Source organism: Candidatus Nanosynbacter sp. TM7-057, from assembly GCF_022828295.1.
Lineage (GTDB): Bacteria > Patescibacteriota > Saccharimonadia > Saccharimonadales > Saccharimonadaceae > Nanosynbacter.
Genome location: NZ_JAJQJT010000001.1, coordinates 113,858 through 170,707, shown reverse-complemented (window position 1 = coordinate 170,707; position 56,850 = coordinate 113,858). Strand labels below are relative to the sequence as shown.

Genomic DNA, 56,850 nt, shown 5'->3' with positions numbered 1-56,850 from the left:
ACAGAAACGTAAGAAAAAGTTAATTACCAGGATTATTCTTGCGATTATCGGAATTATTATCGCAATTGTGGCAGGCTGGCTGCTATTAAAATTATGGCAGACGATGAACTCGGTGTTCCATAATGGCGGAATCTTAGGACTGTTTTCGCAACAGAAGCTGAAAGAGGATGCTTATGGCCGAAGTAATGTGCTGATTTTAGGTACAACAGATGACGATCCAGACCATCCAGGGGCGACATTGACCGACTCGATGATGATTCTTAGCGTCAATCAGACAAAGAAAGACGCATATATGTTTAGCATTCCGCGTGACTTGTATGTAAAATTTGGTATGGCGTGTAATTCTGGTTACGCTGGTAAAATCAATGAATATTTTGGTTGCGCAAACAATGGAGATAGCGCGCAGGCAGAAGCCGAACGAATGGATAAAACTAAGAAATTCATCGGCGATATATTCGGTATGGATATTCAGTACGTGGCGCATATTAATACTGCGGTGATTCGTGATGCTGTCAATGCGGTCGGCGGAGTTACCGTTGACGTACAGAGTCGTGATCCACGGGGAATCCTTGATCCAAGTATGGACTGGATGTGTCGAGCGAAGGAGTTGAATTATCAGCAACGTCGCGAACGATGTCCAACAGGTCACTATATGCAATTGACTAACGGCAAGCACGAAATGGACGGCGAAAAGGCGATGTGGTTCTCTCGAGCGCGTGGTTTGGTGGCGCCAACTTACGGGTTGGAACAATCCAACTTTGACCGAGAGAAAAACCAGCAATTGGTACTTATGGCGCTGAAAAGTAAAGCTACTTCCACGGGAACGCTGACTGACTTTGGTAAGGTGACATCACTGATGGACGCCATGGGCAAAAACTTGCGCACAAACATTGACACGAAAGAAATCCGCACAATTATGAACCTTGGCTCGGAGATAAAAGAATCTGATATTCACAGATTGAGTTTTGTGGAGGAAAACAATGTACTTATGACTACTGGCACGGCGGGTGGCGCAAGTATAGTTCAGCCGGCTGCGGGATTGTATGATTATGACGATATTCGCGCTTATATAAAGTCTGAGATTTACGCAACGCCGTTATCTAAGGAAAAAGCCACAGTTGCTGTCTTGAATGGTTCCGGCGTGGCTGGTGCAGCGCAGAAAGAAGCGGACAAATTGACGGAATTAGGAATGAAAGTTGTTCATGTTGGCAACGCTCCAGGTAATGAAAAACTAGGGAAGACTCAAGTTTATCAATTGCCAGCTGGTAAAGAAAAAACTGCCACAAAAGATAAATTTAAGGAGTTGTACGGCTCGGTTTCATCAGATTCCTCGAAGTATAATTTGAATGTTGATGCACAATTTATCGTTGTTGTGGGAACTGGCTCATAATTTGGTATAATAGAGTAAGTTATGGAGTTACTGAAAACTGTTAAACGAAGAACGTTTTGGAGCGAATTAGTTTACTATGTCTTAAATATTGGCTTGGCGGCGGCGTTGCTTGTTATTGCTCAAGCGTTTCAGACTCCGTTCCCAGCGTTAGCACTTGTTGTGCTGAGTAAATGGCGCATAATTGCTGTTCGTCCGCGTTTTTGGTGGGCAAACATTCAGGCTAACTTGGTTGACTTAACGGTCGGAATCGGTGTTGTTGGTCTGATGTATCTACCTACGTCAGTGTTTTATTTCCGCGTAGCCTTGGCGATACTATATGCAATTTGGCTGGTTGTGATTAAGCCTATGTCTAAGCGCTGGCAGGTCGCCATGCAGTCGTTGATCTCTATCTTCGTCGGCGTAACTGCGCTTATGGTGGTGTCGTACGAGTGGCCAGTTTCTGTAGTTGTTATTCTGATGTTCTTGATCGGCTATAGTTCTGCGCGCCATTTCCTACACAGTTATGACGAAGAACAAACGGTTTTACTTTCGGCAATCTGGGGGCTCGTCTTTGCTGAGCTGGGTTGGCTGTCGTACTATTGGACTTATAGCTACGGAAAGTCATTATTTGGCGGCGTTTCACAGGTTACAATAATCTTATTGCTATTCTCGCTCGTCGCCAGTAAAGCTTACCAATCTTACAACAAGCGCAAAGCTATTCGATTTTCAGACATATCCGCTCCAGTAATTCTTACTATCGGAATTATCTTAGTGATGCTAGTGTTCTTAAATTCTGTAGTGATTTAATCTTGGGCGCCAGTGAAACGTAGGACTAGGATGTAATTGAGAACTCTCTCTTTTACAAAACCATTTTTCACGGCTTCGTCAATTATTCTATTATGCTGCTGGGGGTCCGCCTCGATAAATAGTAAGCCTTCTGAGGTGAGACATCGCGGTGCTTGTGCGATCAATTGCAATATCAATTTCAATCCTTCATCTTCGGCGAAAAGTGCAATATCTGGTTCGTATTGGAGCTCTGGAGATACGTCCCAATTTTTGTCAACGTAAGGCAAATTGGCAAATATATAGTCGACTGGTTTGAGTTGGCCATTAAGTAATGATTGCTGTTGAATATGGACGTCCGCATTTAAGGCATTCGCATTTTTTTCTGCAATATTTAAGGCTGGTTTGCTGATATCGGATAAAATTACCGACAAGTTGCTCCTCTCTAATTTGGCAGTAATTCCCAGACAGCCAGATCCTGTGCCAACGTCAATTAAAGCTTTTTCGGCAATTTCGCTGGCGGTCAATTCTAAGAACAATGAAATTAGATCTTCGGATTCAGGGCGGGGAATTAAAACGGAAGGAGATACGGTAAATCTACGCCCGTAAAATTCTTTATAGCCCAGAATGTAGGCGATTGGTACGCGGTCTAATCTCAGATCTAGTCTGGCATTTGCGATATCAAATCTTCTGGGGTCAATTTCTTCGTCCAGGTGGGCGTGTAGGTAAGTGCGGTTTTTTCGCAAAGTGTTGGCTAATATCAATTCGGCGTCTAATCTAGCGGACGGGATGTTTGCCGTTTTTAAGGATTTTGTGGCAATTTTTAGCCATTCAGAAATAATCATGTTGCTAATTATAACATATATCTATGGAATGTAAAAAGCGAGGGAAGATAGTTGGCATTGACAAATAAAGAAAAAGATAGTATTATACGAATATATTATTAAGCGGAAGAAAAGGATTATATTAGATAATATGACAAAAAAGTATGAGCTTCCTATCGCTAACGTGGTTATGGGAATAGGTCTTGAAACAGGGGCTGATTATGGATGGAATAGGACTAAAGAGACTCCAGTTGTAACAGTAGAGAGTGATACTGATGTGTTGTTGAATCAACGAGAGGAAGAGCGTCGAGAGATGACCCCCGAGGAGCAGAAGGCAGCTGATGAAGCGGCAATTAAGAGTTTGTACGGAAAATATAAACGGCGTGCTAGCGACGAATCTCTAAGTCTTGACGACCGTGATAAGTGGAGTGAGGCTGCGCTTGATTTAGAATTTAGGAATCCAGACCTCTTTAATGATTAGCATTCTGAGCTTTCAGCTCACGCTCATATCTCTGTAGATTTTCAATCAAATCGTCGATATCCCCGTTCATTGCAGCGGGGATATTGCTGCGGCTGTAGTGAATGCGGTGGTCGGTGATTCGGTCTTGCGGGAAGTTGTACGTTCGGATTTTTTCCGAGCGGTCGCCAGTTCCAACCAACGAGCGTCGCTCGGCACTTAATTTGGCGTTTTCCTCGTCAATTTTCATCTGTAACAATCGCGAACGAAGCACGCTCATGGCTTTTTCGCGGTTTTTAATTTGCGACTTTTCGTCTTGGTTTGTAACGATCATTCCAGTCGGCAAGTGGGTGATTCGCACTGCTGAATCTGTCGTATTCACACTTTGACCACCGTGTCCACTGGAGCGGTAAATGTCAACTCGCAAATCGTTCGGATTTATCTCAATGTCCGCTTCTTCGGCTTCTGGCAAAACCGCCACTGTTACGGTTGAAGTGTGGACGCGACCTTGGCTTTCAGTTACTGGAACTCGTTGAACTCGGTGTACGCCACCTTCGAACTTCAACTTAGAGTATGGCGCGTCGCCCTTGATCATGAAAATAACTTCTTTATAGCCGCCAGAATCGTTGGCTGATTCGCTGATTAATTCTACTTTATAGCCGTTAGATTCGCACCAACGTAAATACATGCGGTATAGTTCCGCCGCAAACAATGACGCTTCATCACCGCCCGCACCAGCGCGGATTTCCATGATGATATTTTTCTCATCGTTGGGATCTTTCGGGGTGAGAAGGATGAATAATTCTTCTTCTAATTCGGTCAATCTAGCTTCAGTTTCAGTGATCTCAAGTTTTGCCAGGGCAGCCAATTCGCCGCCTTCGTTAGCTAACTTTTTGGCCTCTACTAAGTTTTTTTCCAGGTTTTCTCGCTCTTCGCCTTTGGAGATAAGCGTTTCTAATTCTGAAAATCGTTTGTTTTTTACCGTAAAATCTGGTGAGCTATAAGCATCAGGTTGCGCTAAAAAATTGCTCAAATCAGCTCGTTCACTTTTCAGAGAATCCATATCTAAAGAAATCTTCGCCATATCTATAAAATTATATCATACATTGACAAATGTTTCTCAGTATTGTATTATATAGTGATAATGAGAGAATATGAGGGCGATTCGCGTGATTTGGTTTACGAAAATGCTGATAAGTCGACGTTTTGCGATGTTGGAAAGTCATCTGAACTGGTGCGGTGTATTGAAGATCTTCCAGAGGATATACCGGCAAACGATTCGAGGGTCGATTTGATTGTGAAGAGTTTGTTTGAGATTGACGCCAATCCAATAGAGAAGCCAGTTTCATTACGCGATTTGAATGAATCAATTAAAGGCAATATTGCCAGTGAAACGAAGATATCTATATATGAGGGTGAGTGGCCTGACATGAGAGCGATTCCGGAATCTGACATTCCGTTGCCGGTTGAACTATTTGTGGCTGCACCGATGATTAAAGATTGGCAAAAAGGGCGAGTGTCGGAACCTAAAGGTGGGAAAAGTAGTCGCGATATTATTAGGCAATACGCAGGAATGAATCCGAAAACTAGTCCTCCAATACGCAGTGTAGACGTTGTTGTGGATTCTGATGGCGGAGTATTTTTGGCTTTGCAAGGTGACGGCGCTCATCGCTTATGTGCTGCAAAGATGCGGGGAGACCGTGAAATATTATGTCGCGAGGTAAATATTGTCAGATTGAACTAGTGTAAAATAAAACCGCCCAGTGATTGAGCGGTTTTTGAATTGTCGGACTAATTTGTTAGATTATTTAGTCTTTTTGTCTGATTTTGGAGAATCAGTTTTAGCTGCTTTTTTAGCGTTAGCTTTCTTTGCTTTGTTTGCCAAAGCTGCTCGGCGAGCTTCAGCGGCTGCTTGACGAGCCTTAAAGCGATCAACACGACCTTCGGTGTCGATAATCTTTTCCTCACCAGTAAAGAATGGGTGTGAAGCTGATGAAATGTGAACCTTAACTAATGGATATTCGTTGCCGTCTTCCCATTTGATAGTTTCGGTTGTTTGCGCTGTTGACTGAGTCAAGAATGCGAAGCCCGCTTGTTCGTCGCTAAATACGACAGGGCGATAGTTCTGTGGGTGAATACTGCTTTTCATAACTGTTCAATTGTACATAATTTATCGGAAAATGTCAAAAGTTCGTATCCTTAACTTTGCTATTTTGGCGAAATTATGACATAATATAGGTATGATTGAGTTACCGACTAGTCCTGATGCTTTGAGTGAGTTAAGTCCAGTGGCGCCGCCAAAGTTATTATCGCAGGCTCAAGACGCTAGTCGAGATAATCTTATGGTCTATGTAAAAGCGGATAATTATCTGGGCACGGAAACGAGCGATCCTTCATTTATGGAAAGTCGATGTGAAACGACTGAATACGAAGCGATAAATGATTTTGTGCAATTTATAGAGATGACAAAGCATTATTTACCTGATTATATGGAGGATTGCGCTAAAGAATTAATAGATGAATTGGCGTTTTTGGGCATGCCGGAACTAAATTTCGCAGCAAATGCGTTGGCAAAAAGATTGAGGCACCATTTGGAGGTTGATAATAAGCCGGTCTATATTGACGTAGGAAATTCACTAAGTCAGTGTCGTACTAAAAACAAGATGAAAAGTAGTCAGTATATTTTAAGTCTGGTCTTATCTAAATTTCCAGACGATGAATTCGAAGAATATGAAGGTAGACTGAAAGTGTATGGCGGTAGAGGTGAGATTGGCAAGAGTTCTAAGATTTTATTTCTTGATGATTGGATTGTTAGCGGCGATCAGGTAAAGGAGCGAATTGCAGGATTTGAAGTGGATAATGATCCTGAGAGCCATGAGGCAAGTGTTTTGGTTATGGCGGCTAGTGGAGATTATCTTGATAACGGCATAAGTGCGTACTCTCAGTATGGAGGAGCGACATATTCTGTAGAGGCTTGCTACAGACTCAAGAATAGTCCTGATGCTGGGGGTATGAGTAGAGTGACGGGCATACATTCTTCGACCGATAACACATTTGGCTATGAAGTTGACGGTATAGCGTACTGTGCTATCGAAAGAGGAATTCTCAAAGGAGAGAAAATTGATGAGCTAAGTCTGCCAGCATTGGCAAATATAGTGCGACCGTATCGAAACGGTGAAGATTTTGATGGTTTATCGCGATTTAGACAATTGCTAGAGAAAGAGTAATATTTGCAGATTTATTGATTATTTGGTATAATTGCCAAGTAACTAATTTTAATGACACAATCCGTTTTACACTCCAAATCGTGGGCGGATGAGGCAAAAGGAGAAGAGGATGTCTGTAAAGGTAGACATTAAGGCTTTGCTGGAGTCAGGTGTTCATTTTGGACACAAAACCAGCCGCTGGCACCCAAAGATGGCGCCATATATTCACAGTAAACGTCAGGATAGTCACATTATTGACTTGACTAAAACCGTTGAAGCTTTGGATAAGGCTTTGCCGGAATTGACAAAAATCGCCGCATCAGGCCGTAAGGTTCTGTTTGTTGGTACCAAAAAGCAAGCTAAAGACGTTGTTCGCGAAGCAGCTGAAAAGACCAACCAGCCATACGTAGTTGAACGCTGGATTGGCGGTATGTTGACTAACGGTTCAACTATTGCTCAGCAAATTAAGAAGCTGAAGAACCTTGAAAAGCGAATGGCTTCAGGTGATTTGGAAAAGCGTTATAACAAGCTTGAAGTGCAGCGTTTCCAAGAGGAAATCGACAGCTTGAATATGAAATATGGCGGCATCAAGGATTTGATGGGCAAGCCAGGCGCTGTTGTTGTAGTTGACGCATTGACCGACGCAAATGCAGTTCGCGAGGCTCAAACTTTGGGCGTTCCAGTATTTGCAATTGTTGACACCAACGTTAACCCAACAGGAATTGATTACGTAATTCCAGGTAACGACGACGCCGTTAAGGGTATTCAATTGCTATTAGACTACTTCACTGCGGCTGTTGCTGAAGGTGCAGGTAGCGTAAAGGTTGAAGAAAAACCAGCTAAAAAAGAGGAGAAATAGGATGGGCGTTTCTGTTGACGATATCAAAAAATTGCGCGAATTGACCGGCGTAGGCTTGACTGACGCTAAAAAAGCTTTGGTTGAAGCTGAGGGCGATTTCGATAAAGCTTTGGAAGCTATGCGCAAAAAAGGCTTGACGAAAGCTGAAAAGAAGGGCGACCGCGAAGCTCGTGAAGGTTTGATTGAAAGTTATGTTCACTCTGGCCGAATCGGCGTTATCGTTGAGGTAAACTGTGAAACTGACTTCGTGGCTCGACTTGACGACTTTAAGATGTTGGCGCACGAAATTGCTATGCAAATTGCAGCGATGAGTCCAAAATATGTTTCTGAAGCTGACATTCCAGCAGAGGAGATGGAGCGCGTTAAAACTGAGCTTATGGCGAGCGAATCTTTGGCAAGCAAGCCTGAAGAAATGCGCGAAAAGATCGTTGAAGGTCAATTGAAGAAGCATTTCGCTGAGCAGGTTCTTATGAGCCAGGCGTACATCTTGGACGATTCTAAGACTGTTGAGCAACACATTAAGGAGGCGATTGCTAAATTAGGCGAAAACATCGTAGTTCGTCAATTCAAGCGAATCGAGCTGGGTGTAAGCGAATAGATTTTCACGCAGAGAAGAAGTCGGCCGTAGCAATGCGGTCGACTTTTTATTGTGTGGAAATTATTGAGCAGCCGTCTTTTTGGTGGCGCGCATCTGTCGTGGTGACGATAAATTGGTGATTTTGGATCGTTTCTTGGAGGAGTTTTTCGCGAGTGGCGTCTAGCTCCGAGAAAACATCGTCTAGCAAAATGAGTGGTCGAGATTGACTGACTTCTGTTTGAAGCTCTAGCTCTAATAATTTGAACGCCAGCATAATGGTTCGCATTTCGCCACGTGAAGCAACTTTAATAGCGGGCTGATCATGGAGGAAAATTGTGAAATCTTCACGGTGTGGGCCAGCCGAAGTGAAGCCCGTAGCCATTTCATATTCGCGGGATTTTCCTAAGCGATTGAGTAGGGCTTGGTCGTAATTTTCCAGAGGTACGATAGCGCCATATTCGATGGATAATTGTGTGTCTTTTCCCGCCAAAGATTCGTATAAATTTTTTATGCGGGGCTCGTTTATCTGGAGAAATTTGGCTCGTTTTTGGGCAATGTTGGTTGCGTATTGGACAAATTTTATATCCCAAGCAAACAGGTTGTCGCGCCAAATTGATGAGTCTTCTTGATGGGATTTTAAGAGTTCGTTGCGCTGTAAAAGAGTGCGGTTAAAGGCTCTTAAATCTGTGTCGTATTTGGGGTCAAGTCGGGCAATTAAGCCATCCAGAAAGTCGCGTCGTCGGGATGGTGAAGAGGAAATTAATCTTAGTTCGCTTGGCTCAAATAAAACGACAGGCAAGCGGTTTTTTCTGGTTAAGGCCTTTGATTTATTGTCATTGATGATGAATTCTTTGTTGATTTTTCCGGAAATTGAGTCCAGTTTAATGCGCCGCTCGCCGAAATCGCCCTCCAGATGAACAATTGTTTGCGGAGCGTTCAGCGTCATACAATCGCCAAGACTGCCTCGAAAACTACTGCCGCGTAGCGCCACATAAACCGCCTCAAGCAGATTCGTCTTGCCGGTGCCATTTGGTCCAACGATTACCGTCCCAGAATTGCTAAAAGTCGCTTCGTGCAGATGATAAGACCGAAAATTGTATAGCTTAATCTTAGAAATCACTCTGTTATTATAGCACGGGGCGTAAGGCGAAATTAGCAGACAAGACGCTTGAAGTTTGATATAATAACGGATAGATAAATTGGAGGAAATATGTTCGACACAAACCCTTATGAAGAAAAAATGAATGCAGCGTTTAGCTTTTTTCAAGATGAATTGAAGAAGGTGCGAACGGGCAGAGCGCATGCTGGAATGCTTGACGGTGTTATGGTTGAGGCTTATGGTTCAAAAATGCCGCTTAATCAGGTTGCAAACGTTACTGCACCTGAGGCGCAGATGCTATTAGTTACGCCATTTGACCCGAGTAATATTGCAACAATTTCTTCTGCAATTCGCGACAATCAAAGTCTAGGTTTTAATCCGTCTGACGATGGGCGAGTGGTTCGCGTTCCAGTTCCAGCTTTGACCGAAGAGCGTCGCCATCAACTGGTGAAACAGGTTAGCGAGAAGGTTGAGGAGGCTCGAATTGCGATGCGTAATATTCGCCAAGACGCTCTTAAGGACGCTAAGCGAATGAAGGACAATAAAGAGCTGAGCGAAGACGATTTGAAGCGTGTAGAGAAAGAGATTGACGGCTTAATGAGTAAGATGCAAACGCAAATTGACGAGGCGTTTAAGGCGAAAGAAAAGGACGTCTTAACCGTTTAATGAGCGAAACTTTTGCCGATAAAGTGAAAGCGTTGAATTTGCCGTTGGATCAAATTATTGTTATTGGTAGCGGAATTTTGGATCAATTGGGGATTCGTCCAGCTAGTGATATTGATCTTGCGGCAAGTTCTGATTTGATGAAAAAGCTCTCTGAGGAAAGTGGCGATTGGCTTAAAAAGTTTGATGACAATCAGCGTTTTTATTTTGTAAAAGATGACGGTTCGGCTGAAGTTTGGGACGGCTGGGTTTTTGATGGGCAAGCTGTTAGCTATGATGATTTGCTTGATTATGCGGTGAAATATGATGGCGTGAGGTTCGTTGATTTGGAATTTCTGCGCAAATGGAAGAGTTGGCGTGGACGTGAAAAAGACGTACGAGATGTTGAGTTAATTGATGAATGGAGGGCGAATAATGAGTGAAGATGCTAATTTGCCGCGACATATCGGGTTTATTGTTGATGGAAATCGGCGATGGGCAAAGCAGCATGGCTTGCCGACATACGAAGGACATCTGGCGGGCTATAACGCGCTAAAAGACGTGGCGTTGGAGGTTCTTCATCGAGGTGTGAAATATGCGAGCGCTTACGTTTTTAGTACGGAAAACTGGAAGCGGTCAGAGGAAGAAGTTCGACATTTGATGAAATTGCTATTGAACATACTGAAAGCTGATCTTCCGATATTTATTGAAAACGAGGTTCGCTTGAGGGTTGTTGGGTCCAGGGAAGGTTTGTCGGATCAATTGATTAAAGCGATTGACGAGGCTGAGGAGAAAACTGCCGATCTGAAAAACGGAGAATTGGTCTTATGCTTGAACTATGGTGGACATTTGGAGATTGCTGATGCGGTTAAAAAAATTGTTCAATCTGGAGTTTCTTCTGAGGAAATTACGCCCGAGTTGATTGCTCAAAATATATATGCGCCAGAGGTGCCGCCGTGTGATTTGATTGTTAGGACTTCTAGTGAACAGCGGCTCAGTAACTTTATGTTGTGGCGATCTGCGTACAGTGAGTTGATGTTTATTGAGAAGAATTGGCCAGACATGACAGTTGATGACGTGTCGGTGATTTTAGAGGAATATGCTAATCGGAATAGGCGGTTTGGAAAATGATTATTTGGGGAGTACTTTTAGGGCTATTTGTTCTCATTTTATTGGTGGTTTTGCATGAATTAGGTCATGCTATTGTCGCCAAGAGAAACGGCGTTAAGGTTGAGGAGTTCGGAATCGGATTTCCGCCCGCTGCAAAAAAATGGAAAGTAAAGCGAAGTTTCTTGGGTGAAAACGTAACGTTTAGTCTGAATTGGTTGCCGCTTGGTGGATTTGTTAGGTTGAAAGGTGAATACGATTCCGCAAAAGGCGAGGGCACATATGGTGGATCGACGTTTTGGGTGAAGACGAAAATCTTGCTGGCTGGCGTCGTGATGAACTGGATAACTGCGATTGTTTTGTTCACAATTCTTGCGATAATTGGCATGCCGAAAATCCTGTCGAACCAAGTTCAATTGCCGTTTGATACAGAGGTTAGGCGTTCGCCAGTAGCGATAGCGAAAATCACACCGAATTCTCCAGCGGATAAAATTGGACTTAAGGTTAATGACGAACTGATTGAGATAAACGGTCAACCGCTTACAGAGGCGGGAAAGTTGCCAATTGTAACGAAGGAGAATGCTGGCAAAAAAATCAACGTCAAGTACAAGCGTGACGGCAAAGAATCATCTATAGACGTCCAGTTGAATGATGAAAAGTCCGCGAAGGAAAGCGGATATCTGGGTGTTATTTCGGGACAGACGGAGAAAATGTATAGTACATGGTCGGCGCCTATTGTGGGTGTGGCGACTACTGGGCAATTGTCATACGAAACGGTCAAAGGCGTTGGTGTGCTATTGGTAAAAACCGTGCACGGATCAGTCGGACAAATATTCGGTTCTGCAGAATCAAAAGAATCTGCACGAGCTGATTTGGCCTCTGTCAGCGGGAGCGTAGCAGGACCAATTGGCATATTGGGCGTATTATTCCCGTCAGTTGTTAGTTCTGGAATTGAGTACATCATTTTCGTGGCGGCGTTAATCTCGCTGACGCTGGCAGTGATGAACATTTTACCAATTCCAGCACTTGACGGCGGTCGCTGGTTCACGATGACAATTTTCCGCTTATTTAAGAAAGATCTGACGAAAGAACGTGAAGAAAATATTCAGGCAACTGGTATGTTGATTCTATTAATCTTAACAATTTTGGTGACGATCAGTGATGTTGGAAAACTCTTCTAAGAAATTAAAAAACCGCAAATGGTGGCTGATTTTGGCGCTCCCAGCTTGGGTTTATGGCGTATTTTTGACGGTGGAAGTTGTTGTTTCATTGGCGGTCGGTGTTTTGACGAAAATCGGTGTACCTCTCGGTTCTGTGAATCAAGTTATTTTTAATACGGTGCTTTCGGTTGTCGTATATATTTTGTCGCTAATTGTCGTGATTGGCGTGCCGTTTTTGGTTAAAAAGCGCCGAACAACTTTGAGCAATTTGGGCGTGAATGACTGGCCGACGTTTTTGGAAATATTCATTTCTCCGTTTGCTTTCGTAGCTTACTTTTTACTAACAATGGTCGCGATGAGCATCGCCAGTGGTGTTTTTTCGGTGGATATGCAGCAAAAGCAGGTCATACCGTTCAGTCAGAGTATGCTGGCGACTCATTGGCAATTTATCATGGCGTTTGTTGTGCTGGTGGTGCTGGCGCCGATTGTTGAGGAACTTTTGTATCGCGGATATCTTTATGGCAAGTTGCGCAATTCTTTCTCGATTTGGCTATCAATTATCGTAACAAGCATAGCGTTTGGCGCGGCACATCTTTGGGTTGGTCCGAACTCGCCATTGCAATGGGCGGTGGCAGTTGATACATTTACTTTAAGCCTGGTTATGTGCGCAACTAGGGAATATACTGGCGCAATTTGGGTGCCGATTATGATGCATATGATGAAAAACGGAATAGCTTTTTATTTCTTGTTTATCAATACGGGCGCAATTAATCAGACAGAATCGTTATTGCCATTTATATTTATGTAAAGGAGAAAAATATGCGAATGACACAACTTTTTACTAAAACTTTGAAGCAGGCGCCAGCTGGCGAGGTTGCGCGAAACGCTCAGCTTTTGATTCGTGCTGGCTACGTACATAAAACGATGGCGGGCGTGTATTCGTTTTTGCCGTTGGGTTTGAGAGTTCTTGAGAATATTAAGCAAATTGTTCGTGAGGAAATGGACAAGGTTAATAGCCAGGAATTGGTGATGAGTACTTTGCAGCGAAAGGAATTGTGGCAAGAAACTGGTCGCTGGAGTGATGAATTGGTCGATGTTTGGTTTAAGTCTAAACTGCAAGACGGCACGGACATTGGTTTTGGTTGGACACATGAGGAACCGATTGTCGATCTTCTTCGCAATTACTTAAAGAGCTACAAAGATTTGCCAATTAGCGTTTATCAATTCCAGAATAAGCTGCGAAACGAGCTGCGCGCTAAGAGTGGAATTATGCGTGGTCGTGAATTTATGATGAAGGATATGTATTCGATTCACGACAGTAAGGAGAGTTTGGACAGTTATTACAATTCAGTCATTGAGGCGTATAAGCGTTGTTATGGCCGATTTGGGATTGGTGATGAAACATATGTGACGTTTGCTTCTGGCGGCGCTTTTACGAAGTTTAGCCATGAGTTTCAGACGATTTGCGATGCTGGTGAGGATTATATTTATTTGCATCGTGGTAAAAATATCGCTGTTAATGAGGAAGTTTTGGACGAGGCAATTGAGGAGCTCGGCGTTGATCGTAGTGAGTTGGAAAAGGTGAAGACTGCCGAAGTTGGCAATATCTTTAATTTCGGCACACAGAAATCCGAAGAAATGAAGTTGGTATTTACTGACGCCGAAGGTAAAGAACAATACGCTTATATGGGAAGTTATGGCATTGGAATTACGCGAGTTATGGGCGTGATTGTTGAGAAGTTCGCTGACGATAAAGGTTTGGTTTGGCCAGAAAATGTTGCGCCGTTTAAGGTTCATATTGTGGCAATTGGTGAAAAAGGGCAGGAACTAGCGGGCAAGTTTTATGACGAGCTGACTAATAACGGCGTCGATGCGCTACTTGATGATCGCGACGAGCGTCCAGGCGTGAAATTTGCTGATGCTGAGCTGATGGGTTTGCCGTGGCGGATAACGATTGGCGATCGAGCGATTGACGGTGATGGCTTGTTTGAATTGACGGAACGAGCAACTGGCGAAACGCGAAAAATGGATTATCAGCAATTGGTGGATTTTTGCTTGAGTCGGTAGGGCTGATTATATTGACATAACAAATAGTGATTGATATACTCAGATAGACTTAATCAAGACTAATTAAAAACACTATATTTAGTGTAGATCGTAAGACTAATACCACTACATACAGTAGAGGAGGAGATTTTTATGAAAAAAACTTATCAAATTACAGAATCTGGTAAAGCTGATTTAGAAAAAGAATTGGCGGAATTAAAAGGTCGACGTGGCGAAATTGCTGAAAAAATTGCGGCAGCGCGAGACTTTGGCGACTTGAGCGAAAACGCAGAATATGACGCTGCACGCGAAGAGCAGGGCTTGGTGGAAACGCGAATTTTGGAAATTGAAGATATTCTGCAGAACGCCGAAATTATTAAATCCAGCGGCGGCTCAAGTGTTGGTTTGGGTAGCACAGTTGAATTACAATGCCCAGAAAGAACCGTATCTTACACAGTGGTTGGACCAGTTGAAGCCGATCCGTTGGCTGGACGAATCTCAGATCAGTCGCCAATTGGTAAAGAATTGATTGGTAAGAAAATCGGCGATGAAGTTACAATTAAAACTCCAAAAGCCGAAATTACCTACATTATTAAGTCGATATCTTAAGTCTGGCGGGATTTACCGCGTATAATGTGCTATAATTATCTCTGTTATGGCCACATTACAAGATTATCGAAACGAACGACTACGAAAACTGGAAACATTACGTCAATTAGGCGTTGAACCATATCCAGCAAAATCAGAACGAACTCACACTTGTGCTGAGGTTTTGTCTAAGTACGATGAGCTAGCTGGTAAGGAAGTTGTTGTTGCGGGTCGTGTGGCATCTATTCGCAGTTTTGGTAAATTGGCATTTATTAAATTACGTGATCAATCTGGTGATGTGCAACTTTACTTGCAGCGTGATGACGTGGCGGAATTAGATGCTGCGCGCGGTGTGCTTGGAATGAAGCGGCTTAAATTGTTGGATACGGGCGATTTTATTGAGGCGAAGGGCGTGATGACCACGACACAAACGGGCGAAAAATCCGTTGGTGTACGCGAACTTAGATTGTTAACTAAATCGTTGAGGCCAATGCCGGAAAAATTAGAGAATAAGGAAGAGCGCTTGCGCCGACGTTATGTTGATATGAATGTCAATCCTGAAGTTCGCGAGCGATTCGTTCGTCGAAGTAAGTTTTGGCAGGCAACGCGAGACTATTTGAATAGTCACGGGTTCATCGAGATTAATGTTCCTGTTTTGGAGCACACCACTGGCGGTGCGGACGCGAACCCATTTGTGACGCACATGGATGCGCTGGGCGATCAGCAGTTTTATTTGCGAATTAGCCACGAATTACCATTGAAGCGATTGATTGGTGCTGGATTTGAGAAAGTTTATGACCTCGGTCCGCGTTTTCGCAATGAAAATTACTCGGACGAGCATCTGCCAGAACATATTGCCATGGAGTGGTATGCGGCTTACTGGGACTGGAAACAGGGAATGCGTTTCATGGAGTCGATGTATAAAGATGTGCTTCAGAAGACTTTTGGTACTCTGCAATTCCAATTGGGCAAATTCAACGTCGATATGAGTGGCGAGTGGGAAGTTTGGGACTACGCTGAAGTTATTCGCAAGCATTACGGAATCGATGTTTACAACACGACGATTGAAGAAGTTGCCGCTAAGCTGAAAGAGCATAATTTGGAAGTTGAAAAAACTGACTCTATCCCACGCAGTATTGATAAATTATGGAAGAATATTCGCAAAGATGTTGCTGGTCCAGTTTGGTTGGTGAACACGCCGAAGTTTATTAGCCCGCTATCAAAGACTAATCCAGAAAATCCAGAGACGGTGGAACGTTTTCAGCCAGTGATCGCTGGTTCTGAATTGGGCAATGGATTCTCTGAGCTTAATGATCCGATTGACCAGCTAAATCGTTTCCTTGAGCAGCAGCAAATGCGTGACGCTGGTGATGAAGAGGCGATGATGCTTGATATTGATTACGTTGAGATGTTGGAATATGGAATGCCGCCGGCTTGTGGTTGGGGATATTCTGAGCGAGTATTCTGGATTTTCGAGGGCGTTACAGCGCGTGAAGGTGTGCCGTTCCCGCAGCTTAAGAGCGAAATTGACGAAACAACTCGGGCGATTTATCCGCAAGTCAACTTGTAATTTTGCTATAATTAAAGATATGGATTTTTTATTGGAGTTATTTTCTGGTAGGATGTTTTTAGCTACGATTCAGAGTAGAGGTTATAATTATGTCTGATATTTTATTATGGCTGGCGGCTGCTGTTTTGTTGGCGCTTTCTGGGCTATTTTCCGGGCTGAATATCGGCTTAATGATGGCGCGACCTGATGATCTGAAGCGAAAGGCCAGGCAGGGCGACAAAATTGCGGCGCGGGTATATCGATATCGAAAAGACGGCTATTATTTGATTTTCTGTATTTTGCTTGGCAATGTCGGCGTGAATACTGCGATGTCAATTTTGCTTGGCAATATGACGAATGGCGTGGTTGGCGGTTTAATTGCGACGCTTCTCATCACGATGTTTGGCGAGATTTTGCCACAGGCGATTTTCTCGCAGCGTGGATATCGATTTGTGCGATATTTCTTTTGGTTACTTGATGTAATTTATGTGCTATTTTGGCCACTTGCTCAGCCGATGTCGAAATTGTTGAATCGCTGGCTGGGTAAGGAAACGCCGCAATTATATTCTCATCAGGAGCTGGAGGAGATTATTCACGAGCACGCCGTCAGGTCTGACAGTCCTGTTGATTATGACGAAAGTCGAATTGCGGCGGGTGCGTTGCAGTTTAGTAAAAAGACGGCTGGCGATTTGGTTACGCCGATGAGCGAGGTTTTTGTCGTGGATTTGGATGATGAGTTAGATGCTACGCTTTTGGCGCAAATAAAACACGCTGGACATTCGCGAATTCCGGTTCAATCTGGCGGGGAATTGGTCGGAGTTTTATACGTGAAGGATGTCGTTGGACGAGATTTGCCGTTGCCAATTAGCCAATTGTACCGCGATAAAATTTATGATATTGACAAGAGGTCGCGCCTGGATACGGTCTTAAGTCGATTCATTCAAACGCACAATCATTTGTTTGTGGTGATGGACGATGAAACGGAACTGGGAATTATTACGCTAGAAGACGTGATTGAAGAGATTCTGGATCAAGAGATTGAAGATGAGTATGATGAGGAATAAGATTAAATTGAGGAGGTCATAAAATGTTTGAAGAATATAATAATGGAGTGCCTGATAGATTACGACAAGTTACAGCCGAGACAATGTCTCCTGAAGTGCTATATACACTCGACACCTATTCGGACGTATCGCCGCAGGATGTGATATATATTGATGAGTCTAGGGCAGAGGGAAGTGGTCGTCTAATTATCAGTAAAGGACAGTCTGTTAAGCTGCTTGAGGAGGCTGATCTGTCTACTCCTGATTTGGTGATATTGATGAGCGTATGGCAGAGAAATGACCAAGGGGATTTGTGCCGTGGTATTGTCGCCGATTGTCGATTTTATAGCGGACGCTTTGACGCTGAATATGGCGACGAAGAGATTGATGATTACGATGGAATTGATGATGAAATCTACAATAAGGACGACGAGCAGATTATTTCTGCAGTAGTTGATTACGGAGATGATGGAGCAGTCAAGATTTGGGGAGATCCGACGTTTTTTGATGCCGCTAGATATATGGCTGGTTTGGTGGATAATGAGTCGATAGAGAAGAACGAGGTTGTTGCGGGCAGTCGCGAGATTCAGAGCAGTGTGAGCGACGGCGAGTCGCGGGAGCGTGTGAATGCTGACTCTTTTTATAAGCGCGCGCTTAATGGCTTGGCGAAGATAGTTAAAGCTAGGCGAAAATAGCGATCCCTAAGCTGACAGAGCCCTCGATTTTTTGAATATTATTTTCAAAAATACCTTGACTATTTAAGGTACCTTGTATAACATAGTACTATGTATAATAAATCAACAAGGAGCTTAATGTGAGAAGAATTGACATTATTAAACGCGCCGGTCGAAATTTGGGGCAATCAAAAGGTCGCACGATTTTAACCGCGCTGGCAATTTCAGTTGGAGCGTTTACGATTGGTCTGGCGCTGATGGCTGGAGAAGGCGGTCGGCTGTATACGAACAGTATGGTCGACGCGGCTGGCGATAAAAAATCTGTTTCGGTCTATAAAAAAGTGACCTCGTCGGGGCCTGATAGCAATCTTCCGGAATATAGCGACTCGGAAGATACGGAAAATAGTCAATCTAAGGCGATAGAGAAATATTCGATGACTGATAACGACGTGAAAAAAATACAGAAAATCCCGCACGTGAAAAAAGTGACGCCAGCTTATTCCATGTCAGGAGTTTTATATGTCAAAAGTTCGGCAAGTGACAAAAAATTCGTGCCTAGCGTAACTGTGAAGTTTGATAAAACCCGAATGGAACTTGCGGCTGGTAGTTTGGATGATTTTATGCCGAAAAAGGGTGAAGTTGTTATTTCAGAATCTTACGTGAAAAAAATGGGATTCAGTGATGCAAAATCAGCAATTGGGCAAACGATTACACTAGGATTGCAAAAAGGAACTTCATCAAGCAAGGGTGCTGACAAGGAAATATCTCTGAAAGTCGCAGCAGTCGATAAACCTTCGGATACGATCCTGTTTTACCAGCCGACTGTGCGCGTTTCTGTGGACGACGCTAAGGATATTTACGACTTTAGTCACCCTAAAGATTTGCCTAATGAATATTCTTACGTAATTGCGTCAGTTGATGATGAGAAAAATGTTGAGGCAGTGAAGAATGGGCTTGGCAAGGATTATGAGTCGTATTCGATTCAGGACACGCAAAAAGTTATTTTAACTTTTGTGAATGTGGCTCAAATGGCGCTGATCGGGTTTGGCGGTTTGGCGCTGCTTGCGAGCGTGTTTGGAATTGTTAATACGATGTACATCTCGGTCTTGGAGCGAACTAGCCAGATTGGGCTAATGAAAGCTTTGGGAATGCGAGGTTGTGATATCGGTAAAATGTTTAGATATGAAGCGGCGTGGGTTGGACTTCTTGGCGGCTTAATTGGTGTTGGATTAGCAAGTTTGATGTCTCTACTTAACCCTATGATTGCTAGTTTTTTGAAGTTGGAGCAAGGCACAAATTTGTTAGTCATTAATCCTTTGCAAATGGCACTGTTGATAATCGGGCTGATGATTATGGCGGTGCTTTCTGGATGGCTGCCGAGCCGCAAGGCAACAAAATTAGATCCAATTGAAGCGTTAAGGACGGAATAGGAGAATTGTTATGATTGAGCTTAAAAATGTGACGAAAATTTACGGCAAAAAGAAGAACCAATTTGTGGCGCTAAATGATGTGAGTTTGCGAATTCCGACGGGCGTGAGTGTGGCGATTTTGGGAAAATCTGGTTCAGGAAAATCGACGCTGATGCACGCAATTTCTGGCCTGGATCGACCGCAGCAAGGTGAGGTGATTATTGACGGTCAGGACATTCTGAAATTGAAACAAAAGCAAGTTGACGAGTTCCGCGCGAGAAAAATAGGTTTTATTTTTCAGAGTTTCTTTGTTCAGGGCAATGAAAGCGTGGCAGATAATGTGAGTTTGCCGCTGGAAATCGTGAAAATGCCAAAGGGCTTGAGGGAAAGTAAAATCAATGAGGCGTTGAAGGCGGTGGACTTGTATGAGAAGCGCAAGAATCGCGCGAAGGATTTGTCGGGCGGTCAGAAGCAACGTTTGGCGATTGCGCGGGCAATTGTCGGTAGTCCTCAGATTATTTTTGCGGACGAACCTACAGGAAATTTGGATAGCGAAACTGGCGCGAAGGTGGAAGAATTGCTGTTCAATTACAACAAGCAAGAAGGCGCAACGCTGATTATCGTGACGCACGACGTTGATTTGGCTAAGAAATGTGATTATCAAATCCTGATCAAAGACGGCAAAATTAAGGGTTCTAATATACCGAAAGAAGGTAAAAGTGGACGTTGATAGCTATGCGGAAAGCTTGGCAGTTCAGTTGCGAAAAGGATTTTTGGTCTACTGCGTTTTACTAGTTTGTTCTGATAAAGCGCAGTACGCTGGCGATATCGTTAAGCAATTGAACAATTCGGATTTAACAGTGGTCGAAGGTACGATTTATCCGCTGCTGAATAGGCTGCAGAAAGATGGATATTTGCAGCACGAATGGCAGGAAAGCGAGCAAGGCCCGCCGCGAAAATATTATTCATTGACAGATCACGGCGATCAATTGATTCACGAACTTAAAGATCGCATAAATATGTTAAATAATTCGCTTGATAACTTAGAGAAAGGAATAAAATAAATGAAGGAAATAACTAGGATTCATCTGGCAAAAACGGCGTTTAGTGTGGAAATTGACGCTAAGAAATCGCTAGAAAAATATCTTAATTCGATTCAGAAAAATATGCACGCCGACGCGGAAGCGATGAAGGAAATTGAGGCGCGAATGGTTGAAATTCTAGCCGAGCGTGGCGTGATGAAAGAAGGTATTATTAGCGATGATGACGTTTTGGCGATTAAAAATCAAATGGGCGAGCCGCGCGATTTTTCGGATGATAGTGAGGACTCAACTGATGAATTGACGGATGACAATGAGAAGCCAGAAAAGCAATTGATGCGCGACACGGACGGGGCTGTCATTGGCGGCGTGTGTGCGGGAATAGCGGCGTACTTTAATATCAATCCGTTGTGGGTGCGACTGATTGCAATTGTCTTGCCGTTCGTGACATTCGGTACGATGGTGCTGGTTTACCTCGCGATGTGGGTGTCAATGCCGCCAGCAAAAACCGCGTCGGACAAATTACGAATGCGCGGGAAGCCAGTAACTTTGGCTGCACTTAAGGAGGCTTCCGCTGATGGAAATTCAACTGTGTCTGCCAGAAAAACTCCAATTGCGAAATTTTTCCAATATTTTGTTGGTGCCGTAGTGTTGTTTACGACGCTAGCGATACTGTTTGGGCTGATTGTTGGCGGGGCGCTTGGTGTTTCCGTGGTTAATATGCTCGGCGGTTTGGGAATGCAAATGTGGGCGTGGGGAGTATGGATTTCCTTGGCAATTGGCGGAATTGCGACGGTTGTATTTGGCGCAATTGTAACGCGTAGTATATTCGCTTGGAAGATCAATCGAATGTCTGTAATCACAATGATCGTGGCGGCATCCGTTGTTTTCATGAGCTTGGCAAGCGCCGCAATATTTAGCGCGCACGCTGGCTTGGAATATGCACGTGAATCGCAGCAGCTCACGAAGAAAGTGAATATCGATATTCCAGATACGACAAACGCTAATTCAATTTTTATCAATATGCCAGTGGGGAATGTTTCGCGAATAAGTTCTGACAAATTTAAGGTGGAAGCGGAGTTTGTGGATTTACCAAAGGCGAATAAGCCAGAAATTAACGTGCATCGCGATGGCGATAAAATCGTGCTGTCCGTTTCTAAAAATTGTAACGCGATATTCTTTGACGGTTGCTTGAATTTTTATAAGCCGATAACTGGCTTGAAAATTTATGCTCCTGCGGGCGTGAATGTTAGTGGTTTGTTCTATCACAACTCGATTGAAGTGGAAAACCCCGAACCTTAGGCTCACACATTTGAATGATTTTACCGCTAATGCTACACTTGAAGAATGAAAGGTAATTTTTAAGCGTGGCTTGGTGGCAAGCGATCATTCTCGGCGTAATTGAGGGAATTACGGAGTTCTTACCGATTTCTTCGACTGGACATTTGACGATTGCTGAGAAATTGTTGGGAATGCGAATTGACGATCCGAGTGTCGTGGCTTTTACAGCGATAATCCAGATCGGAGCAATTCTGGCGGCGGTGATTTATTTCTGGAGCGATATCTGGCGAATCCTGCAGGCTTGGTGGCGTGGTTTATGGTGGAAGCGGGCGCGTCGAAAGTTTGATTATAAATATGGTTGGGCAATTATTATCGGCTCAATTCCTATTGCGATTGTCGGATTATTATTTAAACATGAAGTTGAAACGGTTCTGCGCAGTTTGTGGTTTGTGGCGTTTGGGCTGATTGGCTGGAGCGTTGTTATGTGGCTGGCTGACAATCGTGCGGTAAATAACAAGCGTGGCGAAACTGAGACAAGCTGGAAAGACACTCTGGCAATTGGCGCGGGGCAATGCTTGTCGCTCATTCCGGGAGTTAGCCGTTCCGGTGCGACGATTTCAGTCGGTCTGTTTCGTGGATTTGACCGCGTGTCGGTTACGAAATTAAGTTTCTTCTTGGGTATTCCAGCACTAGTCGCAGCAGGACTATTGGAAGTCGCTACCAAATATAAACACATTTCTGGCGGCGTTGGCTGGACTCCAACTATAGTTGCCACGGTGGTTTCATTCGGCGTCGGTTATTTGGCCGTGTCGTGGCTATTGAAGTTTATTCAGAGTAATAATTTCCGACCATTCATAATTTATCGATTCGCATTAGGTTTGGTGTTATTGGTTATGCTTAGTATGGGAATGATTTCTCACGTTTAAAAGATTTTATTCAGAATTGTTATATAATGAAGATATGTTAGACATTAAGTTCATCCGAGAAAATGTCGATTTGGTGCAAAAGTCGGCAAACGATAAAGGCTATAAAGTTGATATTGCGGCATTGTTGCAATTAGACGATGAGCGTCGCGATTTGCAGAAGCAGGTTGAAGCGCTACGCGAGCAGCGTAACGCAATTTCAGCGAAAATGAAAGGCGGCCGACCAGACCAAGAGCTGATTGATCAGGGCAAGCAATTGAAAGTTGAGCTGGCAGAGCGTGAGAGTTATTTGAAATCGGCCGAGGAAAAAGTTGCGGCAGTTCTTAAAAACGTCCCGAACATCACTTTTGACGACGTGCCTCTGGGTGGCGAAGAAGATTCTGTTGAGGTAAAAGTTTATGGCGATTGTAAAACTGGTGCAAAGGATCACTTGGATTACGCTGTAGGTCGCGGCTGGGTGGACTTTGAGCGCGGCGCTAAGGTGGCTGGTGCGAAGTTTTATTATTTGAAGGGCGATTTGGCTTTGCTGGAAAATGCTGTAACTCAATTTGCCTTGGATTACGTAACAAAGCAAGGCTTCACATTTATGACCGTGCCGCATATGGTTAATTTACGAACAGCTGAGGGCGCAGGTTTTACTCCAAAGGGCGAGGGCAGTAACGAATATGTAGTTGACGGCGAAGATTTGACGCTAATTGGTACGGCGGAAATGCCATTAACCGGCTATCACGCGGACGAAATTTTGGACGAAAAAGATTTGCCATTGCTATACGCTGGATATAGTCCTTGCTATCGAAAAGAGGCGGGAACATACGGAAAGCACACGCGTGGTCTGTTCCGAGTTCACCAATTTAATAAACTGGAAATGTACGCGTTTTGTCTGCCTGAGCAATCTAAAGAAATTCATGAGAAAATTCTTAGCGTTGAAGAGGCGCTTTGGCAACAAATTGGGATTTCTTATCACGTGGTTAATATTGCGGCGGGCGATTTGGGTGCACCGGCTGCAAAGAAGTACGACATTGAATATTGGTCGCCAGTTGATCAAACTTACCGCGAACTGACGAGTTGTTCGAACTGTACTGATTATCAAGCTCGTGGTTTGGACATTCGAGTTCGCCGAGAAAATGGCACGATTGAATCTGTTCACACATTGAATGGAACTGCGGTGTCGCTGGCTCGCTCATTGGTGGTGATTTTGGAGAATTTCCAGAATCCAGATGGAACTTTGACTGTCCCTGAAGTGCTTCGTCCATATATGAATGGTCGTGACGTGATATAATAAGAGCGTATTAGTTAGTAGGAGGAAAAATGATTAAGGATATTACAATTACTGGCGTTAAATATGAGCTGAACGCTACAACAAAAAAATACGTTGAAAGGAAAATTGGTTCGTTGGGAAAATACTTGCCGCGACATGCCCGAAAGAGCGCGTCTGCAGACGTTAAGATTAGGCAGATTGACAATCCTGGCGGCAACAAGTACGAGGTTGAAGTTATTATCAATGTGCCAGATAAGAAAATTGTAGCTAAGGATTCAACCATGAACGTTTTGGCTGCGGTGGATATTGTTGAAGCTAGGTTGAACGGTCAAGTTCGTAAGTATAAAGACGATGTGTTGGCTCACGTTGGCGGAAGTCGCGGAATTTTGGCGAAGCTGAAGCAAACTTTCGGTCGAAAATAATTGATAGATGAAATTAGCAGAAAAGCGTTCAGATTCTGGGCGCTTTTTCTTTTCAAATTGTCTGAAAAAAGTTATAATAAAAGAAGTTTTTGAAAATGCCTGAAAGTGAGGGAGTTTTAAGGTTTATGGCAATTACACAACAAAAAGCGCTGAGTAAGATTTTTGGCGATCCACAGAAGAAGATTTTGAAACGATTGCGTAAGCAAGTTGATGTTATTAACGGTCTGAATGACAAATATGAAAAGATGTCCGACAAGGAGCTTCGGGCGCAAACTGATGAGCTGAAAAAGCGTTTGTCGAAGAAGAGTGTGACGCTTGATACGATTTTGCCAGACGCGTTTGCTGTAGCAAGGGAAGCTGCTAAGCGTGTGATTGGCGAGCGTCCGTATGACGTGCAGTTGATTGGCGGTATGGTTCTTCATGAGGGTAACGTTGCCGAGATGAAAACTGGTGAAGGTAAGACTCTTGTGGCGACCTTGCCGACTTACTTGAATGCTTTGGAGGGCAAGGGTGTTCATGTGGTGACGGTTAATGACTATTTGGCGCAGCGCGACGCCGGTTGGATGGGTCAAGTATATGATTTCCTAGGTCTGACTACTGGTGTGATTATCAATGAGGCGTCATTTGTTTATGATAAAGATTACGACAATGAGCATCACGACGATCCTCGAATGCGAAAACTTCGTCCAGTTTCGCGTAAGGAAGCTTATGCTGCGGACATTACTTACGGAACTAACAACGAGTTTGGCTTTGACTATTTGCGCGACAACATGGTTAACGACGTTGATTTGCTCAGGCAGCGTGAATTGAACTTCGCAATCGTTGACGAGGTTGACTCAATTTTGATTGACGAAGCTCGTACGCCACTTATTATCTCTGCTCCAGCGGCTGAAAATCCTGACAATTATTACACGTTTGCTAAAATCGCCGCGAAGTTGGTTCCGGAAGATTACGTTTTGGATGAGAAGCGCCGAAGTGTTGCCTTGACTGATGAAGGTGTTGAAAAGGTTCAGAAATTGTTGGGAATAAAAAACTTGTACACACCAGATCACGTGCGCAGTGTTTATCATATGGATCAGGCTTTGCGAGCGCAGACATTGTTCAAGCGCGACAAGGATTACGTTGTAACCAACGACGGTGAAGTGATTATTGTTGACGAGCATACTGGTCGTTTGATGCAGGGTCGCCGTTACAACGAAGGCTTACATCAGGCCATTGAGGCAAAAGAAGGCGTTCCTGTGCTGGAAGAGAGTATGACCTTGGCGACAATTTCCTTCCAGAATTATTTCCGTCTGTACAATAAATTGAGTGGTATGACTGGTACGGCATTTACCGAAGCTGAGGAGTTCCAGCAAATTTATTCACTTGATGTTATCCAAATTCCACCGAACAAACCAGTTATTCGTGAGGATAAGGAAGATCTGATTTTCAAGACTGAAAAGGCCAAACTGAAAGCTGTCGCTGAGGCGATTAAGGATTACCATAAGCAAGGTCGTCCTGTTCTGGTTGGCTCTGGTTCTATTGAAAAGAACGAGCAAATTGCCAAATATTTGGAAAAAGAAGGCATTAAGTTTGAGATTCTGAACGCCAAGAACAATGAGCGTGAGGCTGCGATTGTTGCGAAAGCCGGCGAGAAAGGCGCGATTACTTTGGCCACGAATATCGCTGGTCGTGGTACCGACATTAAGCTTGGCGAGGGCGTTAAGGAATTGGGTGGCTTGGTTGTTATCGGTTCAGAGCGACATGAATCACGCCGAATTGACAATCAGTTGCGCGGTCGTGGCGGACGCCAGGGCGATCCAGGCGAGACTCAGTTTTACGTTTCGACCGAAGATGATTTGATGCGAATTTTCCAGGGCGAGCGAATTGCGTCGTTGATGGATAGGCTGGGCGTTGATGATGATACGCCAATCAGAACTCGCGCCGTATCGAAAACATTGGAAGCGGCGCAGAAGCGAGTTGAAGGCTACAACTTTGATACGCGCAAAAATGTTGTTCAATATGACAATGTGATTAACCGTCATCGCCGCGTCGTTTATGTTATGCGACGTAGGATTTTGGAAGGCGATAATATTAAGCCGGAAATTGAGCGATTATTGCGAGCTAAAGTTCACGAATTGACAACTCTTCCATCAAAGAATAATCCAAAGTTTGTCGAAGATTTCTCTGTAATTTTCCCGGTTGATAAGGAAAAAATTGAAAAGGTTGGTAAGGAAAAGAAGGATCGTTTGCGCTACGAGAAGGCGCTGGAGCTGGCTGAAGAAGCTTACGCGGAGAAAGAGCGTGAGATTGGCGCTGATGATTTGCGTGGAGTTGAGCGCGAAGTCTACATGGCGGTGTTGGATACGTTGTGGATGCAACATTTGGAAAATATGCAACATTTGCGCGAAGGAATTCACTGGCGAAGTGTTGGACAGCGTGATCCTTTGGTGGAATACCGATCAGAATCCCAGAAGTTGTTTGAGAGTTTGCAGGCTAATCTCCGCGATGAAGTTTTGGCAACGATATTTAATATTCATAAAGCCGACGCTACAGTTCGTCAATCTCAAGACGACGAATATGACACTGAGCTAACTAGGTTGGCGGAAAATGCCGTTGAGCGTGGCGTAAATGAAATTGGTTCGGGCGAGGAAAATCGCGACGATGACTTCTCTGTGAAAAAGGGCAAGACTAGCGCGGAATCAAATCGTGCGAAGAATCAAGCTCGAAAGAAGAAAAAGACTCAGCGACAGAATCGTAAGAAAAATCGTAAATAATCAGAGAATTAAGCAATGAAACATACAGTTGAAGAAATTAGACTGAAGAATGGTGCGCGTGGCTTATTGATTGACATTCCAGACGCTACGGTAATGAGTTTTCAGGTGCAATTCAGGGCAGGCAATCGCTATGTTTTGAATAAAGATATTTACGAAACGGCTCACATTATGGAGCATATGGCGTTCGGCGCGAACGAAAAGTTCCGTTCGGAGCATAATTATGAGCAGGAATTTACCAAGAATGGCGCTTATCATAACGCTTACACTTCTGACTATTCAATGGTTTATGAAGCGATTTGTGCGGATTTTGAGTGGGACAGGATTTTGGAGCTTCAGAGGCTGGCTATTACAACGCCGCGTTTCAATGCCGATGAGCTTGAGGCGGAAAAGGGCAATGTTCGCTCTGAGTTAACTGGTTATCTCAACAATCACAATCGTGTGATGTGGCCGCGCATTCAGCAGGCGCTGGGTGAAGATATTTTGACGTATAATCAGCGCCTAAAAACAATTGCTAATATTGAACTGAAAGACATTAAAAATCATCACAAGCGAACGCATACTTTGAAGAATATGCGGTTTGTGGTGGCTGGAAAAATGGCTGGACGAAAAGCGGCTATTAAAGAACATCTTGAGGGTTGGCAATTAGAGACGGGCGAGCGATTCGTTATTCCGCGCGATGAGCCACGTAGGGCTAATCCGGTTTTAGTCAGGAGAAAAGAGGCGACGAATTTGACGTTTGGCTGGTCAATGATGATTCCGCGCGAGCTAAGCGATGAAGAAGTCACGGCTATGAACGCATTGAATCACATTCTGACCGGCACGATGAGCTCACGGATTTTTGGTGCGGCTCGTAAAAAAGGCTTGGCGTATGGTATTTTTAGTGATACGTCGATTGGTTTTTACGATTCGGCTTGGGATTTTGGTGGACAAGTAAATGTTGAAACTGCAGAAAAGCTCTTTGATATTATCGTGAGAGAGTTGAAGAAAGTTTTGGCTGGATCTATTTCTGATGAAGATTTGGAAAGTGTGAAATCGTATTCGTTGGGTCGTTATCAAATGGGCGCTCAAACTGTTGGGCAAGTAAGCAATTTTTACGTAGGACGATATTTTGCTGATGATTTTGTAAGAGATTATGCCGCTGTTCCAGATTCTATTTTGGCGGTAACTCCTGACCAGTTGATTGAAACGGCTCGTCAATTTTTTGCATCAAACACATGGACGTTGGCGGCAGTTACTTCGGAAGAAAAAGAGTTATTAACAAAGCTGTACGACAAGCTCGACAAGCTGTTTTAGGGTGTAATCGTAAATTGCCCGTGATATAATCAGGTTATGAAAATTGTCATTGCTGGTTTTGGTGTTGAAGGTCAATCTAATTTGCGTTATTTTCGGGAGAAGTTTCCAGAAGCTGATTTTTTGGTGGCGGACGAGCGTGAAAAAGTAGATAATTTGCCGGAAAATGTGGCTTATCAGACGGGATTTTCGGGGCTGGAGGATGCAGATTTAATCGTTAGGTCGCCAAGTCTTCCGCCAAAAAAGATAAAGACTAACGGTCGAATTTGGTCGGCGACAAATGAGTTTTTTGCCAATTGCCCAGCGACTATAATTGGCGTGACTGGCACAAAAGGCAAGGGAACGACGTGTAGTTTTATCTCGTCGATTTTGCGCGCGGCGGGTAAAACCGTTCATTTGGTGGGGAATATTGGCGTGCCAGCTTTGGATATTTTGCCGAAAATTGAGAAAAATGACGTTGTTGTTTATGAATTATCCAGTTTTCAATTGTGGGATTTGCAAAAATCTCCGCACGTTGCCGTGGTGTTGATGATTGAACCTGACCACTTGAACGTCCACGCTGATTTTAATGACTATTTGGCGGCAAAAGCGAATATTGCCAAGTTCCAAACCGCGGACGATTATGTTGTCTATAATTCTCAAAATAAGTTTAGTTCGTCGATTGTAGATACGAGTTCGGCGCAGAAAAAGGAATATCCATTTGTTCTCTCGGACGATATAACTTCTGCGATTCGCTTGCCAGGGAAACATAATATTGACAATGCGTGCGCGGCGATAGCGGCGGTGAAATCGATTTTGCCGAACGTGTCGGATGATGAGATAAAGAAAGGGCTTGGTGATTTTACTGGACTTCCGCATCGACTGAAGTTTGTTGCTGAAAAATACGGCGTGAAATATTACGATGATAGCATTTCGACAACTCCGGGCAGTGCGATTGCGGCATTAAAAGCTTTTGTAGAACCGAAGATTTTAATTTTGGGCGGCTCAGATAAAGGCGCGGATTATTTTGAACTAGCAGAAGAAATTGCCAGGCAAAACGTGCGACTGATAATTATCAATGGCGCTAACTCTGGTGAAATTAGGGAAGTTTTAAGGGAAGAAAAAATTGATTGCGGAATTGTCCAATTGAATATGGCAGGAATGAAAGAAGTTGCCAAATTAGCCAAAAATAAAGCGCAATCTGGCGACGTGGTGATCCTTAGCCCAGCGGCTGCCAGCTTTGATATGTTTAAGAGCTATTCTGATCGTGGCGAGCAATTTGTCGCCGCCGTAGAAGAGCTTTAATCTTGATAGACTTCTGGTTTTAAGATGCCGATGTATGGCAAGTTGCGATATTGTTGGCGAAAATCCAGACCGTAGCCAACGACAAATTCATTCGGCGTATCAATACCTACATAGTCGGCCTTTGCGTCAACTTCGCGCCTTTCTGGTTTGTCTAATAGCGAGCATATTTTTACCGACGCAGCATTTTTTGCGGCAAATAATTCTCTTAGCGCTTGGGCGGTTCGACCGCTGTCAATTATGTCCTCAACTATCAACACATGCCTATCCGTTACGTCGGTGTCCAAATCTTTGATAATTTTTACAGATCCAGAAGATTTTGTGTCGTCGCCGTAGCTGGAGACCGCCATGAAATCAATTTCCATATAGCAATCCATCGCCCGTATCAAGTCGATCATAAACGGCGCCGCGCCGCGTAAAATACCCACGACGACAGGATTTTTATCGTGATAATCCTCGGTCAATTTTTTCCCAAGTTTCTGAACTGCCGTTTTTATTTCTTCGTTCGTAAATAGAATTTTCTCAATATCTTTATCCATCTTTTTATTTTAACAGAGAATTGAGCGTTGAAAAATGGTACAATAAAATATATGCAACCGCTAAAAAAGAAAATTGGTGAATTAGAAAAAGAAATTGAACAGGCTAAAAAAGCGCTGAAGTTTTCTGATTTGGAGCAGAAATTGGCGGAGCTGGATGATCAATTAAACCAGCCAGAAATTTGGAATAATCCTGATTACGCCCAAGAATTAACGAAACAGGCCGCCAGCCTTCGTCAGACCGTCGAGCCTTGGCAGACTTTGACAGTGCAGGTTAGTGATATGGTGGAGTTGATGGAGCTTGGTGATGACGATTTATTGCCGGAATTCCAAGCACAAGTTGCGGCAATCGAGAAGAGTTTTGATAGACATAAAACCGATTTGTTGTTTTCTGGCGAATATGACAATCGCTCGGCAATTATGCGTATTTCCGCTGGAGTTGGCGGACTGGATGCTCAGGATTTTGCGGCGATGTTGGAGCGAATGTATTTGCGCTGGGCGGAAAAGTCTGGAATGAAAGTTGATACGCTGGAACGCTCAACAAATGACGACGCTGGAATTAAAACGGTCGTTTTGGAGATTTCTGGATCTTTTGCTTATGGAAAATTGCGGTCGGAAAATGGCGTGCATCGTTTGGTGAGATTAAGTCCGTTTAATGCGGACAATTTGCGCCAGACTAGTTTTGCGCTTGTCGAGGTTTTGCCGAAAATTGACGCGCCCGATGAAATATCAATTGACCCGAATGACTTAAGAATTGATGTCTATCGTTCGGGCGGCAAGGGTGGTCAAGGTGTGAATACGACAGATTCGGCGGTTCGAGTGACGCATGAGCCGACAGGGATTACGGTGGCTATTCAGAATGAGCGCTCGCAGATTCAGAATAAAGAAACGGCGTTGAAGATTTTGCGGTCAAAATTGCTAGCGATGAAATTAGAGCAACACGCCGAAACTTTGTCCGACCTTAGGGCTGGCGAATCGGCAAACTGGGGTAGTCAAATTAGAAATTACGTTTTGCATCCATATACGCTAGTTAAAGATACGCGCACAAAGCACGAAAATCGCAACGCTCAAGGTGTTTTGGACGGCGATATTGACGAATTTATCACGGCATATTTAGAACAAAATGCTAATTCTAAAAATATTTAGCTTATGGTATAATACTAGTAATGATTCTGTTAGATAGGGTAACGAAGAACTACGGAAAAAGTAACAAGCCGGCATTGAATCGAGCAAGCATTCATGTTGGCGCTGGTGAATTTGTGATTATTGTTGGCACGTCGGGTGCTGGCAAATCGACACTTTTGAAGCTTTTGACTCGCGAAGAAAAGCCGAGCTCTGGAAAAATTGTGGTTGGCGGAATTGATTATGACAATTTGAAGGACAAACATATTCCGCTGTTGCGTCGGAAAATTGGCGTGGTTTTTCAGGATTTTAAGTTGCTTCCGAATCGAACGGTGTTTGAAAATGTGGCGTTTGCGCTGGAAATTGCTGGAATGACAAATCGGGAAATTAAGGCAACTGTGCCGAAGGTGATCGAGTTGGTTGGTCTTAAGGGGAAGGAAAAGCATTTTCCTCATCAGCTTTCTGGCGGTGAGCGCCAGCGTGTAGCAATTGCGCGTGCGGTGGTGCGTCAGCCGAAGATTCTGATTGCAGATGAGCCGACTGGAAACTTGGACCCGAAGCATAGCTGGGATATTGTTCGCTTGCTGGAAAAGATTAACAAGTATGGCACGACGGTTATTTTGACGACTCACAACGTGGAGATTGTTAATAAATTGAAGCGACGCGTTATTACAATTGATCATGGTAAAATCACCTCTGATCAGGCGAGAGGGAGTTATAAACAGTAATGAAATCAGTTAGTAAATCCAACAAGAACAAAGAAACTATCCGTATACGTCAGCGTCGAAGAGGTTGGTTGACGTTTGTCAGAATGTGCCGATATGGCATCAATAACTTCAGTCGTAATGCTTGGCTGACAATTGCTGCGACTGCGGTAATGAGCGTCACGTTGATTATCGTGTTTATAACATTATCAGCGCGTCAGGTTTTGGTTGATACCGTTTCAAATGTCTCCAAGCGTGCCGATATGTCAATTTACTTAAAGGGTGACACGCCAGAAAAAACGATTAAAACGATTAAATCTCGAATTGAAAAATTAGATAATGTCGATAGCGTTAAGTATATTTCCGCAGAAGAAGCGCGTGAAAAGCAAGCCGAGCAATATAAGGACAATCCAGATACGCTTGAGGCGATTCGCGAGTCTAGTAATGAGATGTCGGCAACGCTTCGTGTTTCCGTGAAAGAATTGAACAACCAGCAGTCATTAAATAATTTTGTTAAAACAGATGATTTGTATAAAAAGTACAAAGATCCTAACAGGGAACCATCATTCTCGGGCGAACGTCAGCAAGCTATTAAAACAGTTGGTAGTTGGGTGAGATTGGCGAGTATTGGCGGGTCAATCGCTACAGTTGTTTTCGTGGTGATTTCTTCGCTTGTGGTCTTTAACACCATTCGCATGGCAATTTTCAACCGCAAGGATGAGATTGAAATGATGAAGCTGATTGGCGCAGAACGCAGCTTCATCAGAGGTCCGTTTATCGTTGAGGCTATAATGTACGGATTTATCGCGGCAATTATCGCAACGGTGGTTGGGTATGGACTGTTAATTTTTGCACATGATCCGATGGTAAAATACGGAATTCCTATCGATAATCTTTTGAATCATCTAAAAATGTACGGCGTGCTGGTTTTCTTGAGTATGATTCTGGTCGGCGCGGCAATTGGCGTGGCGTCATCCTGGGTGGCAACTCGCAAATATCTTAAGTTGTAAAAGTCCTTGACATACTGATTATGCTTATGCTAACATAGACGTATGAAACTACGGTCCACCACACCAGTTTCGGCATCATTAGTCAGCAGAGCTTCTCTGGTGGCGATGTCTGCATTGCTCGCTGGATCGAGCATTTTTGGCTTGGCATCACACGTATTAGCTCGCGACTATAACGCCGAAATTCAGGCAAAACAACAAGAAGCAGACAACTATAATTCTGAGGCTTCGCGCTTGGGTGAGATGGCTGATAGTTTACAGGCGGAACTCGATAAGATAAACGGACAGATATCAGCTATCCAAGCGCAGATTTCTGACAGCCAAAAGAAGATTAATAGTCTTAATGATCAGATAAAAAAGAACGAAGAGCTAATTAAGCACAATCGTAAAGCGATGGGGCGAATTTTGGCGGATTTGTATGTTGATGATCAGATTTCGCCGCTAGAGATGCTTGCTAGCTCAAAAAATATTAGCGATTACATCGATAAGCAAGAACAGCGTAATTCTCTGAAAACTTCATTGAATGATAAGATTAAAGAAATTAAGTCTTTGCAGAAAAAGCTGGAAGAGAATAAAAAGTCTGTCGAGAATACACTTCGCGACCAAGAATTGCAGCGCAACGCGATGGCGGCTAAACAGTCTGAGAAGGCAAAACTGATTACTGACACGAAGAACGACCAAAATAACTATGCGGCGCTGGCTCAAAAGCGTAATTCCGAAGTAGCTAAATTACGTGAAGAGCAGGCTGCAGCCAACCGACGAGCTCTTGGTGGTAGTAATGTTTCGATTCCGGGCGGTGTACCTGGCGGCGGCGGCTATCCTGGCGCCTGGGCGAGTGCTCCACTCGACGCTTATGTCGATCCATGGGGGCTATACACGCGTGAATGCGTGAGCTACGTGGCTTGGAAAATCCATAGTACTGGACGATATGTTCCGCATTTTGGTGGCGCAGGCAACGCAAATCAGTGGCCATCAACTGCGGCACGTCATGGCATTTCTAGCGGCTCAACACCAAAAGCTGGTGCAGCAGCCGTGATGAATATTGGATATTACGGTCATGTTATGTATGTTGAATCTGTCAATGGCGACGGAACTATTACCGTTAGTGATTACAATTTTGCCTGGGATGGTTTATATAGGCATTACACACGCTCAGCTTCAGGATTGACATACGTTTACTTCTAGTCGGCATAGTGATACGCAAAAACGCTCGTGCTAACCGAGCGTTTTGTAGTATAATAAGCATATGGTTACGGGAGAAAAAAGACAGCAATTAAGTTGGTTTTTGACGATTGTTATTGTGGCTATTGTTAGTTTTGTAGCAGGAGCTCGCTCCGATGCGCTGTTTGCTAACGTGGCGTCGGTATTTGGTGTTAGAACTTCAAATAAGACAATCGACTTATCTAGCGTTCAAAAAACATATCAAGAACTGATTGCTAATTATGACGGAAAATTGGATACTCAAAAGTTAATTTATGGCGCCAATCGCGGGCTAGTTGAAGCGGCTGGCGATCCTCATACGGTGTATATGGATCCTGACGAGACGAAAGAGTTTGATAAGTCATTAAGTGGCCAAATTGGTGGTGGAATTGGTGCGGAGATTGGTCTTAGGAATAATAAGCCAACTATCATAAAACCCCTGGAAAATAGTCCAGCTCAGAAGGCGGGAATTAAGGCTGGCGAGGTGATTGTTAAGGTGAATGACGAGGCTTCTTCTGACTGGTCAGTGGAAAAAGTTGTGAGTAAAATTCGCGGAGAAGTTGGTACATCCGTTAAATTGACGTTATTAAGCGGTGGCCAAACGCGTGAGGTGTCGGTTGTGCGTCAGAATATAGTTTCTCCGGCAGTAGAGTCGGAAATTGATGGAGAAATTGGTATTTTGAAAGTTAACCGATTTGGCGATGATACAGTGAGCTTGGCCAGGAAGTACGCTTCGGAGTTTGTTGAGAAAGGTGTTAAAAAGGTGATTTTGGACTTACGGAATAATCCTGGCGGAACGGTTGGAGCTGCTCAAGGGCTATTGGGTATTTGGCTAGACAATCAAATAGCTATGACCGAGCGTAGAGGTTCTGAAATTGTTAAAACGCTGCGTACAACTGGAACGCCAATTCTGGGCAACATGAAGACGGTGGTGCTTATCAACGGCAATAGTGCCAGTGCTAGCGAAATTACAGCTGGGGCGCTTCGTGAATACGGAAAAGCCACGCTGGTTGGGCAGAAGAGTTACGGCAAGGGAAGTGTGCAGATTGTACTTGGGCTACCTGGCGGGTCGCAAATGAAAGTTACTGAAGCCAGATGGTACACGCCAAAGGGCAAAAATATAGATAAAACTGGTATAGAACCTGATGTAAAAGTTGATCTTTCGTCGGACGATGTCAATAATAACATAGATCCGCAGGTGGATAAGGCGAAGTCGTTATAAAGCTTGTGTTTTTGGGCTGGACAACATAAAATGGAGATAGTATGAACGGACAAAAAAAGAAGATTTTACTAGTTGAGGATGATATGGCTCTGTCTGCGGTTTATAGGTCGCGACTAGAGATTGAAGGGTTTGATGTTAGAGAAGCTAATAACGGAGAAGATGCCCTGTCTGCCACTGTTGAATATCGTCCAGATTTGATTCTTTTGGATGTGATGATGCCAAAGATTAGTGGCTTTGATGTCCTGGATATTCTTCGCAATACGCCAGAGACTGCTAACGTGAGGATTATTATGCTAACAGCACTTAGTCAGCCAAAGGACAAGGAGCGCGCTGAGAGCTTGGGCGTTGATGATTATTTGGTGAAATCTCAGGTTGTAATTGGCGACGTTGTGGCGCGCGTAAAGCATCATTTGGGTATTCAATAGATAAACAAATCGAGCGAAGGTCAGCCTCTTAGGGGTTGACTTTTTGCTTGTTTTTTGGTATAAGGTAGTTATATATGGAAAAACCAAAACCAACACAAAATCACAAACAAGAACGACCAAAAACACTGGAAGATTATGTAGTTGCAACTTTTCATGACGATGCTGACCCAGATATTGCAACATCTCCGCTAACCGTTATTCGCAGTGGTCAAGACGGAAAAGGCGTCAGGCATGATGGGGGCTGGATTTCTGGCGATATGCTAAGTGTGTGTGACACTGGTTCTGAGGAGGATATTGGTCCGATTGAGTTGTTTGTGAAAGTACATAAACCGATTAAAGTTTATGGAGGGCATGTTTACGAAGAGCATATTATTGCAACTAAGATTGTGTCATTGAAGAAGCTCCAAAGTCGAGAAGCAAATAAAGGTTTTGACGAATCTTATATTCAGGATCTTTACGGAAAATCTACTGAGGAAATGCTTAAAGAAGGAGCAGAGGCTGCTGATCAAGTTTGGCGGCAGAAACATACGGCTAGTGATTGGAATAGTCTGTCGACTGCGGAAACGGGGCTAGATGAAAGTGATAGCCCAGAGCTAAATCGTTTTGATAAGAGAGTACTAGAACTGATGAGGCCTCTAGAGACTGACGTGGACGGAATGTCTTTTAGGGACGATTACACATCTGTGAAGTTGAAATTTGAGCACCTGCTTGACCCGAATTATGTGCCGTCAAATAATGTAGAGGACGCTGCCGTTAGAAACCCAAAAGGAGTTCCTGTATCTGAGAATAGCTTTAATGCTGCGAAAGAGGCTATTGATAATCTAGCTATGAATCCATCGTTAATGCAAATAATTAATCCCGAGAGGTTGCTTGACTCTAAAGCGTTAATAAATAACATTAGAGCTAGTCACCTGACGCGTTGCCGCTTGTTTGAATATTTAACTTCCAGTCTTGATAGGCTGGCAGCCGTTAATCCAGGCGCTTTGGCAGACAGAGTTCTTCGTAACTCAGAGGATAATCTAAAAGCTCCTAATTATCTCGGAGGTGATTATTATGCGGGTAAAATGCGCAGTCGTGAATATACTGTAGTGCTGGCAATTGCCATGATGGATGGGTCATTTAATGTGGACAGACAAAACAAAAAACAAAACGGTTACTCATTACAGGGGCGGCAAAGAGAGAAGTGGTATGTATAGAGATTCTGCAAGGGCGCTTCTCGTATATGTAAGAAATAATTATTAATATTAAAACAACTCCGTATTTACCGGAGCTATTTTAATAAAAAGTTTTTACCGATTAAAGAACAACAACTTGCGTTCGGCGTTCTGATTTGCCGGTAAACTTAGTTTTCTTAACTGACTTAAAGCCAACTACGCCATCTTTTGCCGCGTGGATGGTGAAATTACGGCTAACGTATGTACCGTCACCAGCGATCTTTGTGGCACCAGTTTGGCGAACTAGAACTTCTCCAGCGGAAACTTTTTGACCGCCAAATCGCTTAACGCCAAGACGTTGACCAGCATTGTTGTGGATATTCTTACTAGAACCACCAGCTTTAACCTTTGACATTCTTTACTCCTTATAGTTTCTATAAAACAATCTGTTCTAGTTTATCGAAAATAAAGCCAGTTGTCAAGCGGTTTTGGCTATATCTGCGGGTTTTAATACCAATATTTCTCTGGCAACGACTTGATCTTCGCGGTAATATAAGAGGTTTTTATCGATAATTTGCTGATATCCAAGTTTTTTAAGATTCTTTATCAGAGGCAGGTGAGTAAATTTACCTTCGCGATTTTGCCACGCTGGAACGGCTATGCAAAGCGTCGTGTCTGGGTGGATTTGCGAATGGATATTTTGTAGAAAATCGCTAATTATGTGATTACAATTTCCGACTACTTCGTGAAGTTTTTCTGGGCTGGGTGGTGCGGAAAACGGCTGACCTAAATATGTTTCGCAAACAACGCGAGAAATCCGCTCCTTCTGTTCATTCGTCAATTTTACAGAGGTAGCGTCGGCCTGATGCGCTTGCCAGAAAGTGTTTGTCGAAAAAGTTTTTTCTACCCAGCTCATATTTTCAGTCGTGTAAGATATCATCTTATCGCTCAAATCGCTGCCATAAGCATTCACGCCGATAAGCGCAGCTTCTTGTAGTACCGTTCCTGTGCCACAAAACGGATCCCAGAGATAATCGTCAGGTTTTGCGCCAGACAGGTTAATCATAATTTGTGCAAGCTTGGGTGGAAGCATTCCCACGAAGGCATCGCGCTTTGGTCGTCCGCGGTCGCGCTGAGTATATGAATTGATATTTTGAGCGCCACGACTTTCAGCGATTATCAAATCTCCGTACACGTTCTTAGCTATGATAATTTCAATTTTCGCCTCAGACCTGCCGAGTTTATTATTGTGAGAGGTCGCAGTGGACAGCGCGGCGGTTTTATTAGGAATTAGACGTAAACTGACGCCAGATTTTCTCAGGTTATTTTTCAGGATAATTCCTATTTTTTGAATGTTGCGCGGATCCATTTTATTGCCATAAAAACTTATTCCGATGGTTATTTTTTTCTGACTATTCGAAAGTTTTTTCGTGTATTTTTCAACAATAATTTTTGACGCTTGGAGCAGGGTATTGTGGTCTGATTTTTGCGACTTTATCTTCGTGATGATTTGTCCGCACTTAATCGTTCCACCGAGATTGTCAATTGATAAATTGTCGCAATTAACCGTGGCGGCTTGGTTGGAGATTTTTTGGACGTTTTGAGTGCCGTAAACCGCCTCTAATTCAGCGATAGAGATTTCAGGTTGACGGCCAAGAATAGCTATAAACATATCGTAATTATAACATTTATCGTGGTATAATGAAGGTTATGTTACCGAAGGTGTTGCAGCTGTTAAAATCGCCACGAGCCATTATGAGCGTTTTGACGTTGGCGGTTTTGGCAATAATAATTTTTCTATCTCGGCATGAGCTCGTGAAGGCGTGGAATCTGTTTTTGCACGCGGATTTATGGCTATTATTCTTACTATTACCGTTTCAGATTATCGTGTACTTCGCTGGCGGCGAGATGATTTTTTCGTATTTAAGAGAGAAGAATCTGATTCATCATATTTCCAGGCTGGAGCAGACGAGGATTGCGCTGGAGCTTAATTTGGTCAATCACATTTTTCCGTCGGGCGGAGTTAGTGGAATTTCGTATACGACGTGGCGAATGCACAAGCTTGGCGTGAGTTCGGCACGTTCGACATTTGCGCAGGTGATTCGTTACGTTACGGGATTTTTATCGCTTTTGGTTCTGTTGGTGATTGCTGTGTTGGCGCTGGCTATTGACGGTAAGGTTAATCGTTATATCGTTGCCGCTAGTTTCTTGCTGATTATCGTGGTTTTAGCGCTGACGTTTGGTCTGATTTTCGTGTTTTCGTCAAAGCGTCGTATGCAAGCAACTGCGACTGGGCTGTCTAGATTTATTAATGCGCTAGTAAAAATTGCCACTTTAGGTAAAAAACGTCGAGTGATGAAGTCGAAGAAAGTCGAAGAGTTTTTTGTTGATATGCAGGACGATTTTCAAGATTTGTCCAATCATCCGAAGCTTCTAATAAAACCGATGATTTGGGGAGCTGTCTACACTGTTTTTGATGTGGCGATGTTTGCCGTAGCGTTTTTGTCGCTGGGTGTTTTTGTTAATCCGGCGATTCTGATGGTTGGATATGGTGTGGCGGGATTGGCAGCGATTGTCGTGTTTACGCCTGGAGGGACGGGAGTTTACGAAACGATCATGATTATTTTCTTAAGTATGGCAGGCACTCCGCCAGATTTGGCGATTGCTGGAATAATTCTGACGCGAGCAATTTTACTTACTGGCACGATTATCTTTGGCTATATTTTTTATCAACACGCACTGATTAAATACGGCAAGCCAGATGATTCCCAGATTTAGTGTTAGTAATTTCATAGCAGTTGTCAATCAAACTTTTGACGTGGCTTTTGCTGGAATGGTTGAAGTTGAGGGCGAGGTTTCTAGTTTCAAGTCTTATCCTCCGAAATACGCTTTTTTTGATCTAAAAGATGATGATGGGCTGGTTCGGTGTTTTGTTGGTTTTAGCAATTTACGCACGCCAATTGAAGATGGAATGAAAGTTGTCGTTCGAGCGATGCCGGTGCTTAGAGATAAAGGCGCCTTTAGTTTGAATATTCAAGAGATTCGCCCATTAGGCAAGGGAAGTTTGAAGCGAAGTTTTGATCTTTTGAAGCAAAAATTGACAGTTGAGGGTTTGTTTAATTCTGAAAGAAAGCGTCCATTGCCGCAATATCCTCAGAGAGTGGCTGTTATTTCCAGTACAAAAGCTGCGGGATATGCTGACTTTATGAAGATTTCCGGTGAGCGTTGGGGTGGTGTGAAATTCGTAGTCGCCAACGTTAATGTGCAGGGTGCTAATGCTGCAGATCAAGCTGTTCGAGCAATATCATATTTTAATCAAATGTCAGAATCTCCAGATGTGATTGTTTTGATTCGTGGCGGTGGCAGCGCGGAAGATTTGGCGAGTTTTAACGATGAAAAACTAGTACGGGCGGTGGCGAGTAGTCGCATTCCGACAATGACTGGAATTGGTCATGAAATTGATGAGAGTTTATGTGATTTGGCGGCGGACGTTCGCGCAGCCACGCCGAGTAACGCCGCGCAATTGCTGTTTCCTGACAAGCGAGAAGTGATTAGGCATTTGCATTACAGGTTAATTGACGCGAAAGATTCAATTTGTAGAGCTATCGAAGAACAATCGCTTAATGCAACAATGTTGCAAAAAGAAGCGCTAAAACAGTGGTCAAGCCGTGTGGGTGTGGCTGCAAATGCAACATTGTCGCAACAAAAAGTCATAGCTGAGTATGATCCGGAAATGGCGCTGCGTCGTGGCTATGCAATGATCAAGGGTGATTTACAGATTGGTAATATTGTAGAGATTACAACAAAAGATATAATTATGAAAGCGAGGATTGAGAATAGTGAACAACGATATGACAATTGAGCAAATGATGGCTGAATTGAACGAGCGAATCGCGTGGTTTCAAGGCGATGATTTTAATCTGGACGAAGCAAAACAGAAGTTTATTGAGGCGAGAGAATTGTCAAAAAAAATTACTGCCACGCTGGAAGATATGCGACATGATATCGAGGTTCTTAGCGAGGATTTTAACGCTGAGTAGGATCTTTACATCAATTAAAGCATAAGCTATACTTTACAATATGATGACGAGAGATAAGAGTGAGCGTGGCTCAGTTAATGGCTGGATGGTCGGCACAATCGGCTGTCTGATATTGTTTTTGATTGCTGGATCTTTGGCAATTTGGGCGTACATGCAATATTCCCGAGAAAAGAGCAGTGTTGATAGTAAAGTTGCGATTGAAGTTGCTAAGGGGAAGAGCGAACAAGCCGAATCAGACCAGAAGAAATTTTCTGAAGAAGCAAAAAACCCGCGTATTGAATTTGTCGGTCCTGCTGAATACGGTCGGGTATCGTTCATGTATCCAAAAACTTGGAGTGTATATGTAGGGAATGACGGTAGCGACAGGGGTGATTACAAAGCTTATCTTCACCCTGTTTCAGTTCCTTCGACAACTAATAAAAATAGTCGGTTTGCATTAAGGCTGGAAATTATCAATAAGAATATGGATACGGTGCTGAATGATTATCAATCACGACTAAAGAAGGGTGAATTGACCTCAAGTAGTACTGAGTTTAACGGAATTTCAGCAACTCGGATTGACGGTACGTTTGAGAAAGAATTGCGCGGCTCTGTGGTTTTGATGAAGGTTCGCGATAAAACTATTCGTTTTTCAACCGACGCGGATACGTTTAAGCCAGATTTCCAGACTATATTGAGCACTGTAAAAATCTCTGAATAGAAAAACCCAGTACATATTTGCTATACTAGAATTGTATGGCAGGTAAAGAGTGGAGTGATGCTGATTTTGGGGGATTGCCGAGCGTTTTGGTGGCGGCTCACGAGCTGAAAACGCCGCTGGCTTTGATTAGGCAATTGGCGCTACTGTTGGACGACGATTTAACCAGTTCTGCCGATAAAACTCAGATCCAGCAACGAATTATTCGGACTTCTGAGCAGGCGTTGCAACTTACGATCGATTTGGCAAATTCAGCTAATTTAACGCCGTCGTTATTTCCGCTTGAGCCGGTCAATCCGTTGGCTTTATGTCAGCAAGTAGCGATGGAAACGAAGTTCAACGCAATGCTTTACGGACGAAAAGTTAGCTGGCCTAAGAGCAGTCGAAATAGTCAATTGATATTAGCGAACCGAACACTTTTGGGGCGAATTTTAGCGAACTTTTTGAATAATGCGTTGGCGTATACTGAGGACGGATCGGAGATTAAGGTTTCGGTTAAGGCGACAAAAGATGCCGTGAGAATGAGCGTGCGAGATTTTGGACCGATGATGAGTTTGAAGGAATATCGGCTTTTGCTTGATGAAATGGAAACGCGAAAAACCGTGCGAACAAGGCCGGAAAGTAGCGGGCTGGGGATTTACGTGGCGAATCAATTTGCGCGTGCGATGAATGGGCGAATTGGTCTGATTCGTCACCGTGATGGATTGACTTTTTATGTAGAAATGCCAATTAGTCGGCAGTTGAGTTTGATATGAAAAAACTGTTAATTGTCGAGGATGATAAGAATTGGGCGGATATTCTGGGCAAGTTTGCCGCGGATGTTGGGGCGGAACATCAAGTGGCGGTTTCTGGTGGTCAGGCGATTGAAATTATTGACGATTGGCAACCTGATGCTTTAATTTTGGATATGTTGTTAGCTGGTGAAACGGCGATTGCTTTGTTGAATGAGCTGCGATCGTACGCGGATTTGGCGAGTTTGCCGATTGTGGTTTGTACTAATATCGACGTTAAAATGGACGATTTGCGTCCGCTTGGTGTGAAGACAATTTTGAATAAAACATCGATGCGTCCGAATGAGGCGCGGGCGATTTTTCGCGAGGTTTTAAATGACGGGGCAGAGTGAACGAGTAAAAGCGATCGTTCTGAGGCGAACGAATTACGCCGAAGCTGACCGAGTTTTGCAATTATTAACGCCAAAAGGTCGACGTAGTGTGATTGCCAAAGGTGTGCGACGCGAGCGCAGTAAATTGGCGGGTGGAATTGAATTATTCGCGATTTGTGACGTGGTTATTCGTTCTGGTCGGGGCGATTTGGGGCTATTAACTTCCGCTCGATTGTCGGCGTTTTATCGGCATATTTTGGAGGACTATGATCGGATGCAGTTTGCATATTCGGTAATGAAATTGGTTTCTGCGGCGAGTGAAAACATTGACGAACCAGAGTGGTATTATGTGCTGAGTCAAGTTTTGGAGCAATTGAATAATCCCGCGATAAATCAAAAATTGATTGAAACTTGGTTTTATTTGCAATACGCGAGTTTGCTGGGCGATGAATTAAATCTTCGCACAGATGTGACGACGGCGGCGCTGCTACCAGATAAAAAATATATGTATGACAGCGCGGAAAAAGGTTTGAGATTAGCGGAGCAGGGCGATTTGGGTGCAGACGCCATCAAGCTACTGAGGTTAATCCAGGCAAAACCACTCGCGAATGTGGCGCAAATTGGCGGAATAACTGAGGTTATAAACGATTGTTGGTTGACCGCCAGACAGCACGCCGCAGTGTAAAATTGTCAGTAAAATGGTATAATTTTGGTAATAATGTGAATCGCCATGTTGCCAACATGGAGAAAGGTTTTTTCAATGAGTCAAGCAAAAATGGAAGATATTATTAGCCTGTGTAAGCGTCGCGGTTTTATTTATCAGGGTTCTGATGTTTATGGAGGTTTGTCTGGAACGTGGGATTATGGTCCGCTTGGCGTTCAATTGAAGCGCAACATTATGAATTTATGGTGGCGAATGTTTGTTGACGAGCGCGATGATATATATGGCGTCGATGCGGCGATTTTGATGAATCCGAAAGTCTGGAAGGCGAGCGGGCACGTTGATACGTTCGTTGACCCATTGTGCGAAGATACGGTTAATCATCGGCGTTATCGTACGGATCATATCCTTAAAGACAATGGGGCTGACGTTGAAGGTTTGATGATGGAGCAAATGGACGAAGTGATTGCGGAACGGGGAATTAAAAGCCCAGACGGAAATCCACTGAGTAAATCTCGCACGTTTAATATGATGTTTAAGACGAGCGTCGGCGCCACTGAAAGTGAAGACAGCGTTGCATATCTTCGTCCAGAAACTGCTCAGGGAATTTTTACCAATTTTAAGAACGTTGTTGATAGTTTTTATCCAGACTTGCCGTTTGGAATTGCTCAGCAGGGCAAGGCGTTTCGCAATGAAATTGCGCCGCGAGATTTTGTTTTCCGTTCTCGGGAGTTTGAGCAAATGGAGATTGAATATTTTGTCAATCCAGAAAATTGGCAGGAAGCATTTGATGAATTGTTGAAGTCGACGCACGAGTTTTTGGAGGCGTTGGGATTAGACCCTAAGAATATTCACGAGTTGGATGTTCCGGCGGAAGACAGGGCGCATTACAGTAAGAAAACGATTGACATCGAATACGATTTTCCAATTGGCAAGGAAGAGCTGATGGGAATTGCGTATCGGACTGATTTTGACCTGATGAACATTCAGCGCGTCAGCGGAAAGAGTATGGAATATACGATTAAGGGGACGAATGAAAAGTTTGTGCCGCACGTGATTGAGCCGAGTTTTGGTGTCGAGCGAGCGCTGATGGCAGTCTTGTCGAGCGCTTATCGTGAGGACGAGCAGAACGGCAGCAAGCGTGTTTATCTGGCGCTTCCAGAACATTTGGCGCCGGTTAAATTTGCCGTTTCGCCGCTACTTAAGAATAAGCCGGAACTGGTGGAGAAGGCACGTGAAATTTACGCTAGCCTATCTAAGAAAAATCCTGGACGCGTTATGTGGGATGACAATGGAAACATCGGTAAGCGCTATCGCCGTCAGGATGAAATTGGTACGCCGCACTGCGTGGTTATCGATTTTCAGACGCTGGAAGATGACACCGTTACTGTTCGTGAGCGAGATACGACGGAGCAGAGGCGGGTGAAGGTTGAGGAGTTGTAGATATTGGACGTGAAAAAAGCAAATTGGTTTTGAGGAGATAAAAGATTGACAAAAAGTAGACCTGAGTTTGATAAAATCACATCGTTTGATGAATTTAATCAACACTATTGGTATCGTGAAGAACTTTCACAGATATGCAGGTCGCTAGCATTAGAACATAGAGGTACAAAACAAGAACTTAATTATATTATTGAGCAGTACTTTAAGGGTAATTTAATTAAAAAATCATCAATAAAAAACGAAACAAAGCAAGTTGAAAATATTACTCTATATATGCCATTACTTGAATGTGGGTTTTCCTTTAATACAAAATTTAGAGAATATTTCTCTGCCGTAACAGGTATTGCACCTTTTAAATTTACTGCTGATATGGCTACTGCTTGGAGAAAAGTAAAAAGTGAAAATGATTTGAGTTTTACGATTCAAGATATGCTGAAAGTTTATTATGGAAAATCGGATTATGCTAAATATGATAATTCGGTTTGTCAATGGAATCAATTTTTAAAGGATTTCTGTGCAGACGAAAATAGTCGCAACTATTCGAATAAGTTAAAAGTAGCTGCTATTCTTTGGAAAGAAGTTAGAGATTCAAGAAATGAAAAAATTTATTCAAAGAATCTTTTGACTGAATATGCAGGAAAAATAAAAGAGTATCACAATTAGGTAATTTAGGTAATTCCTAACTTATTAACACCCAATGAGTAGTTAGTAAATGGATATTGGAAAGAGATATTGGAAAGACAGAGTATACTGTAGGTGAAATGGTATTAGCTATCTAGCGCTCGGGTGTAGTATAATGACTTTCATGACAAAAATCACCAACGGACGTATCATTACACAGAATTTAGATGGAACGGACCATCTGGATTGTCTGTATCGCGTTTCCATAAAAGCTCTGATTTACAACGACGCTGGGCAGATTTTGGTTGTTAAAGAAGATGGGCGGCCGTGTTGGGATTTGCCGGGCGGTGGTATGGATTATGGCGAAACTTTTGAGTCTGCGTTGAAGCGGGAGTTATATGAAGAGGTTGGCTACAAGGGCGGCTTGCGTTATCAACTTTTTGACGCGTCGGACGAGATTTATCTTGAAAGAATTGATGCTAACCAAATTTGTTTTTCTTGTCGTGTGTGGACGGAAAATTTTGATTTTTCAGCGGGCGTTGATGCGGACGAAGTGATGTTTATAGATCCTGAAGAGTTGCGACTCCAAGAGAGCGAGTCGGGTGCACCGCTTCGATATAAAGTGCATTTGAAGTGGCAGAAATTGTGTGGCGCAAATGGTTTGCCGACAGAATAGTATTGACTTTTTCCATAAAATAGTATAGAATATCAGACGTGGAAAAAAATACAGGCGGCGTATCTTTTGATATTAGATTTATTGACTCTAGTAATGGCTCGGAGAAGTATTCCTCTGTTGAAAGTCGGCGCTTGATTGGAATCTATGATGGCAATTGGTCTTTGGAAGAAGATGGGACGGTGAATGCGTCCATGGTGTTTGCCAGGAGAGTGGGTGATATTCGTAGTCATGAGAATTTAATAGAGAAGGTTCGCGGAATTGGTGAGAATATGGCGCGAGTGTCTATTTCAGAGTGTCTGGCGGTTGAAGATGAGGTGAAGGTAAGTGGCTGGCTATTAGCTGACCCGATGTCGCATAGTGGAATTTCTTTCTTGCGCAAAGTAATACCAACCGAGCTTGTTGTCCCTGATTCCATTGAGAATAACTCTGACGACGATCAGAAGCTAGAGATCGTCAGACTCGCCTTGCGTGTTGGAGCTGTGGCTTTGCATTGTGCAGGATTGTCATTAGAAGAGCTTAAGGAATCGCCTACTGAGAGTTTCTCTCCGGATAAAGTGGATAAGTTTGTTTCTCGTTTCCATGGCAATGTGGATTTTGGTAGCAAGTGGAGAGAGTATAAGAAAATGGCTAAGGATTTAACGTATGAAGAAGGCTGATAATTACGGCGCCAGAGTTAAAATCGAGAATATTATGGAGGGTGAAGTCGACGAGGATTTGTTATTTGCTTTATTGACTAGATTAGTTGTTAAGGACGAGGTTCTCGATATGGATGTAATGTTGGCTAGTCGCTGTCGTGAGTATTCGGGACATATCATGTTAGCAGAGAAGCGCCTTCCTGGTCGGTCTACGTTCATACAATCGCCATTTCAGTTTCCGTATGGTAAAACTGAGCTGCGAAGCTGGCGGGATGGGCGGGGTGTACATTCTGTTGGAGGGATAAGAGGAGGATTCAGGAAGAATGCTTATTTTTCTTCAGACAATGCGGAATATCTCATGAGACGAGTGGCTGCCGTGGCTGTTGGGCTTTGCTTGGAAACGCCTTTACAAGAGCTGGATTCTGTTAAGGAATTTTCAGCCGAGGAGCTGACGGAAGCTTGGCCGAGGCTTAGATACGGAATTTACATTTAATATTGCCATTGCTATAATAGCCATATGCATATTATTCTTGGTGGGACGAGTGGGCTCGGTTTGGAAATGGCGAAGCAGCTGCGGGAACGTGGCGAGCGTGTGCTAGTTCTGGGCAAGACTCATAATCCGCAGAAGCACGGCGAAGGTTTTCCATTGGATGTTTATTATTCGGATCAAGTAGAGTCGGCGTCGGCGCGAATCGAGCAGATCTTAAACGGCGATGATATTGATCAATTTGTGTGGGCGGCTGGATATGGCTGGCGCGGCAATTTTGAAGATCAGCCGAGTGTTCGCAGTATGGCGGAAGTTAATTTTTCGGGCGCGTTGTCGTTGGTCCAATGGGCTTGGCGTAAGATGTTAACGCAGAATCGTAAGTCCGTACTGACGATTATTGGGTCGACAAGTAGTGTTAAAGCGCGCTCGGATGAAGCTGTGTATGTTGCGACGAAGCACGCTCAAGCGGGTTTGGCGCGAAGTTTGGGAATGCAGGCAGATGAGCAAAAACTTCCAGTTAGAGTTGCACTATTTTTGCCTGGTGCTATGAAAACTCCGTTTTGGAACGGGCGCGATCTTCCAGCTGACTATATGTTTTTCAACGATCCTGCGAAAATTGCCACGCATATTATTAACGCGATTGATTGTCAGCAGCAGCCGTTTTTGGAATGGGCGTTGCCAAAAGGCACGTTGGTTTAGAGCTTATTAAGTGCTATAATTCAGGCATGACGGATAGTTCGAATAATGATCATTTTGGGGTAAAAATTGTAGTTATTGGTGGCGGAACGGGAAGTTTCACGCTGCTTTCTGGATTGAAAAAATATACGCACAGCATTACAGCGTTGGTCAATATGGTCGACGACGGCGGCTCAACTGGCGTGTTGCGCGATGAATTGGGCGTGTTGCCGGCGGGCGACGTCAGGCAATGCCTGGTGGCGCTAAGTACTTCGCCGAAAGTTCGCGATTTGTTCAATTACCGGTTCGGCGAGGGCAGTATGAAAGGTCACGCGTTTGGTAATTTGTTTATGGCAGCACTGGAAAAGATGACAGGAAGTTTTGCTGATGCAGTTGAGTTGGCTAGTGAAGTTTTGGGCGTTAATGGTCGAGTTTATCCGATTACTCTGGACGATACAACGATGTCGATTAAGCTGAAAGACGGCACGGTTGTTGATGGTCAACACGCGGCTGAGTCGCTAAAGATTCCGCGCGGCGAGCGGCCGTGGCTAGAGCTTAAGCCGCCAGCTACGATTAACCCGCGAGCTCATCAAGCGATTTTGGATGCCGATTTGGTGGTGATTGCGCCAGGGCTTTTGTATGGTAGTTTGGCGCCAGCGTTGTTGGTTCGAGGCGTTACTTGTGCGCTTGCTGAAACGAAGGCGAAGAAAGTCTATGTTTGCAATTTGGTTACCAAGCCAACGCAGACTGATGGATTTACCGTGGCGGATTTTGCGGATGAAATTGAGCGATTTTCAGGGGTGAATATGGATTATGTGCTTTACAATAATCATCGTCCGCCAGAGGAATTGATAAAGAAATATGCTCACGACGGCGAATATTTGGTCGAGTGGGATAAGGAATTGCTGAAGAAAAAGCATTATTATGCGTCGGGCAAGCGTTTGATTGCTGATGACGTGTGGGTCAACACGAACTCCAACAGCGATCCATTGGCGGCTCAGCGCAGCTTGATTCGTCACGATGCCGACAGAGTAGCGCGCGAATTGATGCGGATTTATTTTGCGTAGATAACCGCTATAGTCTAGCTATTGCAAAAATTTATAGTTTGTGATATAATTTACAAGCTATATTATGGAAAGTAAAGAATCATTAGACAATAACACCAATCTTCAAAATCAAGGCGAAGTTGACTTTTCTCTTGAAAGGAGAGAATTGGCCATGGGATTGGTGGAGACATTTAGCGGAGATCACTTAACTCCGTCGCGTAAACTGGCTGCAGAGATTATTATTGGGATGCCGGAAGGTTTAAGTAGTAGGCAACGTACTGAATATATTACGAGGTCGCTAGATGGCGCCTCTGAAGAGATTAGCAAGGATACTGTTATAGGTATAGTTGAGGACTATAAAGTCTTACAAGAGGCTTTTTTGTCGTACATGGAAGATATTGATGAGGGTTCGCTAGCAGGAAAAGCGCTAAAGCTTAAGGACAATCAAACAATTCCTGACGATTTAGACATGGATGGTGATGATTATGGTAAGAGCCCGTGGGCTGAAAATCCGTCAATTCCAGCACCGCATCTTGATAACTTGATAAAGGTATTCTCAACAAAAGGCGAAGGAGCTGAAGGTGTAGGCTTGGAGACTGCGATGATTGCTGGAGCTATAACCTTATCTAACTTAAAAGTCGCCCCTTATCATAGCGCGTTCGCGTATAAATGTGCAGTATTTGCTGAAAATTTCTTAATTCCAGTATGCAGTATTATTGGGCTAGATAACTTGGAATCTGAGCTAAAAGATGAAATTGGTGTTATGACGGGGCGTAATATTGGCGATGCTTTATATCGCAAAGATGCCTTGAGCAGTGATATCGATTCGATCATGAATGAGGTGGACAGGGTCGTGTCGTTGCATTTTGGTAGCAGGTATTCGACCGATCCTACACGATTTGATTTTGCTATGGGTAACTTTAATGGCGTGTTCTCTGAGCTACTAGGGGAGTCAGATCTGAAACCTGCCGTAAATACCAATTCCTCGCATAGTACATTTTTTGGATCTGGTACTGTAAAAACCTCGAATGGGGCAGAATTGGAAGTAAGGGCTCGAGGTAAGGGTCGTGGCTCGTATTGTAAAAAATTACTACAGACCATAGGTTATTATGATAAACGTTCTCAACCTCTGAAAGATTCGGGAGAATTCCATCCGATCGACTTATATGGTATGACGGTAATTTGTCAAGACAACGAGCAGCTAGCCGATGCCTATGCTGATGCCGTGATTAAGGCTGTTAATGGCGGTAAGATTACTCCGTATCCAGCTCCAGGACGAAAAAGCGAATGTTTTGTTGTTAAGGGCTCTTCGGATTTCCAGAAGAAGATCCGTCAGAAAATTATCGATAAGATACCAGGCGTTGACATGAAGATGTTCAGTTTTAAGGATAGTGGTAGCGGATTTACTGATGCGAAGATTACGGGATTCTATGAAACTGACGATGGAAGAATTCCGTATGCGCCGTTTGAGATGCAGTTTTCTACGCCAGATGCTCGTCTGGTGGCTCGTACTGGTAAAAAGGCGGCACACTTTTTCTTTAAGCTGCGGAAAATTTACGGCGATTTGGTCAATATGAGTGATGAAACAGCAGAGAAGATAATTGATATTTGGCAGCGTAAGCAAGACTTCTTTACAAACTGTGCTGATGGGGAGAAGGAATCTCATTTAACAAAACAAAGTCGTGATCGCGTTAGTGAATTTTATAAAGTCTATAATAAGATGAACAGTACGTCTCGTAAGATAGCCAGGCGAGCTATAATTAGTGTATAATCATACTAATGACAACTTACTATACTGACGGCTCTGCTTCACCAAATCCTGGTCCGGGGGGTTTTGCGGTTATTCGCGATCTTCAACCGTGGATTTTGGGCTCAGAGGGCGGTGATACCACTAATATTCGTATGGAGGGCAAAGCTTTAATTGCGGCATTGAAAGACGCTAATGGCGCGCCGTGTGTGATTTATTCTGATAGTGAGTTTTGGATTAACGTGGTTACCAAATGGGCGCCGGGTTGGGAAAAGCGCGGCTGGACAAAGAAAAACGGTGATATTAAAAATCTGGATATTGTCCGCGAACTATACGAACTATATTCGAACTCTCAGGCGGATTTGCGTTGGGTGCGCGGTCATGAAGGCGATGAAGGGAATGAGCTGGCGGACGAATGGGCCAATCGGGCGCGTGAAGGCGAGAGATTAGCTAAATAACTGCTAGCGACATCTGATAAAAATTGCTATACTAGAAAAATGGAAGAAGTGAGGGAAACGACTGATATTTTTTTGTGGGCAAATCAAAACGATGCAAAGAAGAATGATTTACAGATAGAGCTATTCTTGTTTAGCAAAAATTACACGCCGTATTTTATGCCGATAAAAGGCGATGTTGAGCAACAGCTTAGGCCGTTGTTCTTGTTTGACTATATCAATCAGGTCAATTTGGGTGCGGGCACTGGACTGAGTGTTCGCGATTATGAATTGAGTGAATCGGAAGATAATGTTCTGTTGAGGACTGATCTGGAAAAGGTTGGGCGAGCTGAAACACTGATTCATTTGATTGAGCATGAACGTCATGACATTGTGGAGTTTTCGGAAACTGAGCACGAATTCAAGCGCATGAAGGGAATTGTGGCGCGATTTACCGATCCGAATAACCCTGACGCGACATTCTACACGGTTAAGCTAATCCAGCAAGGTCAGACGCTAAAGAGTGCGTTGGCTTGGGAATTTTCTGATGGCAAATTTGGTTCATTTAATGCGGAGGTTGGTTTTAGGGTTCCGGATGATAATCAAGTTTTGATTGTCGGTAAAGATATTTTTGCGTTTAATCCTGGAAAATTTGAGCGAATGTTTGGCTATGAATATAAAAAGCAGGTGATTGCTGATAAAAAAGTAGCGGAAATTGAGAAGGAATATAAGCTAAGTTTTCCGGAGGGAATGGATCTTAATGCGTTGGTGAAGGAGCGCAAAAAGACGATTAATAAATTGCAGAAATTGGAAATCGGTGCGGTTAAACAGGAAGATGTTTTGGACTATGCTGATGAGATGCAATTGGAGTTGATGAGCGATGATAATGGCGCGATTATTATCATGGACGGCAATGATTTGGATATGTTCGTAAATCTCATTAACGAGGATTATATTGAGAGTAAAATCACGGGCAAGCGTTACGAAATTAAATCGAAGAAGCTGCTCGGCGAGCCAGAAGGCGAACCGCCACGGGGCTAAAATGGATCAAGAATTAGCGCTGGCTATTCTGCTGAGCGGTCGGTCGGCGTTGCTGACTGGTGCGGCTGGAACGGGCAAAACTTACCTGTTGAATACTTTTATTGCGCAGGCACGAAAACGGGGTAAAAAGGTGTCGGTAACAGCGACAACTGGTCTGGCGGCGACGCACCTTGGGGGCAATACGATTCACAGCTGGAGTGGTATTGGTGTGAGTGATCATTTGCCGAACAATTTTTTTGAACGATTGTCAAAAACGCGGCGTGATGTGATTTCTAAAACTGACGTGTTGATCATTGACGAGATTTCAATGCTTCACGATTTTCGGCTGGATATGATTGATAAAGTTTTAAGAACCGTCAGGGAAAATGATCAGCCGTTTGGCGGTATTCAGTTGGTGATGAGCGGCGACTTTTTCCAATTGCCGCCAGTGAATCGTCCGAACGAGCAGGGCGGCGGATTTGTGGTTTATTCTGATGCTTGGCAAGAACTTCAGCCAGCGGTTCTGTATTTGGAGCGACAATATCGTCAGAATGATGAGCAGCTTTTGGAGATTCTGACCGCTCTAAGAACTGGCGATGTTAGGCGACGTCACGTCGAGGCGTTGCTGGCGCGCACGGAAATTGAGCCGCCAGATGGTGATATTACAGAACTGCACACTGTAAACGTTGATGTTGATGATATCAATATCCAAAAATTGGCAGAATTGCCAGGAGAAGAGCGGTCATATCAGCAGACGACGACGGGCTCGAAAATTTATGTAGAGAATCTGCAAAGGTCGGTTTTGGCTCCAGAAAATCTGGTAATTAAGCTGGGCGCGTTGGTGATGGCAGTTAAAAATTCGCCGCAAAAATTATATGCCAATGGAAGCATCGGCACGGTCGTGGATTTTGAGCCGCTGACGGAATATCCGGTTGTTGAGTTTCGAGATGGTCGTCGGGTGACGATGGTACCGGATGCTTGGGAATTGCGGGACGGAGAGCGCAAACGAGCGAGTATTTCTCAGGTTCCGCTGCGTTTGGCGTGGGCTATAACGGTTCACAAAAGTCAGGGAATGACACTGGATGCGGCTAAGATTGACCTGAGAAAGGCGTTTGTTGAAGGTATGGGTTATGTGGCTTTGAGTCGCGTGCGAGATTTGGACAATTTATATCTATACGGAATTAACCGTAGGGCGCTGGAAGTTTCTCCTGATGCGCTGGCAATTGACGAGGTTTTGAGGCAGGCAAGTAGGGAGTCTGCTGAGAGATATAGAGGTGTGGTCTTTAGACCTCATCAGTAGTTTATTGAATAGAGTGCTGGAGTTTATCGCTATTGATTTATTGAGGATTATTTACTATACTGACGCTAAGAACCACCGGAGCTAAATCGCCTTACTTGAGCGGTTCGCCGGTGTTCTTTTTATGTCGTTAAAAGCGTATACTAGTTTGCCCTTCAATTGTAGGCTGGTCTGAAATAACTTTAAGTGCTAATCCATTGCCCAAAACTATTAAATAGCGTAGACTTGCGCCAACCCAACACTAGGCTTTTCCACAAAAATGTGGAAAAGTTTTTATTTGATGCAAAAATGGGTAAAAAGTCAAAAAAAGGGCTTGCAAGTGGGTAGGTGTGGGTAGTATAGTGGAGTCAGTGGAACGAAAGTTGATGGAAAATCACCAACAAAAACAAACATCCACTGTAAAAAACAACTAATCTACCACGAAGGAAGGACGACGTGCAGACAGATTACTTTGAGCGTAAGTTGGACGACAAGCGACGCTTGACAATTCCGGCTGAGCTCAGGGCAGAATTTGCATCAGGCGTCGTGCTAACTCGCGGGTTTGGCAAATATCTCCACTTGTATCCACAGCAAATCTGGGATCGGGAAGTGGAAAGTGCCCTAACAGGAAGTATTCTGGATGAGCGAGTTGCCGACCTGAACGTTAAATTCCGACGAGGTAAAACCGCATCGGCGCTCGACCAAAAACAAGGACGAGTGACGATTGAGCAGCATTTGCTCGACTACGCTGGAATTAACAGAGAAGTCGTTGCTGTGCGAGCGGGGGAATATTTTCGGCTAATAGCGGCCGAGAATGCGGAATAGTAGATTAGCTAAGCACCTTAACAATTAAAACCTCTCGAGATCAACTATCTGGGTATTTGAAAATGGCATGTGGCAATTTGCTCCACATTAAAAAAGGCAACGCACCTTCCTCAAACACCTCCCAAAAAAACTCCACCTCACACATAAGTCTCTTTGGAAAACATGGTTGTTACTGACAATCAACAAATTTCCACTCTAAGACAACAAAAACAAACAAAACACAAATACAAAAAAGCCAGAATTAAATATCCAGTTAGGTGATCTCGAGCATTATTTCTGTATAATGGAATAATGATGAGTATTAAAGAACATCCACCACAGTCGGAAGAACTCCAAGCGAGCGAACCGATTCATGTTCCCGTACTTTTGGAGATAACCCTTAGCAAGCTGCAGCCAGTCGAAGGCGAGTCGTATCTTGACTTGACGGCTGGCTATGGCGGCCATGCCAGGGCATTCTTAAATAGGACGGATAATTATTTGGGCGCAGTGTTGGTTGACCGCGACGAAAACGCGATTAAGACATTGGGCGATTTGGCTGAAAAAGGCGTAACTTTAATTCACAAAGATTTTGTGAGTGCAGCGCAAGATTTGGTCAAGCAGGGGCGTAAGTTTGACGTGATTTTGGCTGATTTGGGGGTGTCGTCACCGCAGCTTGACAGAGCAGAGAGAGGTTTTTCGTTTCGATTTGATGGTCCGCTAGATATGCGGATGGATAATCGGACGGAAATCACAGCGGCGGATATTGTCAATTCGTATTCGGTTGACGAGCTGACGCAGCTGATTACTCGTTACGGCGAGGAGAACCTGGGGCGGGCCAGGCGAATTGCGCAGGCAATTGTAAAAGCTCGACCAATTCAGGGAACGACTGAGCTGGCTGATCTGATTAAGCAAACCGTTGGTCGCGGTAGTATGAAACACCATCCTGCGACTCGCACCTTTCAGGCGCTACGCATTGAAGTCAATCGCGAACTTAAGCTGATTGAAGAACTATTGCCACTTTTGCCACGCTTACTTAATAAGGGCGGGCGAGTAGGAATAATTAGTTTTCATAGCTTGGAAGACAGATTGATCAAGCGTTACTTTTCGGAGCAAGCAACGGCTGGCTATGAGGCTGAGCTGATTGTTCCAGAGAAAAAACCGGTGTCTGGAACTGAAGATGTTCACAATCCGCGTAGTCGAAGTGCGAAGTTTCGATACGCCGTGAAAAAATAAAACAAAAAGAAGGAGGCTATTATGCCAATCCACATCAAAGTAGAATTCCAGAATACGGACAAGGCAGAGGCTGTTTCAGTACGCCGCGGCTAAACTAAAGCGTATTCCGGAATATACCTTAGAGAAACCAGCCTGTCTTTAACGGGCGGGCTGGTTTGTTATGCTAAAACAAATATAAACATAAAAGATAGAGACAAATGACAAACACCACCACATTTACTTCACGACGTTCACACGGTCAATTGCGCCGAAATCAGAATTCTACACGTTTTCAGTCTCAGGTCAAACTTGGTCCTGTTGCTCATACAGTGCTAGTTGCATTGATGATTACAGTACTGGGCTTGATTTATCTTACTCAGGCAACCAGACTTACAGCTTACGGCTATGAAGCTCAGAGTCTGGATACAAAAATCACCGAACTAAGCGCAAAAAAGTCAGAATTGGAAGTGCAGAATGCGCGTCTGACAGCGTTAGAGAAGGTGAAGAATAGCAATGTCGCTTCAGCTATGACGACAACTGAAACGCATTACGCTCAATAGTGATATAATAGGATAAGCAATATGCAGCGGCTTATTCGTTCAAGAACTGGTTGGTTGGCCATCGCTTTACTAGTAGTGATGGCGGCTTTTGTGTTGCGATTATTTCAATTGCAGATTTTGCAATATGGCAAATATACGGAATTAGCACGGGCAAGTCAGCAGCGTCAATTTGTCATTCCTGCGGAGCGCGGGAAAATTTACATGATGGACGGAAAAACGCCAGTTCCAGTGGTGCTTAATCAGGCGGTTTATACGGTGATTGCGGATCCGCAGTCGATTGACGATAAAGAGCGGAGCCAACTTGTTGATGGTTTGAGGGAAATTGCCGGCGGTGAAATGACGGAAAATGTATCTGAACGGCTCAATAATAAAAAGTCGCGCTATGAAGTTTTAGCGAAAAATATTACCAGAACTCAAGCGGAAAAATTGAAAAAGAAAAACTTTGCGGGCGTGCTATACCAGCAAAGTTCTATTCGAAATTATCCTGAGGGCGAACTGGGTGCGCACGTGCTTGGATTTGTGAATGCGGCTGGCGAAGGTCAATATGGCGTCGAAGGCTCTTTGAATAAGCAGCTTAAGGGTCGGGACGGACTATTACAATCTGTAACTGACGTTAGAAACATACCTTTGACGGTTGGAAAAAATAATATGCGAATCGAGGCGAAATCTGGTGACAATTTGGCGCTGACGGTGGATAGGAA

General features: G+C 43.8%; 63 protein-coding genes (2 of these 63 only partly in view). 56 read left to right on the top strand and 7 right to left on the bottom strand.

Features of this window, described 5'->3' with window-relative positions; all coding sequences use genetic code 11:
• On the top strand, window positions 1-1,390 hold the 3' portion of the coding sequence (locus LRM45_RS00885; RefSeq protein WP_243826376.1) for an LCP family protein. Its footprint begins 254 nt before the window's first position; only the last 1,390 of its 1,644 coding nucleotides appear in the window; its start codon lies off the left edge, out of view; the stop codon is at window positions 1,388-1,390.
• 21 nt (window positions 1,391-1,411) lie between these two features.
• The gene (locus tag LRM45_RS00880; protein ID WP_243826375.1) at window positions 1,412-2,176 is read left to right on the top strand and encodes a hypothetical protein; all 765 of its coding nucleotides are present in this window, start codon (window positions 1,412-1,414) and stop codon (window positions 2,174-2,176) included.
• Here LRM45_RS00880 and prmC read toward each other — a convergent pair.
• Window positions 2,173-2,997, bottom strand: coding sequence for a peptide chain release factor N(5)-glutamine methyltransferase (gene prmC, locus LRM45_RS00875; protein WP_243826374.1), 825 nt, complete (start codon window positions 2,995-2,997; stop codon window positions 2,173-2,175). The genes LRM45_RS00880 and prmC overlap by 4 nt on opposite strands.
• Window positions 2,998-3,127: 130 nt before the next feature.
• Between prmC and LRM45_RS00870 the strand changes: the two genes are divergently transcribed.
• Window positions 3,128-3,457, top strand: a complete 330-nt coding sequence (locus LRM45_RS00870; protein WP_243826373.1) for a hypothetical protein — start codon at window positions 3,128-3,130, stop codon at window positions 3,455-3,457.
• On the opposite strand, the gene prfA is transcribed toward LRM45_RS00870, so the two are convergent.
• Entirely contained in the window at window positions 3,447-4,517 is a 1,071-nt protein-coding gene (gene prfA, locus LRM45_RS00865) for a peptide chain release factor 1 (RefSeq protein ID WP_320412718.1), read from the bottom strand. The genes LRM45_RS00870 and prfA overlap by 11 nt on opposite strands.
• Window positions 4,518-4,577: 60 nt before the next feature.
• Between prfA and LRM45_RS00860 the strand changes: the two genes are divergently transcribed.
• A complete protein-coding gene (locus LRM45_RS00860; RefSeq protein ID WP_243826372.1) occupies window positions 4,578-5,177 on the top strand; it encodes a hypothetical protein in 600 nt (199 codons plus the stop codon).
• A gap of 60 nt (window positions 5,178-5,237) precedes the next feature.
• Here LRM45_RS00860 and LRM45_RS00855 read toward each other — a convergent pair whose 3' ends face one another.
• On the bottom strand, window positions 5,238-5,582 hold the full coding sequence (locus LRM45_RS00855) for a type B 50S ribosomal protein L31 (RefSeq protein ID WP_129632372.1): 345 nt from the start codon (window positions 5,580-5,582) through the stop codon (window positions 5,238-5,240).
• 91 nt (window positions 5,583-5,673) lie between these two features.
• Between LRM45_RS00855 and LRM45_RS00850 the strand changes: the two genes are divergently transcribed.
• The 3 genes from LRM45_RS00850 (at window position 5,674) to tsf (ending at window position 8,096) form a co-directional block, all read left to right on the top strand.
• Entirely contained in the window at window positions 5,674-6,660 is a 987-nt protein-coding gene (locus tag LRM45_RS00850; protein WP_243826371.1) for a hypothetical protein, read from the top strand.
• 109 nt (window positions 6,661-6,769) lie between these two features.
• Window positions 6,770-7,498, top strand: coding sequence for a 30S ribosomal protein S2 (rpsB, locus tag LRM45_RS00845; protein WP_243826370.1), 729 nt, complete (start codon window positions 6,770-6,772; stop codon window positions 7,496-7,498).
• Window position 7,499: 1 nt separating this feature from the next.
• On the top strand, window positions 7,500-8,096 hold the full coding sequence (gene tsf, locus LRM45_RS00840) for a translation elongation factor Ts (RefSeq protein ID WP_243826369.1): 597 nt from the start codon (window positions 7,500-7,502) through the stop codon (window positions 8,094-8,096).
• A 46-nt stretch (window positions 8,097-8,142) separates the two neighbouring features.
• Here the strand turns inward: tsf and recF are convergent, their stop codons facing one another.
• Window positions 8,143-9,195: a DNA replication/repair protein RecF gene (recF, locus tag LRM45_RS00835; protein WP_243826368.1), complete on the bottom strand. Its 1,053-nt coding sequence runs from the start codon at window positions 9,193-9,195 to the stop codon at window positions 8,143-8,145.
• 90 nt (window positions 9,196-9,285) lie between these two features.
• On the opposite strand from recF, the gene frr reads away from it, so the two are divergent.
• From frr to murD, 20 genes are all read left to right on the top strand, one after another.
• Window positions 9,286-9,840 carry a ribosome recycling factor gene (gene frr, locus LRM45_RS00830; protein WP_243826367.1) on the top strand — a complete coding sequence of 185 codons (555 nt, stop codon included), beginning with the start codon at window positions 9,286-9,288 and terminating at the stop codon, window positions 9,838-9,840.
• Window positions 9,840-10,259, top strand: a complete 420-nt coding sequence (locus tag LRM45_RS00825; protein WP_243826366.1) for a hypothetical protein — start codon at window positions 9,840-9,842, stop codon at window positions 10,257-10,259. Before frr ends, LRM45_RS00825 begins: the two co-directional genes overlap by 1 nt.
• Complete coding sequence (gene uppS / locus LRM45_RS00820; RefSeq protein WP_243826365.1) at window positions 10,252-10,947, top strand: polyprenyl diphosphate synthase; 696 nt, start codon at window positions 10,252-10,254, stop codon at window positions 10,945-10,947. Before LRM45_RS00825 ends, uppS begins: the two co-directional genes overlap by 8 nt.
• Window positions 10,944-12,104: a M50 family metallopeptidase gene (locus LRM45_RS00815; protein WP_243826364.1), complete on the top strand. Its 1,161-nt coding sequence runs from the start codon at window positions 10,944-10,946 to the stop codon at window positions 12,102-12,104. The genes uppS and LRM45_RS00815 overlap by 4 nt, the downstream gene beginning before the upstream one ends.
• A complete protein-coding gene (locus tag LRM45_RS00810) occupies window positions 12,085-12,891 on the top strand; it encodes a CPBP family intramembrane glutamic endopeptidase (protein ID WP_243826363.1) in 807 nt (268 codons plus the stop codon). The genes LRM45_RS00815 and LRM45_RS00810 overlap by 20 nt, the downstream gene beginning before the upstream one ends.
• 17 nt (window positions 12,892-12,908) lie before the next feature.
• The gene (locus tag LRM45_RS00805; RefSeq protein WP_243826362.1) at window positions 12,909-14,150 is read left to right on the top strand and encodes an aminoacyl--tRNA ligase-related protein; all 1,242 of its coding nucleotides are present in this window, start codon (window positions 12,909-12,911) and stop codon (window positions 14,148-14,150) included.
• Window positions 14,151-14,282: 132 nt separating this feature from the next.
• The gene (greA, locus tag LRM45_RS00800; protein WP_243826361.1) at window positions 14,283-14,738 is read left to right on the top strand and encodes a transcription elongation factor GreA; all 456 of its coding nucleotides are present in this window, start codon (window positions 14,283-14,285) and stop codon (window positions 14,736-14,738) included.
• Window positions 14,739-14,784: 46 nt separating this feature from the next.
• Window positions 14,785-16,287 carry a lysine--tRNA ligase gene (locus LRM45_RS00795; protein WP_243826360.1) on the top strand — a complete coding sequence of 501 codons (1,503 nt, stop codon included), beginning with the start codon at window positions 14,785-14,787 and terminating at the stop codon, window positions 16,285-16,287.
• Window positions 16,288-16,376: 89 nt separating this feature from the next.
• The gene (locus tag LRM45_RS00790; protein WP_243826359.1) at window positions 16,377-17,330 is read left to right on the top strand and encodes a CNNM domain-containing protein; all 954 of its coding nucleotides are present in this window, start codon (window positions 16,377-16,379) and stop codon (window positions 17,328-17,330) included.
• Between the two features lie 23 nt (window positions 17,331-17,353).
• Window positions 17,354-18,004 (top strand): hypothetical protein, encoded by a 651-nt coding sequence (locus LRM45_RS00785; protein ID WP_243826358.1) that lies wholly within the window; start codon window positions 17,354-17,356, stop codon window positions 18,002-18,004.
• Between the two features lie 119 nt (window positions 18,005-18,123).
• Window positions 18,124-19,413 (top strand): ABC transporter permease, encoded by a 1,290-nt coding sequence (locus LRM45_RS00780; protein ID WP_243826357.1) that lies wholly within the window; start codon window positions 18,124-18,126, stop codon window positions 19,411-19,413.
• 4 nt (window positions 19,414-19,417) lie between these two features.
• Window positions 19,418-20,122, top strand: coding sequence for an ABC transporter ATP-binding protein (locus LRM45_RS00775; protein WP_445083022.1), 705 nt, complete (start codon window positions 19,418-19,420; stop codon window positions 20,120-20,122).
• The gene (locus LRM45_RS00770) at window positions 20,112-20,456 is read left to right on the top strand and encodes a PadR family transcriptional regulator (protein WP_243826355.1); all 345 of its coding nucleotides are present in this window, start codon (window positions 20,112-20,114) and stop codon (window positions 20,454-20,456) included. The genes LRM45_RS00775 and LRM45_RS00770 overlap by 11 nt, the downstream gene beginning before the upstream one ends.
• Window positions 20,457-21,734, top strand: a complete 1,278-nt coding sequence (locus LRM45_RS00765; RefSeq protein ID WP_243826354.1) for a PspC domain-containing protein — start codon at window positions 20,457-20,459, stop codon at window positions 21,732-21,734.
• 65 nt (window positions 21,735-21,799) lie between these two features.
• Window positions 21,800-22,639 carry an undecaprenyl-diphosphate phosphatase gene (locus LRM45_RS00760; protein WP_243826353.1) on the top strand — a complete coding sequence of 280 codons (840 nt, stop codon included), beginning with the start codon at window positions 21,800-21,802 and terminating at the stop codon, window positions 22,637-22,639.
• A gap of 34 nt (window positions 22,640-22,673) precedes the next feature.
• On the top strand, window positions 22,674-23,915 hold the full coding sequence (gene serS, locus LRM45_RS00755) for a serine--tRNA ligase (protein WP_243826352.1): 1,242 nt from the start codon (window positions 22,674-22,676) through the stop codon (window positions 23,913-23,915).
• Window positions 23,916-23,944: 29 nt separating this feature from the next.
• Window positions 23,945-24,316: a ribosome hibernation-promoting factor, HPF/YfiA family gene (gene hpf / locus LRM45_RS00750; protein WP_129636610.1), complete on the top strand. Its 372-nt coding sequence runs from the start codon at window positions 23,945-23,947 to the stop codon at window positions 24,314-24,316.
• A 125-nt stretch (window positions 24,317-24,441) separates the two neighbouring features.
• Window positions 24,442-27,072, top strand: a complete 2,631-nt coding sequence (gene secA / locus LRM45_RS00745) for a preprotein translocase subunit SecA (protein WP_243826351.1) — start codon at window positions 24,442-24,444, stop codon at window positions 27,070-27,072.
• A 15-nt stretch (window positions 27,073-27,087) separates the two neighbouring features.
• Window positions 27,088-28,365, top strand: a complete 1,278-nt coding sequence (locus LRM45_RS00740) for a M16 family metallopeptidase (protein WP_243826350.1) — start codon at window positions 27,088-27,090, stop codon at window positions 28,363-28,365.
• A 36-nt stretch (window positions 28,366-28,401) separates the two neighbouring features.
• The gene (murD, locus tag LRM45_RS00735; protein ID WP_243826349.1) at window positions 28,402-29,646 is read left to right on the top strand and encodes a UDP-N-acetylmuramoyl-L-alanine--D-glutamate ligase; all 1,245 of its coding nucleotides are present in this window, start codon (window positions 28,402-28,404) and stop codon (window positions 29,644-29,646) included.
• Here the strand turns inward: murD and hpt are convergent.
• Window positions 29,643-30,182, bottom strand: coding sequence for a hypoxanthine phosphoribosyltransferase (hpt, locus tag LRM45_RS00730; RefSeq protein ID WP_243826348.1), 540 nt, complete (start codon window positions 30,180-30,182; stop codon window positions 29,643-29,645). The two genes, murD and hpt, sit on opposite strands and share 4 nt — an antisense overlap.
• A 51-nt stretch (window positions 30,183-30,233) precedes the next feature.
• On the opposite strand from hpt, the gene prfB reads away from it, so the two are divergent.
• The 7 genes from prfB (at window position 30,234) to LRM45_RS00695 (ending at window position 37,055) form a co-directional block, all read left to right on the top strand.
• Entirely contained in the window at window positions 30,234-31,325 is a 1,092-nt protein-coding gene (gene prfB / locus LRM45_RS00725; protein ID WP_243826347.1) for a peptide chain release factor 2, read from the top strand.
• A 20-nt stretch (window positions 31,326-31,345) separates the two neighbouring features.
• Window positions 31,346-32,029: a cell division ATP-binding protein FtsE gene (gene ftsE, locus LRM45_RS00720; RefSeq protein ID WP_129632464.1), complete on the top strand. Its 684-nt coding sequence runs from the start codon at window positions 31,346-31,348 to the stop codon at window positions 32,027-32,029.
• Window positions 32,029-33,015 (top strand): cell division protein FtsX, encoded by a 987-nt coding sequence (locus LRM45_RS00715; protein ID WP_243826346.1) that lies wholly within the window; start codon window positions 32,029-32,031, stop codon window positions 33,013-33,015. Before ftsE ends, LRM45_RS00715 begins: the two co-directional genes overlap by 1 nt.
• A gap of 42 nt (window positions 33,016-33,057) precedes the next feature.
• Window positions 33,058-34,197, top strand: coding sequence for a CHAP domain-containing protein (locus LRM45_RS00710; protein WP_243826345.1), 1,140 nt, complete (start codon window positions 33,058-33,060; stop codon window positions 34,195-34,197).
• 61 nt (window positions 34,198-34,258) lie between these two features.
• Entirely contained in the window at window positions 34,259-35,434 is a 1,176-nt protein-coding gene (locus LRM45_RS00705) for a S41 family peptidase (RefSeq protein ID WP_243826344.1), read from the top strand.
• A gap of 41 nt (window positions 35,435-35,475) precedes the next feature.
• Window positions 35,476-35,859, top strand: a complete 384-nt coding sequence (locus LRM45_RS00700) for a response regulator (protein ID WP_129632476.1) — start codon at window positions 35,476-35,478, stop codon at window positions 35,857-35,859.
• A 74-nt stretch (window positions 35,860-35,933) separates the two neighbouring features.
• On the top strand, window positions 35,934-37,055 hold the full coding sequence (locus tag LRM45_RS00695) for a hypothetical protein (RefSeq protein WP_243826343.1): 1,122 nt from the start codon (window positions 35,934-35,936) through the stop codon (window positions 37,053-37,055).
• 100 nt (window positions 37,056-37,155) lie between these two features.
• Here LRM45_RS00695 and LRM45_RS00690 read toward each other — a convergent pair whose 3' ends face one another.
• A complete protein-coding gene (locus LRM45_RS00690; protein ID WP_129632482.1) occupies window positions 37,156-37,428 on the bottom strand; it encodes a 50S ribosomal protein L27 in 273 nt (90 codons plus the stop codon).
• Window positions 37,429-37,491: 63 nt separating this feature from the next.
• A complete protein-coding gene (locus tag LRM45_RS00685) occupies window positions 37,492-38,685 on the bottom strand; it encodes a TRM11 family SAM-dependent methyltransferase (protein ID WP_243826342.1) in 1,194 nt (397 codons plus the stop codon).
• A 38-nt stretch (window positions 38,686-38,723) separates the two neighbouring features.
• Between LRM45_RS00685 and LRM45_RS00680 the strand changes: the two genes are divergently transcribed.
• The 22 genes from LRM45_RS00680 to LRM45_RS00575 all read left to right on the top strand — a co-directional run.
• Complete coding sequence (locus tag LRM45_RS00680) at window positions 38,724-39,791, top strand: lysylphosphatidylglycerol synthase transmembrane domain-containing protein (RefSeq protein WP_243826341.1); 1,068 nt, start codon at window positions 38,724-38,726, stop codon at window positions 39,789-39,791.
• Window positions 39,775-40,875, top strand: a complete 1,101-nt coding sequence (xseA, locus tag LRM45_RS00675) for an exodeoxyribonuclease VII large subunit (RefSeq protein WP_243826340.1) — start codon at window positions 39,775-39,777, stop codon at window positions 40,873-40,875. The genes LRM45_RS00680 and xseA overlap by 17 nt, the downstream gene beginning before the upstream one ends.
• Window positions 40,865-41,053, top strand: coding sequence for an exodeoxyribonuclease VII small subunit (locus LRM45_RS00670; protein ID WP_243826339.1), 189 nt, complete (start codon window positions 40,865-40,867; stop codon window positions 41,051-41,053). Before xseA ends, LRM45_RS00670 begins: the two co-directional genes overlap by 11 nt.
• Window positions 41,054-41,093: 40 nt before the next feature.
• Window positions 41,094-41,753: a hypothetical protein gene (locus tag LRM45_RS00665; RefSeq protein ID WP_129636518.1), complete on the top strand. Its 660-nt coding sequence runs from the start codon at window positions 41,094-41,096 to the stop codon at window positions 41,751-41,753.
• Window positions 41,754-41,788: 35 nt separating this feature from the next.
• The gene (locus LRM45_RS00660; RefSeq protein WP_232736420.1) at window positions 41,789-42,505 is read left to right on the top strand and encodes a sensor histidine kinase; all 717 of its coding nucleotides are present in this window, start codon (window positions 41,789-41,791) and stop codon (window positions 42,503-42,505) included.
• Window positions 42,502-42,873: a response regulator gene (locus LRM45_RS00655; RefSeq protein ID WP_243826338.1), complete on the top strand. Its 372-nt coding sequence runs from the start codon at window positions 42,502-42,504 to the stop codon at window positions 42,871-42,873. Before LRM45_RS00660 ends, LRM45_RS00655 begins: the two co-directional genes overlap by 4 nt.
• Entirely contained in the window at window positions 42,857-43,537 is a 681-nt protein-coding gene (gene recO / locus LRM45_RS00650; RefSeq protein ID WP_129636524.1) for a DNA repair protein RecO, read from the top strand. The genes LRM45_RS00655 and recO overlap by 17 nt, the downstream gene beginning before the upstream one ends.
• A 75-nt stretch (window positions 43,538-43,612) precedes the next feature.
• Window positions 43,613-44,956 (top strand): glycine--tRNA ligase, encoded by a 1,344-nt coding sequence (locus LRM45_RS00645; protein WP_243826337.1) that lies wholly within the window; start codon window positions 43,613-43,615, stop codon window positions 44,954-44,956.
• A 45-nt stretch (window positions 44,957-45,001) separates the two neighbouring features.
• A complete protein-coding gene (locus LRM45_RS00640; RefSeq protein WP_243826336.1) occupies window positions 45,002-45,619 on the top strand; it encodes an SAP domain-containing protein in 618 nt (205 codons plus the stop codon).
• Window positions 45,620-45,761: 142 nt separating this feature from the next.
• A complete protein-coding gene (locus tag LRM45_RS00635; protein ID WP_243826335.1) occupies window positions 45,762-46,253 on the top strand; it encodes an NUDIX hydrolase in 492 nt (163 codons plus the stop codon).
• Between the two features lie 38 nt (window positions 46,254-46,291).
• Complete coding sequence (locus tag LRM45_RS00630; RefSeq protein ID WP_243826334.1) at window positions 46,292-46,909, top strand: hypothetical protein; 618 nt, start codon at window positions 46,292-46,294, stop codon at window positions 46,907-46,909.
• Window positions 46,896-47,381: a hypothetical protein gene (locus LRM45_RS00625; RefSeq protein ID WP_243826333.1), complete on the top strand. Its 486-nt coding sequence runs from the start codon at window positions 46,896-46,898 to the stop codon at window positions 47,379-47,381. The genes LRM45_RS00630 and LRM45_RS00625 overlap by 14 nt, the downstream gene beginning before the upstream one ends.
• A 24-nt stretch (window positions 47,382-47,405) precedes the next feature.
• On the top strand, window positions 47,406-48,074 hold the full coding sequence (locus tag LRM45_RS00620; RefSeq protein WP_243826332.1) for an SDR family NAD(P)-dependent oxidoreductase: 669 nt from the start codon (window positions 47,406-47,408) through the stop codon (window positions 48,072-48,074).
• A 26-nt stretch (window positions 48,075-48,100) separates the two neighbouring features.
• On the top strand, window positions 48,101-49,117 hold the full coding sequence (locus tag LRM45_RS00615) for a gluconeogenesis factor YvcK family protein (RefSeq protein ID WP_243826331.1): 1,017 nt from the start codon (window positions 48,101-48,103) through the stop codon (window positions 49,115-49,117).
• 64 nt (window positions 49,118-49,181) lie between these two features.
• Window positions 49,182-50,867 (top strand): hypothetical protein, encoded by a 1,686-nt coding sequence (locus tag LRM45_RS00610; protein WP_243826330.1) that lies wholly within the window; start codon window positions 49,182-49,184, stop codon window positions 50,865-50,867.
• Between the two features lie 8 nt (window positions 50,868-50,875).
• Window positions 50,876-51,301, top strand: coding sequence for a ribonuclease H family protein (locus tag LRM45_RS00605; protein WP_243826329.1), 426 nt, complete (start codon window positions 50,876-50,878; stop codon window positions 51,299-51,301).
• A gap of 39 nt (window positions 51,302-51,340) precedes the next feature.
• Window positions 51,341-52,318 carry a Kiwa anti-phage protein KwaB-like domain-containing protein gene (locus LRM45_RS00600; RefSeq protein ID WP_243826328.1) on the top strand — a complete coding sequence of 326 codons (978 nt, stop codon included), beginning with the start codon at window positions 51,341-51,343 and terminating at the stop codon, window positions 52,316-52,318.
• Window position 52,319: 1 nt separating this feature from the next.
• Window positions 52,320-53,597 (top strand): ATP-dependent DNA helicase, encoded by a 1,278-nt coding sequence (locus tag LRM45_RS00595; RefSeq protein ID WP_243826327.1) that lies wholly within the window; start codon window positions 52,320-52,322, stop codon window positions 53,595-53,597.
• A 432-nt stretch (window positions 53,598-54,029) separates the two neighbouring features.
• A complete protein-coding gene (locus LRM45_RS00590) occupies window positions 54,030-54,398 on the top strand; it encodes a division/cell wall cluster transcriptional repressor MraZ (RefSeq protein ID WP_243809551.1) in 369 nt (122 codons plus the stop codon).
• Between the two features lie 291 nt (window positions 54,399-54,689).
• On the top strand, window positions 54,690-55,610 hold the full coding sequence (rsmH, locus tag LRM45_RS00585) for a 16S rRNA (cytosine(1402)-N(4))-methyltransferase RsmH (RefSeq protein ID WP_243826326.1): 921 nt from the start codon (window positions 54,690-54,692) through the stop codon (window positions 55,608-55,610).
• A 197-nt stretch (window positions 55,611-55,807) separates the two neighbouring features.
• Window positions 55,808-56,149, top strand: a complete 342-nt coding sequence (locus tag LRM45_RS00580; RefSeq protein WP_129634729.1) for a hypothetical protein — start codon at window positions 55,808-55,810, stop codon at window positions 56,147-56,149.
• A gap of 21 nt (window positions 56,150-56,170) precedes the next feature.
• Window positions 56,171-56,850: the beginning of a peptidoglycan D,D-transpeptidase FtsI family protein gene (locus LRM45_RS00575; protein WP_243826325.1), read on the top strand. It continues 1,066 nt past the right edge of the window; 680 of the gene's 1,746 nt are visible here — the first part of the coding sequence; its start codon is at window positions 56,171-56,173; its stop codon lies beyond the right edge, outside the window.

Bases quoted from the DNA above. Each gene is read 5' to 3' on its own strand.
- LRM45_RS00880 (WP_243826375.1), top strand. From the start codon at position 1,412: ATGGAGTTACTGAAAACTGTTAAACGAAGAACGTTTTGGAGCGAATTA.
- prmC (WP_243826374.1), bottom strand. From the start codon at position 2,997: ATGATTATTTCTGAATGGCTAAAAATTGCCACAAAATCCTTAAAAACG.
- LRM45_RS00870 (WP_243826373.1), top strand. From the start codon at position 3,128: ATGACAAAAAAGTATGAGCTTCCTATCGCTAACGTGGTTATGGGAATA.
- prfA (WP_320412718.1), bottom strand. From the start codon at position 4,517: ATGGCGAAGATTTCTTTAGATATGGATTCTCTGAAAAGTGAACGAGCT.
- LRM45_RS00860 (WP_243826372.1), top strand. From the start codon at position 4,578: ATGAGAGAATATGAGGGCGATTCGCGTGATTTGGTTTACGAAAATGCT.
- LRM45_RS00855 (WP_129632372.1), bottom strand. From the start codon at position 5,582: ATGAAAAGCAGTATTCACCCACAGAACTATCGCCCTGTCGTATTTAGC.
- LRM45_RS00850 (WP_243826371.1), top strand. From the start codon at position 5,674: ATGATTGAGTTACCGACTAGTCCTGATGCTTTGAGTGAGTTAAGTCCA.
- rpsB (WP_243826370.1), top strand. From the start codon at position 6,770: ATGTCTGTAAAGGTAGACATTAAGGCTTTGCTGGAGTCAGGTGTTCAT.
- tsf (WP_243826369.1), top strand. From the start codon at position 7,500: ATGGGCGTTTCTGTTGACGATATCAAAAAATTGCGCGAATTGACCGGC.
- frr (WP_243826367.1), top strand. From the start codon at position 9,286: ATGTTCGACACAAACCCTTATGAAGAAAAAATGAATGCAGCGTTTAGC.
- LRM45_RS00825 (WP_243826366.1), top strand. From the start codon at position 9,840: ATGAGCGAAACTTTTGCCGATAAAGTGAAAGCGTTGAATTTGCCGTTG.
- uppS (WP_243826365.1), top strand. From the start codon at position 10,252: ATGAGTGAAGATGCTAATTTGCCGCGACATATCGGGTTTATTGTTGAT.
- LRM45_RS00815 (WP_243826364.1), top strand. From the start codon at position 10,944: ATGATTATTTGGGGAGTACTTTTAGGGCTATTTGTTCTCATTTTATTG.
- LRM45_RS00810 (WP_243826363.1), top strand. From the start codon at position 12,085: ATGTTGGAAAACTCTTCTAAGAAATTAAAAAACCGCAAATGGTGGCTG.
- LRM45_RS00805 (WP_243826362.1), top strand. From the start codon at position 12,909: ATGACACAACTTTTTACTAAAACTTTGAAGCAGGCGCCAGCTGGCGAG.
- greA (WP_243826361.1), top strand. From the start codon at position 14,283: ATGAAAAAAACTTATCAAATTACAGAATCTGGTAAAGCTGATTTAGAA.
- LRM45_RS00795 (WP_243826360.1), top strand. From the start codon at position 14,785: ATGGCCACATTACAAGATTATCGAAACGAACGACTACGAAAACTGGAA.
- LRM45_RS00790 (WP_243826359.1), top strand. From the start codon at position 16,377: ATGTCTGATATTTTATTATGGCTGGCGGCTGCTGTTTTGTTGGCGCTT.
- LRM45_RS00785 (WP_243826358.1), top strand. From the start codon at position 17,354: ATGTTTGAAGAATATAATAATGGAGTGCCTGATAGATTACGACAAGTT.
- LRM45_RS00765 (WP_243826354.1), top strand. From the start codon at position 20,457: ATGAAGGAAATAACTAGGATTCATCTGGCAAAAACGGCGTTTAGTGTG.
- serS (WP_243826352.1), top strand. From the start codon at position 22,674: ATGTTAGACATTAAGTTCATCCGAGAAAATGTCGATTTGGTGCAAAAG.
- hpf (WP_129636610.1), top strand. From the start codon at position 23,945: ATGATTAAGGATATTACAATTACTGGCGTTAAATATGAGCTGAACGCT.
- secA (WP_243826351.1), top strand. From the start codon at position 24,442: ATGGCAATTACACAACAAAAAGCGCTGAGTAAGATTTTTGGCGATCCA.
- LRM45_RS00740 (WP_243826350.1), top strand. From the start codon at position 27,088: ATGAAACATACAGTTGAAGAAATTAGACTGAAGAATGGTGCGCGTGGC.
- murD (WP_243826349.1), top strand. From the start codon at position 28,402: ATGAAAATTGTCATTGCTGGTTTTGGTGTTGAAGGTCAATCTAATTTG.
- hpt (WP_243826348.1), bottom strand. From the start codon at position 30,182: ATGGATAAAGATATTGAGAAAATTCTATTTACGAACGAAGAAATAAAA.
- prfB (WP_243826347.1), top strand. From the start codon at position 30,234: ATGCAACCGCTAAAAAAGAAAATTGGTGAATTAGAAAAAGAAATTGAA.
- ftsE (WP_129632464.1), top strand. From the start codon at position 31,346: ATGATTCTGTTAGATAGGGTAACGAAGAACTACGGAAAAAGTAACAAG.
- LRM45_RS00715 (WP_243826346.1), top strand. From the start codon at position 32,029: ATGAAATCAGTTAGTAAATCCAACAAGAACAAAGAAACTATCCGTATA.
- LRM45_RS00710 (WP_243826345.1), top strand. From the start codon at position 33,058: ATGAAACTACGGTCCACCACACCAGTTTCGGCATCATTAGTCAGCAGA.
- LRM45_RS00705 (WP_243826344.1), top strand. From the start codon at position 34,259: ATGGTTACGGGAGAAAAAAGACAGCAATTAAGTTGGTTTTTGACGATT.
- LRM45_RS00700 (WP_129632476.1), top strand. From the start codon at position 35,476: ATGAACGGACAAAAAAAGAAGATTTTACTAGTTGAGGATGATATGGCT.
- LRM45_RS00695 (WP_243826343.1), top strand. From the start codon at position 35,934: ATGGAAAAACCAAAACCAACACAAAATCACAAACAAGAACGACCAAAA.
- LRM45_RS00690 (WP_129632482.1), bottom strand. From the start codon at position 37,428: ATGTCAAAGGTTAAAGCTGGTGGTTCTAGTAAGAATATCCACAACAAT.
- LRM45_RS00685 (WP_243826342.1), bottom strand. From the start codon at position 38,685: ATGTTTATAGCTATTCTTGGCCGTCAACCTGAAATCTCTATCGCTGAA.
- LRM45_RS00680 (WP_243826341.1), top strand. From the start codon at position 38,724: ATGTTACCGAAGGTGTTGCAGCTGTTAAAATCGCCACGAGCCATTATG.
- xseA (WP_243826340.1), top strand. From the start codon at position 39,775: ATGATTCCCAGATTTAGTGTTAGTAATTTCATAGCAGTTGTCAATCAA.
- LRM45_RS00670 (WP_243826339.1), top strand. From the start codon at position 40,865: ATGACAATTGAGCAAATGATGGCTGAATTGAACGAGCGAATCGCGTGG.
- LRM45_RS00665 (WP_129636518.1), top strand. From the start codon at position 41,094: ATGATGACGAGAGATAAGAGTGAGCGTGGCTCAGTTAATGGCTGGATG.
- LRM45_RS00660 (WP_232736420.1), top strand. From the start codon at position 41,789: ATGGCAGGTAAAGAGTGGAGTGATGCTGATTTTGGGGGATTGCCGAGC.
- LRM45_RS00655 (WP_243826338.1), top strand. From the start codon at position 42,502: ATGAAAAAACTGTTAATTGTCGAGGATGATAAGAATTGGGCGGATATT.
- recO (WP_129636524.1), top strand. From the start codon at position 42,857: ATGACGGGGCAGAGTGAACGAGTAAAAGCGATCGTTCTGAGGCGAACG.
- LRM45_RS00645 (WP_243826337.1), top strand. From the start codon at position 43,613: ATGAGTCAAGCAAAAATGGAAGATATTATTAGCCTGTGTAAGCGTCGC.
- LRM45_RS00635 (WP_243826335.1), top strand. From the start codon at position 45,762: ATGACAAAAATCACCAACGGACGTATCATTACACAGAATTTAGATGGA.
- LRM45_RS00625 (WP_243826333.1), top strand. From the start codon at position 46,896: ATGAAGAAGGCTGATAATTACGGCGCCAGAGTTAAAATCGAGAATATT.
- LRM45_RS00620 (WP_243826332.1), top strand. From the start codon at position 47,406: ATGCATATTATTCTTGGTGGGACGAGTGGGCTCGGTTTGGAAATGGCG.
- LRM45_RS00615 (WP_243826331.1), top strand. From the start codon at position 48,101: ATGACGGATAGTTCGAATAATGATCATTTTGGGGTAAAAATTGTAGTT.
- LRM45_RS00610 (WP_243826330.1), top strand. From the start codon at position 49,182: ATGGAAAGTAAAGAATCATTAGACAATAACACCAATCTTCAAAATCAA.
- LRM45_RS00605 (WP_243826329.1), top strand. From the start codon at position 50,876: ATGACAACTTACTATACTGACGGCTCTGCTTCACCAAATCCTGGTCCG.
- LRM45_RS00600 (WP_243826328.1), top strand. From the start codon at position 51,341: ATGGAAGAAGTGAGGGAAACGACTGATATTTTTTTGTGGGCAAATCAA.
- LRM45_RS00595 (WP_243826327.1), top strand. From the start codon at position 52,320: ATGGATCAAGAATTAGCGCTGGCTATTCTGCTGAGCGGTCGGTCGGCG.
- rsmH (WP_243826326.1), top strand. From the start codon at position 54,690: ATGATGAGTATTAAAGAACATCCACCACAGTCGGAAGAACTCCAAGCG.
- LRM45_RS00580 (WP_129634729.1), top strand. From the start codon at position 55,808: ATGACAAACACCACCACATTTACTTCACGACGTTCACACGGTCAATTG.